This is a genomic window from Pseudomonas sp. CCI4.2, from assembly GCF_034350045.1.
GTDB lineage: Bacteria > Pseudomonadota > Gammaproteobacteria > Pseudomonadales > Pseudomonadaceae > Aquipseudomonas.
Map to the genome: position 1 here is coordinate 1,082,358 of NZ_CP133781.1, position 55,972 is coordinate 1,138,329.

Consider the following 55,972-nt stretch of genomic DNA (forward strand, 5'->3'; position numbering starts at 1 on the left):
CGCCAAACGCCGTCGAGCGATGGAAGTCGAACTGATCCGCGACCTGCCGGATGCGACCTTGTGGGTGCAAGCGGGTGAAACACGCCTTCGCCAAGTGCTGGGCAATGTTTTAGCCAATGCCCTTGATGCCCTCACCGAAAAAGGCCCGCCACGTAAACTCTGGCTCAGTGCCGAGCAGACCGCCGAAGGCGTGAACCTGTCTATTCGCGACAACGGTCCGGGGTTTTCCAAAGAAGCACTGACCCGCGCGCTAGAACCGTTCTTTACCACCAAAACCCGTACACAGGGGCTGGGTCTCGGGCTGGCCATTTGTGACACGCTGATGCGCGCGTTGGGCGGTGAATTACTGATCACCAATCATCCCAGCGGCGGTGCGGTACTGACACTGCGGCTACGCGCCGGCGCATCCGGAATAAGCCTTCAACCGCCAGAGGATCTATCTGCATGAGCACCGACCAGGCCATCGACAGCCGGATTCAAGTGGTGCTGATCGACGACGACCCCCATTTACGCGGCGCCCTCGGCCAGACGCTGGACCTGGCGGGGCTCAAAGTGCTGCCGCTGACCGACGCCGCAGGACTGGGCGGACGCATTGAGCGCGACTGGCCTGGCGTGATCGTCAGCGATATTCGCATGCCCGGCATAGACGGCCTTGAACTGCTGGCACAACTGCATGCACAAGACCCGGAATTGCCCGTGTTGCTCATCACCGGGCATGGCGACGTGCCGCTCGCCGTGCAGGCCATGCGTGCGGGGGCGTATGACTTTCTGGAAAAACCCTTTGCCAGCGACGCCCTGCTCGACAGCGTGCGCCGGGCGTTGGACGTGCGCCGCCTAGTGCTGGAAAACCGCAGCCTGCGCCTGGCCTTGAGCGACCGTCAGCAACTGAGTGCTCGGCTGGTCGGCCAATCCGCACCGATCTTGCGCTTACGTGAGCAAATCGGCGCACTGGCCGCCACCAAGGCTGACGTGCTGATCCTCGGCGAGACCGGCTCGGGCAAAGAGGTGGTGGCCCGTGCATTACACGATCTGTCCAGCCGCCGAGCGGGGCCGTTTGTTGCGATCAACGCCGGGGCTCTGGCGGAGTCGGTGGTGGAAAGCGAATTGTTCGGCCATGAACCCGGCGCGTTTACCGGCGCGCAAAAACGCCGAATCGGTAAGTTCGAGTTCGCCAGTGGTGGCACATTGTTTCTCGATGAAATCGAAAGCATGAGCCTTGAGGTTCAAGTCAAGCTGCTGCGATTGCTGCAAGAGCGGGTGGTCGAGCGCTTGGGCGGCAATCAACTGATCCCGTTGGACATCCGGGTGATTGCCGCCACCAAGGAAGACTTGCGCCTAGCCTCGGATCAAGGCCGCTTCCGCGCCGACTTGTATTACCGCCTCAACGTCGCGCCCCTTAAAATTCCACCACTGCGTGAGCGCGGCGAAGATGCCTTGATGCTGTTCCAGCACTTCGCTGAATCAGCCAGCATCCGCCATGGCTTGCCTAAACACGAACTGCAACCGGGCCAGCGCGCCCTGCTGTTGCGCCACACCTGGCCGGGCAATGTACGGGAATTACAAAACGCTGCCGAGCGCTTCGCCCTTGGGCTGGAACTGGCCTTGGAGGGCAATGAACTGCCAAGCATGCCTTCGACCGGCAGCGGACTCAGCGAGCAGGTTGAAAGTTTCGAGCGGTCGCTGATCGCTGCCGAGCTGACACGGCCTCATACTTCGGTCCGCAGCCTGGCCGAAGCGCTGGGTTTGCCGCGCAAAACCCTGCATGACAAGTTGCGCAAACACGGCTTGAGCTTTGGTGACAATAGCAGCGCTGCCGATGACCTCGATTGATCGCAAGGACCCCGCATGAACGCCCATAGCCACGCGCTAGAACAGGTACTCCATCACGACATTCCGTTGACCCGAGAGATGGGCCTGAAGGTGCTGAGCTGGCACGAACACCAATTGCGCCTGCACTTGCCGCTGGAACCCAACATCAACCACAAAAGCACGATGTTCGGCGGCAGCCTGTATTGCTGCGCCGTGCTCGCCGGCTGGGGCTGGATGCATCTGCGTCTACGCGAAGCGGGAATTGAAGACGGGCACATCGTTATTCAAGAAGGACAGATCAGTTACCCGCTGCCCGTCACCACCGATGCCACCGCCATTTGCGAAGCGCCAGAGCCAGTCGTATGGGAGAAGTTTTTGCGCACTTATGAACGCCATGGCCGAGCGCGCCTGACATTGGCGACGCACATCGTCAACCAAGGCAGCGAAGACGTGGCAGTGACCTTCAGCGGTCAGTTTGTGTTGCACCGGTAAGAGGACAATCACTTGAGTCTCGTCATCTGTAGAGCCAACTTGTTGGCGAGGCTGCTGACCGGTAACACGGCATCAAGCCTCTCGCCAACAAGTTGGCTCTACAGAAAGCTATCCCAGTTTTGGGCTTTATGTTTGGTACAAGAGCAATCAGCCGTGGATCGCTTCTTCCTTGAATTGATCTTTCACATACAAAATCTCAGTCCGGCCATGGGGTGACGGCAAGCCGTCTTCGCCGAGGTTAACGAAGACCATCTTGTCGACGGTAAGAATACTTTTACGCGTAATTTTATTGCGCACTTCACAGGTCAACGTAATCGAGGTGCGACCAAAAGAGGTCGCAGTGATGCCCAGTTCGATGATGTCGCCCTGGCGCGAGGCGCTGACGAAGTTAATTTCGGAAATGTACTTGGTGACAACGCGCTGGTTACCCAGCTGAACAATGGCGTAAATCGCCGCTTCTTCGTCGATCCAGCGCAGCAGGCTGCCGCCGAACAGCGTGCCATTGGGGTTGAGGTCTTCGGGTTTAACCCACTTGCGGGTGTGGAAATTCATAATCACTCCTAGAAAGGCAGTTTGAGCGGCAAGCTGCGAGCTGCAAGAAATAGCGCTCAGCTTGCCGCTTGTAGCTTGAGGCTTGCAACTTACCGCTCAAAAAAAGATAATCGCCACCGCTTCAAAACGGTCATCTTCGCTTGATACCGTTCCCGCCACCTGTCCGAGGGGCGCTGCAGCAGGTTCTTCCTGTCAGGCTCGGATGGGGCGTTGTTTAATCAGCTGATTCTGCGAATCATGCCGGTCAAACCTAAACGCACAACGGCGCCCATTCGCATACTTACGAATGGAGACTCTCAATGAGTGCTGTAATTTCGCCCGCTGATTTTACCGACTACAAAGTCGCTGACATGTCCCTGGCTGCCTGGGGTCGTCGCGAAACCATCATCGCCGAATCCGAAATGCCTGCCCTGATGGGTCTGCGCCGTAAATACGCCGGCGAGCAACCGCTCAAGGGCGCGAAGATTCTCGGCTGCATCCACATGACCATCCAGACCGCCGTGCTGATCGAAACCCTGGTTGCCCTGGGTGCCGAAGTGCGTTGGTCGTCATGCAACATTTTCTCTACTCAGGATCAGGCCGCTGCCGCGGTTGCCGCTGCCGGTGTTGCGGTTTATGCCTGGAAAGGCGAAACCGAAGCTGAATACGAGTGGTGCATCGAGCAAACCATCCTTAAAGATGGTCAGCCTTGGGACGCCAACATGATTCTCGACGACGGCGGCGACCTGACCGAGATCATCCACAAGAAATACCCGCAGATGCTCGCACGCATCCACGGCGTCACAGAAGAAACCACCACTGGCGTTCACCGCCTGTTGGACATGTTGGCCAAGGGCGAGCTGAAAATCCCGGCCATCAACGTCAACGACTCTGTGACCAAAAGCAAAAACGACAACAAGTACGGCTGCCGCCATAGCCTGAACGATGCAATCAAGCGTGGTACCGACCACCTGCTGTCCGGCAAGCAAGCGCTGGTCATCGGTTACGGTGACGTGGGCAAGGGTTCTGCGCAGTCGCTGCGCCAGGAAGGCATGATCGTCAAGGTTACGGAAGTTGATCCAATCTGCGCCATGCAAGCGTGCATGGACGGTTTTGAACTGGTTTCGCCGTTCATCGACGGGATCAACGACGGCACCGCCGCCAGCATCGACACCGCCTTGCTGGGCAAGATCGACCTGATCGTGACCACCACCGGTAACGTCAACGTTTGCGACTCGAACATGCTCAAGGCCCTCAAGAAACGCGCGGTCGTGTGCAACATCGGTCACTTCGACAACGAAATCGACACCGCTTTCATGCGCAAAAGCTGGGCGTGGGAAGAAGTGAAGCCGCAGGTTCACAAGATTCACCGTACCGGGCCGGGCACTTTCGATCCGCACAACGATGACTACCTGATCCTGTTGGCCGAAGGTCGTTTGGTAAACCTGGGCAACGCCACAGGTCACCCGAGCCGCATCATGGACGGTTCGTTCGCCAACCAAGTGCTGGCTCAGATCTTCCTGTTCGATCAGAAATACGCCGACCTGGCACCGGCCCAAAAAGCCGAGCGTCTGACCGTAGAAGTGCTGCCGAAGAAGCTCGACGAAGAAGTGGCGCTGGAGATGGTTCGTGGTTTCGGTGGCGTGGTCACTCAACTGACCAAGACCCAAGCCGACTACATCGGCGTGGCTGTCGAAGGCCCGTTCAAGCCGCACGCTTATCGTTATTGATTGACTGGCGCTCGCGCGCTCGCAATTGATCTCGGACTGTCCGCTCTCCTGTGGGAGCGGATTTGTCCGCGAACGAGCGTGAAGCAGTTGCATTAGCCATCATTCACATTTTTTGAAGGTCGTTCCGACCTTATCGCGGGCAAGCCCGCTACTACAATGAGATCGGCGTCCATGTCCCAAGACCGTCGCTTTAGCTTCGAATTTTTCCCGACCAAGACCGATGCCGGGCATGAAAAACTGCTCACCACCGCTCGTCAATTGGCCACGTACAACCCCGATTTCTTTTCCTGCACCTATGGCGCAGGCGGTTCAACCCGCGACCGCACGATCAACACCGTGCTACAGCTGGAAAGCGAAGTAAAAGTCCCGGCAGCCCCGCATCTGTCATGCGTCGGCGACAGCAAGTCCGACTTGCGCGCCCTGCTGACCCAATACCAACAAGCGGGCATTAAACGCATTGTCGCCCTGCGCGGTGACCTGCCTTCTGGCATGGGCATGGCCAGCGGTGAATTACGTCATGCAAATGATCTGGTGACGTTCATCCGGGAAGAGACCGGCAGCCATTTCCACATAGAAGTAGCGGCCTACCCGGAGATGCATCCGCAAGCGCGCAATTTCGAAGACGACGTGGCTAACTTCGTGCGCAAGGCTCAAGCCGGTGCCGACAGTGCCATCACTCAATACTTCTTCAACGCCGACAGCTATTTTTACTTCGTCGAGCGAGTGCGGAAAATGGGCGTGAACATCCCAGTAGTGCCGGGCATTATGCCCATCACCAACTACAGCAAACTGGCGCGCTTTTCTGACGCTTGTGGCGCAGAGATCCCACGCTGGATTCGCAAGCAACTGGAAGCCTACGGCGATGATGTCCAAAGCATCCAGGCGTTCGGCGAACAGGTCATCACTCAAATGTGTGATCGCCTGTTGGACGGCGGTGCACCGGGCCTGCATTTCTACACGTTGAATCAGGCTGAGCCGAGCTTGGCCATCTGGAATAACTTGAAACTGCCGCGCTGAAAACAAATCCAACGTGACAAGCGCGCTTGTGTACCATTCGAGCCTCTTGAATCAGCAAGCTTTCGCGTCGGCGGGACCTTGCTGGCACTTTGGATTACGGACTTATCTGTGACATCTTCCAATATTTCCCCGCAAGCGCCGCAGCTGGTCTACCTGGTTTTTGGTGCGGACACGTACCATCAGGAAGCGGTATTCAGTATCGCCAGTGCCCTTGCCGGCATGCGCGAAACGCCTGATCAGCCTTTGGACATCCAGGTTTTCAGCGACAACCCCGCGCCCTACGCTGGCTTGCCCGTGCGCGTTCGCCCGCTGGACAAAGAGACCCGCGCTGCGTGGAGCGACCCTCATGGCTACCACTTCCGAACCAAACACGTCGCGCTTCGCACCGTGTTGGCAGAATCGGAATGCGCGCTGCTAATCGACACCGACACCTTCTTCCATTGCTCGCCACTAAAGCTGTTTGATCGGGTCAAGCCCGGCACGCTGCTGTGCAATGCGTTCGGTCCGCGCTACGGGGCTTATCGCGAAGTCCCGCTGTATGCCGTGCTCGCTGAACGTTTAGGGGCACGCGGGCTGACCGACGACCAGATGCCGTTGCTCAACTCGGGGGTCATCGGCTTGATGCGTGAAGACGCAGGCGTGCTGGATCAATCGATCGCTTTGATGGATGAGTTTTATCCGGAAGTGACCACCTCCTACACCCTCGAAGAGTTCTGCTTGAGCGTGGCGGCGTACCGCACCATGGAGGTCAAGGAGTGTACGGACCTGATCCATCACTATTGGAGCCGCAAGCAGCTGTTCCGCGCCAAGATTCGCGCCTGGCTCGCCAAGCACGGGGATGCACCGCTTAGCCAGGCGGCGCTGGATGACACACGACGCGTAAACACCTTGTTGCCACGCCCGGCCACTTGGAAACGCCTGATGTACAAAGCCGTCACCGCTGGCGTGCCTGCCACCCAGAGGCAGTTTCTGCGCGAGATTCTTTACGGGTGCTCATGGCACAGCAACGAATTTGACCGCGCGTGCTCGCCGGTCTGGTGGGAAAAAGCCCGGCAGAACGCCGAAGAAAAGCTCAAGCACACCTTGGAACCGGCCCAGTTGAACAGTTGGTTGAATCATTGGGGCGTTCGGCAGATTCTCGGCAAACAACGCGATGTGATTTACCTGCACTTGCTCAAACAGAGCGCTGCGAATAAATGATCTGCCTGTGCAAACCACCTGATGCGGCACTTCTCTTTAAGCATCTCGCGTCGTAATCTCCGCCCATGCTCGCTACCACCCGATTATTTGCTGCCGTTTTTTTCAACTGCCTAAGCTTTACTGCGTTGGGTGAAACGCTGCATATCGTCACCGAACCCTGGGCGCCGTATGTCTACGTTGAAGACGGTCAGGCGCGCGGATTGGATTACGACACCACGGCGATCATTTTTGAGCGACTGGGCATCGACGTAAAATGGGAATTCCTGCCCTGGAAGCGTTGCCTTTCAATGCTCAAACAAGGCCAGGCCGATGGCGCGCTGGATATTTTCCAGCGGGGCGAGCGCGACGATTTACTGCTGTATCCCAGCGAGCCGCTGTCTGACGTCGAGTGGGTGCTGTTTTACGCCAACGCCCGACCTCACCCATTCCTCACCCTTGAGGATTTACGCGGCCTGACCATCGGGGTTTCGCCGGGGTACCTCTATGGCAAGGATTTCGAGGCCTCGACACTGTTCACCCGCGAGCCCGCGCCCAGCCATGAAGCGAACTTTGGCAAGCTGCTGTTGGGCCGAATCGACCTGGTGATCACTGACCGACGTGTCGGTCAGCACGTGCTTGATCAATTGATGGCTCGCGACCAGATTACCCAGTCCCCCACCGTCCTCAGCCGTGAAGCGCAATACCTTGCCCTGCGCAAAAATGCCGGCATGGACCTGCTGGTGCAGCGCTTTGGCGCCGAACTCAAACGCTTCAAGCGCGAGCCGGCCTATGCCGAACTCGTCGCTCGGTACACCGGCGAAGCGATACCAGCCATTGTTATTGCGCCCGCAGCACTTGCGCCCTCTGCGTCAACGCCTGATAAAACCGTTGAGCAGCAGGAAAGCGGCGTACGGTGAATGCTCTGTTATACTCCGACCTTCCCGCCAGGCTTACGCCCGGACGCTCCGCCTTGCAATAGACCTCTCGAACACGCCAGTCGCGCCTTTTCTATCCCGCGACAACGTGCCGAAATGCCTAAAAGGCCCAGCAGGACCGGACGAGATTGCGTCATCTAAACGCCCATCGCGCCAGGCAAGACCATTCTTATGGGCACCGCCCTAACTAAAACAGGATTACTCATGTCCTTTGCTTCCCTCGGTCTCTCCGAGGCTTTAGTCAGCGCCATCGAGGCTGCTGGCTATACCCAGCCTACTCCAGTGCAACAGCGGGCTATTCCCGCCGTGTTGCAAGGTCGCGACCTGATGGTTGCGGCTCAGACAGGTACTGGTAAAACCGGCGGTTTCGCTCTTCCGATCCTGGAACGGCTTTTCCCCAACGGTCATCCGGACAAGTCCCAGCGTCATGGCCCGCGCCAACCCCGCGTCCTGGTCCTGACTCCAACCCGCGAACTCGCGGCGCAAGTGCATGACAGCTTCAAGGTCTACGCCAAGAACCTGAAGTTTGTCAGTGCCGTGATCTTCGGCGGTGTGGGCACCAACCCACAGGTCCAGGCCATGGCCCGAGGCGTTGACGTGTTGGTAGCTTGCCCTGGCCGCCTGCTCGATCTGGCCGGTCAAGGCAGTGTCGATCTGTCCCACGTTGAAATTCTAGTGCTCGATGAAGCAGACCGGATGCTCGATATGGGCTTCGTCCATGACGTGAAAAAGGTCCTGGCCCGCCTGCCGTCCAAACGTCAGAACCTGCTGTTCTCGGCGACCTTTTCCAATGACATCACCGCCTTGGCCGGCAAGCTCCTGCACAATCCGGAACGCATCGAAGTCACGCCGCCGAACACCACCGTCGAGCGTATCGAACAGCGCGTTTTCCGTTTGTCATCGAGCCACAAGCGCTCGCTGCTGTCGCACTTGATTACGGCTGGCGCCTGGGAACAGGTATTGGTGTTTACCCGCACCAAGCACGGCGCAAACCGTTTGGCCGAGTACCTGGACAAGCATGGCCTCTCGGCTGTGGCGATTCACGGTAACAAGAGCCAAAACGCACGCACCAAAGCGTTGGCTGACTTTAAAGCCGGCGCAGTGCGGATCATGGTTGCCACCGATATCGCCGCTCGCGGCCTGGATATCGATCAGTTACCCCATGTCGTCAACTTCGAATTGCCGAACGTCGACGAAGATTACGTCCACCGTATTGGCCGTACTGGCCGTGCGGGCCGCAGCGGTGAAGCGATTTCACTGGTTGCGCCAGACGAAGAAAAACTGCTCAAAAGCATTGAGCGCATGACCAAGCAAAAGATTGCCGACGGCGATCTGATGGGCTTCGACATCACGGCCGTGGAAGCCGAGAAACCAGAAGTTCGCGAGCGTCCAGACGTCCGCGCTAACCCACGCGCGCCTCGCGGCCCACGCGGTGATGGCCCTGCCGGCGGTGGCGGTGGCAGCGGTCGCAAGGACAAAGGCAAAGACCGGGGTCAGGAAAAACCGGCTGCGGCTGCCGCAGCACGTCCTGAGCGTCCGGCACAAAAGCCTCGCGAAGGCACCCCGGCACGTGAACAACGTCCGGCGACTCCGCGTTCCGACCGTGCTCCGGATGAGTTTCTGGATGACGAAGTGGATAACTTCGGTAACCGCGCTGATTACGTCAGCCCATACCCGAACAAGGGCCAAGGCCGTGGTCGTCGTCCAGGCGCACCGGCTCCAGCTCCTGCTGCGGGCGGTGCAGCACCTGCTGGCCGTGCGCCGAGTCAGGCTCGTCCAAGTGCTCCGCGCACGGGCGCTGGCACAACGACCGGCACACCGCCGGCCAAACGTACTGGCGGCGGCGCGCGTAACGGCGCACCTCGTGACGGTCAGGCCCGTCGCGAGGAACAACCTCGCAATCGCCGTCCGGCTGCTCGTGATGACCAACCTGCCGCGCGCCAAGAGCCCGCCGTTCGTGGTCCTCGCGACGGTCAGCCAGCGCCGACCATCGTGCATAAAGAGTCCAAGACCGACCGTTTCCCGTCGGCCGAGCAACTGGACCAACTGCCAAGCCGCCCACGCGGCGAGAAGCCAGCACTGCTGACGCGTAACCGCGAAGGTTGAGCTAGCTGAATAAAAAAACGCCCCGGCTGGGGCGTTTTTTTTTGGGTGCTGGTTAAGCCATTTCTATAGAACCGAATCTCTGAAGGAGCTAACTTGCTGGCGAAAGTTGCATGCGGTCTGTCAGGCCGCTTCGCCAACAAGTTGGCTCCCTACAAGTGCAAACAATAACGTTACTTAGCTTGGATGCCTTCGAACGAAATGATCAGTTCCATCGATTCGGACGCTGGGCCCAGGTTCATCATTTTGCCGAAGTCAGAACGGTTGATCGTAGTGGTGCCTGCGAAGCCAGCACGGTAGCCGCCCCACGGATCTTTGCCTTCACCCAAGAAGGTCGCTTTGACCACGACCGACTTGGTAACACCGTGCAGGGTAAGGTCGCCCGTTACGTCGGCTGTGACCTTGCCATCCGCATCTTTACCGGTGGTTTTGACCGAGGTAGAGACGAATTTGGCTTCCGGGTATTTAGCGACATCCAGGAAATCAGCGCTGCTGATGTGCTTGTCACGTTCAGCCTGGTTAGTGAAAACGCTGGCGGTTTTCAGGCTGATGCTGATCTTGCTGTCTTCAGGTTTGGCTGCATCAAAGCTGAACGTACCGTCCCAGTCCTTGAACGTGCCGTAAATGAAGCTGTAGCCCAAGTGGCTGATCTTGAAGTTGATGAAGGCGTGCTGGCCTTCTTTGTCGACTTTGTAATCAGCGGCCATCGCCTGACCGGCCGACAACAAAGCGGTACCCAGTGCCAGAGCGGCGAGAGTCTTCTTGAACATGCTGTAATTCCTGTTTGGTTTGAACATTAGTCGCGACCCAACATGCGCGTTAGGGTCGCATCGCGATCGATAAAGTGGTGCTTCAATGCTGCAAGACCGTGAAGGACTGAGAAAATCACCAGAATCCAGGCCAGGTACAAGTGAACGTCGCCAGCGACATCTGCCTGGTCAGGAATGCTGTCGATCAACGACGGCACTTCGAACAGACCGAACACCGAAATTCCCACACCGTCGGCGGTGGAAATGAGGTAACCGGCGAACATCGTGGCAAACAGACCGACATACAGGAACACGTGACCGAACGTAGCGCCTAGGCGAGTCCACTTGCCGTAGGTTGAAAGTTTCGGCGGCGCAGGACTGAACAAACGCCAAACGACTCGAAACAACATCACGGCAAACAGTGTTATGCCAATGCTCTTATGCAGGTCCGGCGCAGCTTTACGCCAGGTGTCGTAGTAATCGAGCCCGACCATCCACAGCCCGAGCGCGAACAAGCCAAACACGACAACCGCAACGCCCCAGTGCAGCACCATGCTGACCAGGCCGTAACGAGAGGAGGAGTTACGTAACTGCATGCCAATTACCTTGTAAGAATGGGTTCAAGACTAACTTTTTATCTATCGAATGAAAGCGCAAAATTTAGCTGTGAGGTATCGAAAAATACGATCATTGATGACCTCACATCGGCCAACTATCAGCATCCCGATAATGCCCAACCGACAATACTGCGCTGTGACAGTCGGACTTTACGCCCCGATGAACGGCACTGCTTAATCATTGTTCGTTACAAGAGGTTGTTCCGCAGCCATGCATTGCATAGGCTTGCGCGATTGTTTTGCCCTCGCGCCAAGCGAGTGTCACCAGGAGATTACCCATGGGCTTGAATAACCAGTGGATGCAACGCGACCTCGCGGTGCTCTGGCATCCTTGCACCCAGATGAAAGACCACGAAAGCCTGCCGCTGATCCCGATCAAAAGCGGCAAGGGCGTATGGCTCGAAGACTTCGAAGGCAAACGCTACCTCGACGCGGTTAGCTCGTGGTGGGTTAACGTTTTCGGCCACTCTAATCCGCGCATCAACCAGCGGATCAAGGATCAAGTCGATCAATTGGAACACGTCATCCTCGCTGGCTTCAGTCATCAGCCGGTGATCGAACTCTCCGAGCGCCTGATCAAGATGACGCCCAAGGGCCTGACCCGCTGTTTCTATGCTGACAACGGTTCATCGTGCATTGAAGTCGCGCTGAAAATGAGTTTTCACTACTGGCTCAATCGCGGTCAGCCGAATAAAAAGCGCTTCGTCACCCTGACCAACAGCTACCACGGCGAAACCATGGCCGCGATGTCAGTGGGCGACGTGCCATTGTTTACCGAGACTTATAAAGCGCTGTTGTTAGACACGATCAAAGTGCCAAGCCCGGATTGCTACCACCGGCCCGAGGGCATGAGCTGGGAAGAACATTCGCGCAACATGTTCGTCGCCATGGAGCAGACCCTGGCCGAGCACCATGACACCGTCGCCGCAGTCATCGTCGAGCCGTTGATTCAGGGCGCAGGCGGCATGCGTATGTATGACCCGATTTACCTCAAGCTATTGCGCGACGCCTGCGACCGCTACGGCGTGCATTTGATTCACGACGAAATCGCTGTAGGTTTCGGCCGGACGGGCACCATGTTCGCCTGCGAACAAGCCGGCATTACCCCGGACTTTCTGTGTTTGTCCAAAGCGTTGACCGGTGGTTACTTGCCGCTGGCCGCCTGCATCACCACTGATGATGTGTACGACGCGTTCTACGACGACTACTCATCCTTGCGCGCCTTCCTGCATTCCCACAGCTATACCGGCAATCCCCTCGCGTGTGCGGCGGCGTTGGCGACGCTGGATATCTTCGAACAAGACAACGTGATCGAAAACAACAAAGCCCTGGCGACGCGTATGGGCACGGCGACTGCGCATTTGGTTGACCACCCGAATGTGTCTGAAGTGCGACAGACCGGCATGGCATTGGCCATCGAAATGGTCCAGGACAAAGCCACGAAAACCGCTTACCCGTGGCAAGAGCGGCGCGGTTTGAAGGTGTTTCAGCATGCGCTGGAGCGTGGCGCCCTGCTCCGTCCATTGGGCAGCGTGGTCTATTTCCTGCCGCCCTACGTAATCACCCCCGAGGAAATCGACTTCCTCGCCGAAGTCGCCACCGAAGGCATCGACATCGCCACCCGCACGAGCGTCAGCGTGGCCGTGCACGAGAACTTCCACCCGAATTTTCGTGATCCGGGCTAGCAGGTATTTCGGTGGCGCCTGGAATATTGCTTTCGTCGGCAAGCCGACTCCCACAGGTATGCGAACCTGTGGGAGCAGGCTTGCCTGCGAAGAAGTTCACGCAAGATATCAGGCACAACCCCGCACGCTTGTTTCAACAGATTCAACCCATTTCAGAGACCCACCATGAGACTGTCCCGCTTTTTTATCGAGACGCCCCTGAGCCTCGGCGAACACGAACTGCCAGAAGCCCAAGCGCATTACATCGGCCGCGTGTTGCGCATGGCCGAAGGTGACGCCCTGCAATTGTTCGACGGATCGGGCAGCGAATTTCGCGGCACGTTACTCGAAGTCGGCAAAAAACGCGTGCGGGTCAACCTCGACGAGCAGTTCGCCGGGCAAACCGAATCGGCGCTGAAAATCCACTTGGGCCAAGGCTTGTCACGCGGCGAGCGGATGGATTGGGCGATTCAGAAAGCCACCGAACTGGGCGTCCGCGAAATCACCCCGATCATCAGCGAGCGCTGTGAAGTCCGCCTCAAGGACGAACGGGCCGAGAAGCGCCAGCTGCACTGGAAACAAATCGCGATCAGCGCCTGCGAGCAATGCGGCCGTTCTGTGGTGCCGGTCATTCATCCGCCGCTGGCTTTGGCTGACTGGCTGAAGCAGACCGATGCGGATTTGAAACTGGTGCTGCACCCCGTTGCCGAGCCACTGAGCCGCCACGACAAGCCCTTCACCCTGGCCTTTTTGATTGGTCCTGAAGGCGGGTTGAACGATGCTGAAGTCGACCAAGCGACAACCGCCGGCTTCCACGCCGCCCGCCTCGGCCCCCGCGTCCTGAGAACCGAAACCGCACCGGTGGTGGCACTGAGCGTCGCCCAACAGTTATGGGGTGATTTCTAAACAGCCTTCGCAGGCAAGGTGAACCGGTCAAGCCTGATCCCACAGGGTGCTGAACACAACTGTGGGAGCAGGCTTGCCTGCGAAGAAATCAACCCGATTTAAGATCACAGCACATAAAAAAGTATCGCCACAAAGTGCAGCAAACTGCCAGCCATCACGAATAAATGCCAGATGCCATGCCAGTGCCTGAATCGCGTGTCGAAGGCGAAAAAGATAATACCGATGGTGTACAAAATTCCGCCCGCCGCCAGCCACGCGAATCCCGCTGTGCCCAGTGCCGCCATCAGCGGTTTGACCGCCACCAACACAATCCAGCCCATCACCGCGTAAATCACGATGGACATCACTCGCGCTTCGGAGCGGGGTTTTATTTCCTGCAACATGCCGATCACCGCCAAGCCCCAGACGATACCAAACAGTGTCCAGCCCCACGGCCCGCGTAGGGTGACCAGACAAAACGGCGTATAGCTGCCCGCAATCAACAGGTAGATCGACAGGTGATCGACCTTCTGCATGATGACCTTCGCCCGGCCCCGGACGCTGTGATACACCGTGGACACGCTGTACAGCAGCAGCAAGGTCACGCCGTAAATAGCCGTACTGACGATCTTCCAAACACTGCCGTCCATGCTGGCCATTACCAGCATCCAGACCACCCCTATGAAAGCCAACACGGCCCCCACCAAGTGGGTCCAGGCGTTTAAACGTTCCCCGTGATACATACTCGAACCTCAAAAGCCTACAACCCAGCGCGCAAGGCTCAGGGTTATGCGTCAAAAGCGCAATCCCCGACCTCAATCCTTGTCGCGCTGGTCGATAAAAAACTAGAGTAATTAGCGCCCTAACGTTCACACTGAGCGCGTTTGAGCCTAAGCCTTTTTGAGAATCGCCATGCAATTACCCAACCCTATTCGCCCGACGCTGTGGGAGCTGTTTTTCAACTTTGCCATGGTCGGGCTCTTTGGGTTTGGTGGCGTCATGCCGTGGGCGCGGCAAATGATGGTCGACCGCCGGCAATGGGTCGATGACGCGGAGTTCGCAGAGCTGCTGACCACCGGCCAGTTCTTTCCCGGTCCTAATATTGGCAACATCTGCATCATCTTCGGCAGGCGTCAGCAAGGGTTGGCCGGCGCCCGGGTATCGATTGTCGGCCTCTATCTCTTCCCCACTATCGTCACGATTCTCGCCGGTTTTGCTTACACCAAATGGTGGCACGTGTACGCAGTGCAGCAGGTCTTCGGCGCCGTAATGCCAATCGCCACCGGCCTGATGCTCGGCACCACCCTCAGGTTACTGCAGGGCATGCCGCGCAACATTCATACCCTTTCTGTGTTCGTCATCACCTTCGTCTTCACCGGGTTGTTGGTGTTGCCGCTGTGGACGGTGCTGTTGATCTGCATCCCGCTGTCACTGGCGCTCAGCTACCTCACCCCCGACGGTCGCGCGCATCAGGGCGAGGCTTGACCATGCAAAGTGTGCTGCTGCAACTGGCATTCAACTGCGTGCTCTGGTCATTGATGGCCATTGGCGGCAACAGCGTGGCGATTAGCGATATTCACCGCTACACCGTGATGCAGGCGCATTGGGTCACCGACGCACAATTTGTCGCGTTCTTCGCCATGGCCCAAGCATTGCCGGGGCCCAATGGTATGTTTCTGGTGTTCATCGGCCAAGAAGCGGCGGGCATTTCCGGTGCTTTGACAGTGATGGTGGCCAAGCTGGTGCCGTGTTCGATGATCACCTATTACGGCGCCGCCTGGCTGGAGCGCCAGGCTCATCGGCCGTGGGTGCAGCGGGTGAAGCGTTTGTTATTGCCGGTGACCATCGGCCTGATTCTGGCTGCGTCGTTCGTGTTGATCAAAAGCATGGAGAACGGCTGGGCTCAAATATCACTGACCGTTATCAGCGCCGCGATCATCTATTTTTCCAGGATCAATGCGATTTGGCTGATCCTGATCGGAACCGCGCTGGGTTTAACCAGCGGCTTGTTGAATGCCGATTGGTTCTGATGCTCCACAGCACACACAACTATCTGTAGGAGCCAACGTGTTGGCGAGAGGCCCTAGCGGGTGTACTTGATTAATCGCCTCGCCAACACGTTGGCTCCTACAGTTAATTCAAGCGTTATAGGTTGTTGATAGGAATGCCCGACATGTTGATCGACGAAGAACTGACCCTGAAGAAGCTGGAGATATTTCTGGCCTTCATGCGCACCGGCAACTTGGCGCGGGCAGCCGTTGAGTTGCAGACAAGCAACGTCAGCGTACACCGGGCCATACACTCGCTGGAAAGCGCCTTGCGCTGCCCGCTGTTCAAGCACGAAGGCCGCAATCTGACGCCGTTGGAGAGCGCTTATGTACTGGAAGAGCGTGCGCAAAAACTGATTCAGGACGTGGTCAAAACCGTGGAAGTGACGCGTCAGGCTGCTGGGTTTTCAGCCGCGCGATTCAAGCTCGGGGCGTTGTATTCCCTCACCGTCAAAACCGTTCCGCAACTGATCATGGGTTTGAAGATACGCCGCAGCGAGCTGAACATCGACTTGATTCTCGGCTCAAACATCGATCTGTTCTATAAGCTGAAAAACATGGAAGTGGACGCGATTCTGGTGTCGCTCAACGAAAGCGTCAGCGACCCCGACTGCGAGCAACTGCCGCTGTTCTCCGACGACATCTTCCTCGCGGCCCCCGCGGACTCACCCTTCTCGCACCAAAGCGAAGTCGACCTTAGCGACCTACGCGAAGCCACCTTCCTGACCCTGACCCAAGGCTTCGCCACCCACCAAGACGGGGTTAGGGTGTTTCAACAAGCGGGCTTTGAGCCAAAAGTGGCGATGCAGGTCAACGACATCTTCACCCTGCTGAGCATGGTCAGCTCCGGGGTCGGCTATGCGTTGCTGCCAGGACGAGTAGCGGCGGTGTATGAGAACCGAGTGCGTTTGATCCCACTCCAGAAACGCTATCGCATGCAACAACACATCGGCGTGGTGTTCCTGAAAGCCAAAGAGCGCGACCCAAACTTACTGGCCTTGGTAGCTGAATGCCGAATGTATGCCAATCGGCATTCGCAAGGTTGATGCGGATTTAAACCGCCTCGCCCACGTTGGCTCTGTAGGAGCCAACGTGGGCGAGAGGCCTTTTGCTTTTTAGCCCATGATTCCGCGCACGATGAAGTACAACACCGAAGGCCCTAGCAAGCAGCCCAAGCCGGTGTGGAAGGTCGCGGTCAGTGCGCCGTAGGGCACCAGACGGCGATCCGTGGCGGCGAGACCTGCGGTGACGCCGCTGACGGTGCCTGCAAGGCCACCGAAGACCATCGCCGAGCGTGGGTTGTCGAGACCCATCCAGCGTGCAGCCATCGGGGTAGCAACCATCACCAGAATCGCTTTGATCAAGCCGGTGGCGATGGACAACGCCATCACGGCAGAGCTTGCACCGATGGCGGCGCCAGTGACGGGGCCAACGATGTAGGTCACAGCGCCTGCACCGATGGTGGTCATGCTGATCGCATCACGGTAACCGAACATCCAGGCGATGCTCGCCCCTACGATGAAGGGCAGCGTGGTGCCCAGCAGCAAGGCGATGACGCCAACCAATCCGGCTTTGCGTGCTTCGCTGGCTTGCACTTCGAAGGCAGTGGCGACGATGGCGAAGTCACGCAACATGGCGCCGCCCATCAAACCGATGCCGGAAAACAGACTGATGTCCGCCAGGCCTTTTTCGCCGCCGGTCATTGTGCCGCCGATCCACGCAAGGATTAGCCCGATCACAATGGCAATCGCTGAACCATGAATACGGCCGAACGTCAGACGTTTCGAGATAACGACGGACATCCACATGACGATGCCGACAAACGCGAACGCCGTGACCAGGCCGTATTGGCCGAGGTCTTTTGCCAGTAGTGGCCACATATCAACGTCCCCCTACGGTGGTGACAACAGGTGCAGCCGGCAACATTTCCGGCGGTTCCTCAGCTGGCAGCGGTTCGCCTTTGTTGAATCGGCTGATAAAAGCGATGGCGCAACCACACACCAGCACCGAGGCGACGGCGGCCAAAATGGCAACCGGACCGCCGTGCAAAGCGGCTACTACGTTTTGTTGCGCGGCCATGGCAACCACGACCGGAATGTACATGGCACCCCAAAAACCCACGCCCATCTCGCAGTCTTTGGTCATGCCGCCACCGCGTTTCTGCATCCACAACCGGGCGCAGATCAACAGGATCATGGCGATGCCCACACCGCCGACATTGGATTTGACGCCCAGTAACACGCCCAGCATGTCGCCGAGAATGACCCCTGCCAGGGTGCAGATGGCCAGTAAAGCCACACCGTAAATAATCATTATTTTTATCCTCACATTGCGTTGCTGAAGTTGTTGTTTTTATCCTTCGCAGCAGCTATTTGATCTATGGATTACGGCGTCCCTCCTCTTGCAGCAACGCGCCCAACGTATCCAAGCGGGCCCCTTGAAAGGCGACCGCAGCTCCTGGTTCAAACACTTTTCGGCCCAGCCCCGTTAGCACGGTGCCGGGTGGCAATTCGATTTGCAGGCGCACTCCACGCTCGTAAGCGGTTTGTACGGTGCTGCGCCAGTCGATCACCCGACACATGTTGTAGGTCAGGTCATCGCGTAATTTATCGACGGTCATTACCAACCGCGCGGTGCTGCCACTGAGGTAGCGCACCGTCGGTGCTTGCATCGATACCTTGGCAAACGCGTCTGCCAAGGCCAACGCCGGCTGGTCGAGTAACGCGCAGTGAGACGGCACGCTGACCAGCAAACGTTTTGCGGCGGCTGCACCCTTGGCTTTTGCCAGTTCGGCGACGTGAGCCATTGCCGCATCGCTGCCTGCCACCACCATTTGCGCCTCGGCATTGATATTGGCGAGGTACAGCGGCGTCTCTGCGCAGTGAACCTCGGCGATCAAGGCCTCAACCGTGGTTTGATCGAGACCGAGGATCGCGGTCATGCCGTATCCTGTGGGGTAAGCGTTTTGCATCAGCTCACCGCGCAAGGCGACCAAGCGCAAGGCATCGCCAAACCCCAGCGACCCGGCAATCACTGCTGCGGGGTACGCGCCAATGGACAGCCCCGCCACATAGGTAGGCGCTTCGCTGCGTTCGATCAGCAACCGAGCGCAGGCCACACCCGAGATCAATAAACACAGCTGCACGGCCCGGGTATAGGTCAATGCTTGAGCAGAATCCAACCCCCCTATTTCTTCGCCCAACTCATCGCTGGCCTCAAGCAGGCACTCGCGAATCAGCGCTTCATCCGGCAACTGATGGAGCATCTGCGGGTACTGCGCACCCTGGCCGGGAAATACCATAAAGCTGCTCATGCCGCTTGCTCGATCGACAGCCAGGGGTTGTCGATCAAGCGCGCGCCGTGATCGGTTTTCAACAGCACTTGGTGCGCAGTTCCGGCCCACTCACGCAATGCCACGCCGCCGTTGGGCGTTTGCAACTGCACGTCTATCCGGCAAACAGCGTATTCAAGTTGAGCAACCAACTGCGCCGAATGGTTGCGACTAAACAGCTGCGGCGTGCGCAGAATCAAATCCAGGTCGCTGCCAGCATGCAGCGCTGAAAAACCACTGGCCAGTTCAAAACCGGCGCTGCCGCTGACGCCCCACACCAGGCCTAAATCGTCCATCACCGGCTTGATCTGCTTCAGCGCTTTCAAGGCGGGCCAATCGTGATCACCTTCAAATTCAGCAGCAATCAGTTGTTCCGGCGAAATCTGATGTTGTATATCAACCCGGTTCATCAGCGTGGCATAGCGTTGTTCACGCTGCTGACCGCGCACACCTACCGCGATTTGGTCGGCCGCCACCAATGCCCGACGCACCACCACCGGTTGACCGAGGCCCAAGGCGTCGGCCACCCACAGTGGCGCATCAGCCGGCAACGCGCGCGCAGGCAAACCCCAGAGCAAATCATGGGGCTGCACCGCGCCAAAACGCTTCATTACCACTGCGCCCGCAACAGCTCACGCACCGTGGAAGACGCCGCTCGGTTCTCTGCCCCAAGGCGACTGCTCAAGTCGGTGCCAGTTGCCCGAACATCCTCCACAGCCGCAATCAAGCACGCTCGAACCTGCTCAATGTCTTGCGCAGTGGGCTTTTCGATCTGACTCACAGAGAGGGTTTTCCACAGCAAACCCAAGGTCGCGAAGCTGTCGATGTCATACGCCATGGGTGGCACGCTGGCCGCGAGTTTTTCCAGTTCTTCAACGGTGCGAAGGGTAACTCTGGCGGCAGAGGCTTTGCCCATTGCATGCACCATCACGCCGGGGTCGCGCAGGGCGATTAGGCGATTGGCCTGATAACCGTGCGCCAAAAACGCACCGGACATGGCCTTGCCCACCAACAGCGCAATCACCGGGTGCCCGGCCAACCGCGCACGGGCGTAGCTGTCTGCGGCGCCCGCCAGCGCTTGATGAATGCCCAATGCTTCTTCGCGGCGACCATAAGCTTGACTCGGCACGTCGACGATGGCGATCAAGGTCCGCTTGTGTTCGCTGTGCTGATCCAGCTCGATGGCTTCGTCCACCGCTTTCGCCAGACCCCAGCCTTCCAACAGACCCACTTCACCGTTACGCGCCCGAGGGAACGGATTGTCGGTGTCGGCAACCACCGCTAAAAAGCGCGCCGGCTGTTGACCCAATTCGCCGTCGGCGACTTTCAGCGATGCGGGCAAACCCTGTACTTCAGCGGCGCCGTTGCTCAGGGCCAAAAACCACTGCAAACCCCGCACTGAGAAATCACTCATGACTGTTCTCCCTGGTACAGCGCGCGCACGGTTTGCGGGTCGATTTGCGAGGTGGTGTCCAACTCGGACAGGCGCTGTAAATAGTGTTCGTATTGATTGCTGCGATGTTGCGCGGGCAAGCCCTTGTGCAACAGGGCGGCCACTTGCTGCTGAATGGCTGCCACGTCGTCGATGGCAAATGCATCCACCAGTGCGCTGGCAAAGCGCTGCTCGCCACCGGTCAAGCTCCAGATGAACGGCCGGTTGCGCGAGTCGTATTCTTGAATGCCGGCTTCTTGCTCGATGACCTGCGGACCGTTCAAGCCCAAACGGGCTTCCTGAGTCACCAATAAATAGCTGCACAAGCCTGCGGCGATGGACATGCCGCCGAAGCAACCAACGCTGCCCGCCACCACGCCGATCACCGGTTGGTAGCGGCGCAGATCGACAATCGCGGCATGGATATCAGCAATCGCCGCCAGGCCCAGATTGGCTTCCTGCAAACGCACGCCACCGGTTTCCAGCAACAGCACGGCGGCGGTGGGAATTCCGTTGCGGTTGTCTTCAGCGGCCAGTTCCAAGACACCGGCCATTTTCGCGCCACCGACTTCGCCCATGCTGCCGCCCTGAAACGCGCCTTCAATCGCGGCGACCACCACCGGTAAACCACCGATGGTGCCTTTGGCAATCACTACCCCATCGTCGGCTTGTGGCACGACGCCTTGTTTGGCCAGCCACGGTGACATCATGCGATCGAACGGGCCGAGTAATTCGCGAAAGCTCCCGGCATCCAATACTGCACGGGCGCGCTGGCGAGCATTGAGTTCGACGAAGCTGTGCTGATTGAGCAAGCGTGCGCTGTCAGTCATGGCCGATCTCCTCGAAACCTTGTTCCATGCGCAAGCGCACCACGCCCGGCGTCGCGCCGAAATCATGAATATCGATGCTCATGGCTGGCGGTGTTTGTCCATCAAACATCCGCTCGAACAGGTGCTGCCAACGCGAGGAAGCACCGTTGACCGAGGTCGTCACCTGAATCGACAACTTGCCCGGTTCGCCCGGTTCAAGCATCACTTCCAGATCGCCAGAACCGACACAGCCCACCAACGCACGGCCCAAGGGCGGTTGCCCGGCAGGGAATTCAAAAGAAAGGGTTTCCATGATCAAACATTCCTCGAGTGTTCGCCGAGCCCAGGCTCAAGGCTATCGATAAACAGGCACGCTGCGAGCAGGTCCGCTGCGCCACCGGGCGATGCATTCAGGCTCAACAACTGCGCATCTAATTCGTGCAGGCAACGCCGACCCGCGAGGCTGGCACTGCCGCCCGCATCCAGCACTTTCTGTGCGCCGAGTTGCATGGCCTGAAGACCGGCTTCCCCGGCGCGGTACAGCACGCAGGTATCGCCCAAGGTGGTCATGATTGCCAGCAAGGCGTCGAGTCGGGCGTTTTGCTCGCCTTGCCCTGCGGCACGACTGCGTTGCAGCTGCGGCAAACCAAACTCCAGCACTGCCGGAAAGCCCAACTGCGCCTGTTCCCGAGCACCGTGTGCGCCGTAACGTTGAGCGACTTCAGCGCCGTGGCTGTTTTGGACCGGTGAGTGACGGTCGTCGATCAGGGCCAGGCGCGCCGCTCGCAGACCGATCGCGGCGGGCGTTTGATTCGCCGGCTCTAGCGCGACAGCGACTATCAGCAAGCCCAAGGCCCAAATCGCCCCACGGTGGGTATTCACGCCGTCCGTGGTGCGCATCATCGCCGCTTCGCCGTCGCGACCGATGCGGCCGATGGCTTCCCGCAACGGCTGTCCGACGGCGCCAAACTCCAGCGCCGCTTCGGCCATCTCTTTAAACGCGGGCCACAACGACAAGGCCGAGGCATGCATCAAGCCCAAGTGCAAATCGCTGTGTGCACCGTTGCCGCGACGGTCCACCAGCGCCGGTTTCGGCGACAGGTCGGCTTCATCAATCAATGCGTCAACCGCGAGGTCGGCCAAGCGCTCGGCCAGCGACATGGCGAGCGGTTCTAGCTTAAGTGCGCGCATCACCAGCTCCTGAATTGGGCGGGTGGGTTGTACAAGCCTCCAGACCACGCCACCAAATCGGCAACGCTTTTGGCGGCAAGCAGCTCGCGGCTGGCATCGGTACGGCGGATGCCCAAATCTTCCGGCAGCGCAATCAACCCCTCACGCCGCATCCGCGCCGTGTCTTTGGGGTTATGCCGCATGCCGATGACGGTGACACCGGCAACCGCAGCGATCATGGCCTGACGTTCTTCCAACGAGCGCGCCTTGTACAGGTAAGCGATGCCTTCTTCGGTGAGCAAGTGGGTGACGTCATCGCCGTAAATCATGATCGGCGCCAGGGCCATGCCGCTTTTCTTTGCGACTTCAACCGCGTCCAGGGTTTCAACAAAGGTCGGTTTGCCGCCCTCCTGGAAAGTCTCGACCATTTGCACCACGAGCTTTTTGCCGCGTTCAAGGTACGCCGCCGGACCGTCACCGGTTTGCTGGCGCATGTCCAACCACGCGGGGGTGGCGTGACGACGGCCGTGAGGATCATGGCCCATGTTCGGCGCGCCCCCGAAACCGGCAAGGCGGCCACGGGTGACAGTTGAGGAGTGACCATCGCCATCGACTTGCAACGTCGCGCCGATAAACAAATCCACCGCGTACTGACCGGCCAGCTGGCAAATCATCCGGTTGGAGCGCAGCGAGCCGTCACGACCGGTGAAGAACACGTCCGGGCGTGCAGCGATGTAGTTTTCCATGCCCAGTTCGGTGCCGAAACAATGGATGCTTTCAACCCAGCCGCTTTCGATCGCGGGGATCAAGGTCGGGTGCGGGTTCAGCGTCCAGTTGCGGCAGATCTTGCCTTTCAACCCCAAGGATTCGCCGTAGGTGGGCAGAATCAACTCGATGGCGGCAGTGTTGAAACCGATGCCGTGGTTGAGCGACTGAACGTTATGTTTTTCGTAAATGCCTCGGATCGCCATCATCGCCATCAACACGTGCACGGGCTTGATGTGACGCGGGTCGCGGGTGAACAGCGGTTCGATGTAAAACGGCTGGTCGGCCAACACCACGAAGTCTACCCATGACGCAGGGATGTCGACGCGAGGGAGATCGCTGACATCGTCGACGATCTGATTAACCTGGAAAATCACGATACCGTCGCTAAACGCGGCAGGTTCGACCAATGCGGGGGTGTCTTCGGTGCTGGGCCCGGTGTAGATATTGCCGGCGCGGTCGGCCATGAAACCGGCTGACAGCACGACATTCGGGATGAGATCGACCACTAACCGCGCGTACAGCTCGATGTAGGTGTGAATGGCGCCGATTTCCAGCAGGCCGTCTTCCAGCAACTGGCTGATGCGCAGGCTTTGGGTGCCGGCAAAGGAGAAGTCGAGCTTGCGGGCGATGCCGAGTTCGAAGAGGTCCAAGTGTTCCGAGCGGCCAACGCTGGGCATGATCATGTGCAGATCGTGCAGCTTGGCGGGATCGACTTTGGCCAGCGAGCGAGAGAGAAAATCTGCCTGCTTCTGGTTGTTGCCTTCCAGCACCACGCGGTCGCCGGGTGCAATCAGCGCCTCAAGCGCCGCGACGATGTGTTCAGTCGGCAGTACCACGCCATCTGCGAGAGACCGCACCTGCTCGAGCCGCCGCTGCTTTTCGCTGCGCCGACGCGACCAGCGCGGATCGAGTGTTGTTGTTATTGTCATGCTGGCTCCACGAATTCGCTGTCGTGGGTCACCTTAGAATCGAATGGCCTTGAGCATCAATCAAGCAAAACGCCCAATCGTTACGGTTAGGGTAATGATTGCTTCGACTGTATGGTGAATGCCACGTCCTATACGCCGCGCTGTCGCGCAGCAAACTGGGTTGCACTTGGTGTGGCTTGAGATTGCAGCGTGTCAGGACTGAAGTATTCCCGAATAAATCGGTCCCGCGGATTCTGTAGGAACTGCCGAAGGCTGCGATAAAAATTTTCGGTCGTACCCTTTCGGGTCTAACGAAGTCTCTGTGGGCTTGCTAACGAAAGTGCCAATGCAGGCGACCCACATTTCAGGTCGACATCAGCGGCGCGATTCCGGCCTCTTCGCAGGCAAGCCTGCTCCCACGGTCTACGGCTGCTTGCTATCACCCCTGTCAATTAAATCTTAGAGTCGTAGCGGCTTCGCAGCCTTCGGCATTAGTTGATAAACGCTCTACTGTTTCCAACTGAGCACTAATACATCCCCGCCTTCAACTCAAAAACCGCCGCGTTATCGCAGGCGGTTTTTTTATAACTTACGTTTAGGAAATATCCTAATACGGTCGCGGATGCGTCCTACATACGGCGTGGGTGGACCTGAGCCAGCATGTGAGCCAATGAATTTTGGCCTTACAAAAAGAGGATCGAACATGCCGATCTTTATCATTCAGAACATATTCACCCAGACTGTCACCGACCTGAAAAGGTCGCGCAACCTACAGGTGTTCGCGTTCTCCAGAAAGGAATCCCTTAACCCCCTTTACTCAGACGTTTGGCGCAAAGCTGCAAGAGGGCACCGGTCCAGATACACCCGACATCGGGTAGTCGTGGAGATGGCGCCCTATACAGAGTTGGGGGGTATCGACGGCCACTTTCTACCCTGCGACCAAGTCGCCGTTTCGGCAGTGGCGGCAACGCCCGGTCAAAGCAGTTACCCCTTCAATTACCCATCCAAAATGGAAGTCCCTTCTGTATGTCCAGCACCTTGAATTCAGGTTGGCCTCGCCGTACGCCGGTGCTTTTGGCTGCGGGCGTGCTCGCCTGTCTGGCCCTGCAAGCGTGCAGCCAATCATTACCCGACCGCCTCGGCGCGCCCATTGAGGGTTACAGCCACACCTCGGCGGCCATCAATTACTTCATGGTCAACGGCAATGGCGGTCCGAACATCGGGCCTTACGGCGGGGGTGGCAAGCAGAACTGCTGCGTGACCCTGCCGCGCCAATGGCATCCCGGCCTGACCGTGGTGGTGGAGTGGGAGAAAGATCCAACACCACACGCTTACGGTGATTGGCCCGAGCCACCATTCACTGATGCCTGGCGTGCCCGAATGAAAAAAGAAAAGACCAACAACACCCGCCACCGCGCCGTCGTGGAGGTGGCGCCGTATGAAGTGCTAGGCGTCGTCGACGTCCATTTTTTGCCCTGCGATCAAGTCGCCGTCTCGGCGGTCGCGGCCACGCCTGGCCATGCCAAGTATCCCTTTAGCTACCCATCGAAAATGGAAGAACCTGCCGTATGTCCAGCACCTTGAACCCAGCTTCGCAACGCCCCGCGTCGGCGTCTTTAACACCAACGCCGCCCTTCAAAAAAGAAGGCCTGTTACCTCGCACTCACTTGGACGTCGGGCTCAATTACCGCACGCAAATCCGGCCCAGGATTCTGGCAGGCTATGCCGCTGAAAAAGCCGCCAAAGCAGCAGGTTTCACCTACCCTGGGCCGCCGTGCATTGATGTGCTGGAAATTACCCTGTGTTTCGACGGCACCAATAACCATGAGCCATCGGACAAACTTGCCCTGCCACCCACCACCACCAATGTGGCGCGGCTTTACCATGCCAGCCTCGGCGCTGATCAGGGCGGCGGTCAGAGCCGAGCCAATGAAAATGGGTTTTACGCTTATTACATGCAAGGCGTGGGCACCGAGTTCAAGGAAATCGGCGAATTCACGCCCGACGACAATGGACTAATGATGGCTGCCGGGGGCGAAAACCGGATCAACTGGGGTATTACTCGGCTCTTGGATGCCGTTGGCAGAGCTTGTGGGGATGAACGTTTGCAATCTCCAGACGCTTACGCCTTGGTTAAACAAATGGGCACCTCGGTCACCGAAGACATGCTTGGCGCCTCACTGCTTAAAGATGGATTCATCCGACGCCAGCAAGCCCTGCAAGCACCGTTGATGGCCCTGCAAAAAAAGGTCGACTACGTGCATGCCCGCAAGACCGTCCCGCGCATCATCGGCATGCGCCTGTGGATCTACGGTTTCTCTCGGGGGGCTGCCGAAGCCCGGGCGTTCGCCAACTGGCTGGAGGCGCTGACCAAGGTCGAGGTGGACGGTGAGACCTGTTATTTGTTTGCCGGAATCCCCATCAGCATTGGCTTCATGGGGCTATTCGATACCGTGGCCTCGGTGGGCGTGGCCTACGTGGCCCCGTTTGCCGCCGGGCACATGGGTTGGGCCGATGACTCCATGCGTTTGCCGGATTCGGAGAAGTTTCTGGAGCGCTGCGTGCATTTGGTCGCGGCTCATGAACAGCGCGGCTGCTTTCCACTGGATTCAATTCGACGCAAGGACAATCCTGACGATCCGAACGGCGCGTCAACCTACCGTAAGGGAACGTTCGAATACCTGTACCCCGGCGTCCACTCGGATGTGGGCGGTGGTTATGCACCGGGGGAACAGGGGAAGGCGGTAGCGGGAGGCAAGGATGTGCTGTCGCAGATTCCGCTACACCACATGTATGCCGAAGCGTACGCAGTGGGCGCACCTTTGCAGGCACCGACGGTCGCTCTCAGTACGGAGCAAAGGGAGAAATGGCCTTGGCTGGAAATGGACAGAAAAACCTTCGAAGCCTTCGACGTCTCCGAAACCCTCACCCACCGCTTCAACACCTGGCTCTCTTTCCACAAAACCGGCCCCCTCAAAGAAGCCATGGAAAGCGAACTGGAAATGCTCACTGCGTGGCGGATCAATCGCTATGCCAGTTACAGGTTCAAGCACACCGCCGCTTACCAGCATTTCCAGGGCAAGGATATGACCACGCCGGAGCGCGATGCATTCAAAGCCCTGCACCAACGACAATTCGCCGAAGAAAAAGCCATCTACGAGGGCCAGCCATTACGCGAGTTGTCAGGCACGACGTTGGCGACCCATGAGGAACAGCTGGCGATCAAACTGGCCTATGAGCAACGTATCGGTGCTGAAAAGCCGATGACGTTCAACATGCGCAAAGGCTTCGAACCCAGCCTTGACCAAGCGCAAATAGACAACGCCATGGCCGAGTTTCGCCGTGACTACGTGCCCTCTTTTTGGGGGTTGTCGTGGGACGCCGATACCGTTAGCTTTGCCACCCTCGCCCACGTAACCTTCGGCGGCTGGGTGTACCTGACCAACGAAGAGGACGAAGCCGAGGAGTACATTCGAATGCGCCGAAAGGCCAATATCGTCTTCGACAAGCTCTACGCCGCCGGCAGTTTTGCAATCCTCAGCGATAAAGCGCAGACCCTTACCGATTTTTTCGACGAGCAAGTCCATGACTCCCGCGCCTGGTTCATGAACGCCATCTTGGGCGAGCGCGAGTTATTCACCGATTACTTCCGCTACCGCTGCATTTTCTTCGACAACGAGTCGAGCAAAGCTCTGTCACCTCTGGTGTCCACTGAGAAAGTGATTGGCGTCGCTGTCGCTGTCGCCAGCATCGGCCTGAGCATCAAGCGTCATGACCCCCGTTATCTGGTGGGGTTGTTGGCGCCGTCGTTTGGGATTCCGTTGTTCCGAGGCAAAGTCGGCCTGCCGGGCATCAGCGCCTTCGATACCCTGACCGGCATGGCCCTGCCCATGCTGAGCAACCTCGACAACCTCCGTGCCTTCAGCAAAGACACCGGCGACGTACTGAAGTTGGTTAACGCCTTGCCGATTCCGCCCACCCTCAGCGACGAAACCGCCACCACGCCTGAGCTTAAAACCCTGCTCAAAGCCCACAAAACGGCGAAGGTCGCAAAAATGGCCAAAGACCTGTTCGACAGCCTGCCCGCCGAAGAGAAAACCAGTTGGCTGGACCAAATCAAAGGCGCCGTGGGCGGGTAACCCCCCCCATCTGGAGCCAACTTGTTGGCGAAGGCCTTAACGCGGTGTTTCAGTAACACCGCCTCGCGAACACGTTCGCTCCTACAGACGGCCGTCGATCTCATACCGCGTGCTGCGCCCGCCGCCCGGCAGTTTCTGCAGGCAGCCTTTTTCCACTAGGTCACTGAGGTGCCGGGTGGCGGTGGCCTTGCTGACCTTGGCCACGGCTTGGTATTGGGCGGCGCTGATGCCTGCCTCAAAACCGTTTTTATCTGACAGCACGTCGCCGTCCAGTAGCCGGTTAAGCACTTTGACCTGCTCGACCGATAATCCATGCGCGCGGTGTTGCTGCCAATAACGCGCTTTGGCTAGTACGCGATCTATGCGTTTTATCGCCTGCTCTAGGGTATCCAGCAGCGTTTGCAGGAACCACTCCAGCCACGGGGTGATGTCCATCTCAGCTTTCTGGCTGTCTTCAAGAATTCGGTAATACCCTTGACGCGCAGCAAGGATGCTTGCGGACAGGGCGTAGAAACGGATGGCCTGGTTTTCGCTCTGGGCCAACGCCAAGTCGGTGATCGTGCGGGCCAGGCGGCCATTACCGTCGTCGAACGGGTGCAAGGTCACGAACCAGAAGTGCGCGATGCCTGCTCGCAGGAAAGGATCAAGACTCGTGTCGGACCGGCTGCGGTCGAACCAATTGAGAAAATCGGCGAGCTGAGTGTCCAGCCCCTCTCGCGGTGGGGCCTGGAAATGCACGGTTGGTCGGTCAAGCCTGCCGGAAACCACCTGCATGGGCTCGTCGCCGCGCAAGGCACCGATGCGAATGCCGTGGGCCAAATAGGCGTCTTCAACAGTAAACAGCAGCCGATGCCAATGCAGCAGCCGCTCAAGGGTCAATGGCGAATGATGCTGTTGAGTGGCATCAAGCATCAGTTCGGCCAGACCTTCGCTGCGCTGGCTGACACGTTGATCGCCCGCCAGTCCAAGACGCCGAGCCAAGGATGAACGCACAGACCCTGCGTTCAGTTGCTCCCCTTCGATGGCCGATGAGGTGATGATGTTTTGTAACAGCGCATCCAATTCGGTCTGTGCGCTGGCATCCGCTCCTGCAGCGCCGATCATGCCCAATAATTGGCCCTGGGCCTTGGAACAGGCGCGTAGCAAGGCAGGCAAGCGATCCACTTGCCAAGTGAAATGTGGCCATGCCGGTTGTTGCCAGATCCAATCAGTGAGTGTGCTCATTCGGCGGCCCTGAAGTGCATGAGCCGAATAATAGCCGTATTCGGCTCATTTTGTGAGCCGAATACGGCATTTAATCGGCTCATCCCTATAAGCCAGCACAGACATAGGAGCGCGATACGGTCCCATCGGACTGACTCGTTTTAACTGAAATACCTGAGTCGCTGATTTACAACTGCTGCGCAGCCGATCGCGGGCAAGCGCGCTCTACGACTTAGAAAGGTTATGCATTGTTGGGGGCTCTAAACCAACCCAGCCTCAACCAGCCACTCTTCCAACCCCGCCAAATCCGGAATTTTGGCGATGGTGTCGCCGACTTGCACCGCAGCCAGTTCCAGCGCGGCCAGTTGCACATCGACGTAACTGAGTTGGCTGTCAACTTTACAAGAGCGAGGGATGCCTTGAGTCAGCAGGGCGATGAATTTCAGATCCGCGCGGCCGCCCAAGGCGTTGAGGACGACGATGCGTGCGCGGCCACCGACTCGGGTACGACTGCCGCAGGCGGCTTCGAAACTGAGCAGCGGCAAGGTACGGTTGCGCCATTTGATCGGCCCCAGGTACCAGCTAGGCGCATCGGTCTCGGCTTTGCTGTCCTGATAATCGATCAGCTCTGCCACGGCAACGTTAGGCAACAATAAGCTGCGGTCGCTCAATGGCAGCAGCAGCCCGGTCAAACTGCCGGCATGGCTGCTCAGGTTCCGAGTGGTGAGGGTGGTGCTAGACATGAACTTGGCTCCATTGGGCGATGCTCTCCAGCAGCACTGATTCCTGATACGGCTTGCTCAGGTAATCGTTCACGCCAATGGTCATGGCGTGGTCGCGATGCTTTTGCCCGGAGCGTGAGGTGATCATGATGATCGGCAGCTCTTTGAGGCGTTGATCGGCGCGGATTCGACTGGCAACTTCAAAGCCGTCCATGCGCGGCATTTCGATGTCCAGCAACAGAACGTCAGGCGTGTGTTCTTGCAACAGCGCCATGGCATCGACGCCGTCTTTGGCGGTGAGCACGTTCATGCCATTGCGTTCGAGCAAGCGACTGGTAACTTTGCGCACTGTCACCGAATCATCGACCACCATGACCAGCACCGGACGCGCCTGCTCCATTTCGATGTATTTCGGAGTGCTCAGGCCGGCTGCTTGCTGGGCCAAGAGCCGCAAGTTCAAAGAACGGATGTGTGTGAGCAAATCCAAAATAAACACCACTCGACCGTCGCCCAGGATCGTCGCACCGGAAATGCCCTGCAATCCCGAAAACTGCGCGCCCAGGCTTTTGACCACGATCTCCCGCGAACCGGCCAGTGCATCGACTTGCACCGCGACCCAGTGGTCGTGCACATGCACCAACAGCACTGGCAGCGGCTGAGTCTGACCGAGCAGCTTTGGTGGCAGGCCGTTATTCAACAATTCACCGAGGTAGCGCAACTCATAGCTGCGCTCGGAAAATTGATAGCGCGGCGGGTCTGACTGGTAACAGGCTTCCAGCTCATGAGGCATGACCCGCACGATGCCGCCAACGGTGTTCAACGGCACGGCGTATTGTTCGTCGCCGCACTGAACCATCAGCGCCCGGTTGACCGACACCGTAACCGGAAGCCGAATCTGGAAGCGCGTGCCTTGCCCCGGTTTCGAGTCAATGATCATCGAGCCGCCGAGCTGTTTGACCTCCGCATGAACCACGTCCATGCCCACTCCGCGACCAGAAATCTGGGTGACTTTTTCCGCCGTGGAGAAGCCTGCCTGAAGGATGAATTGCAGCAATTCGTAATCACTCAGCTCGGCGCTTGCATCAATCAGCCCGCGCTTGATGGCCTTGCGCCGCACCGCGTCAAGGTCAACACCGGCACCGTCATCACGCATTTCAATGACGATATCCCCGCCTTCGTGAATCAGGCTCAAACTGATAGTGCCTTCTTCCGGCTTGCCCGCAGCCAGGCGTTCTTCGGCACTTTCCAGGCCGTGATCGACGGCGTTACGGAGCATATGCTCCAGCGGCGCGACCATGCGCTCCAAGACGCTACGGTCCATCTCGCCTTCAGCACTGCCGACATCGAAATTGACCTGCTTATCCAACTCCCCCGCGACCTGGCGCACGATCCGGCGCAAACGCGGTAATAGGCGTTCGAACGGCACCATCCGCGTGCGCATCAAGCCTTCCTGCAACTCGGTATTGACCCGAGCCTGCTGCGACAACAACCGTTGCGCATCCTGGTTGCGGGTGTGGAGGGTTTCTTTGAGGTCCAGCAGGTCGGAGGCCGACTCGAACAAGGCCCGCGACAGCTGCTGCAGCTGGGAATGACGGTCCATTTCCAGCGGGTCGAATTCTTCGTAGCCCAACCGCTCAGCCTGGACCTGTTCGCGACTGAGGATTCGGCCCTGGGTTTCGATGTCCAGACGTCGAAGCTGATCACGCATGCGTTCGATGGTGGTTTCCATCTCGGCCAAGGTGACTTCCACGTCGGTGACTTGCTGCTCGATGCGTCCGCGGAAAATCGAGGTTTCACCCGCCAAATTGACCAGGCTTTCTAACTGCTCGGCGGCGACTTTGACCATTTCTGGCGGCGTCCGCTCGGTTTCGGGCTCCGGCGACGGGGCCACCTGCAACGCCGGTTCGAGGACCGCGCCTGGCTCAACGCGGGCCGAGGCTTCGCTCAATTCGCTGTGGGTGCTGAATCGATGAATACTGTCGATCAATAGCGTCGCACTGGGCAATGGCTCATTCACGCGGACCGCATCTAGCATGTCGGCGAGGAAGTCGTGGCCACTTTGCAACAAACTGATCAGCAGCGGCTGACTGTGCAGCACCCCGGCCGCCAAGCCTTCGTAAAGAAACTCCAGCTCGTGGGCAAGGTCGCCAATTGGGGTGATTTCGACCATCCGCGCACCGCCCTTGAGCGTGTGCAAGTCACGCAGCAGGTTTTCCACTTCCAGGGTATTGGTCGGATCGTCTTGCCAGCGGGCTAACGCGCTGCCAGAGCTTTCAATGATGTCGAAGCCTTCTTCGAGAAAGATCTCCAGCAATTCAGGATCGCTTTCGTGAAGGGTTTCCACCGCTGATTTAGCGGGTTTCGTCTCGGGTTCCAGGCTCTGTACGACGATGTTGTCCTGCCGAAACGCACGAATGGACTCGATCAGCCGGGCCGGGCACGTCAGAGGTTGATGGGCCTGCAATTGTTCCAGCAACACGGCAAGCAGGTCGTGGCTTCTCTGGAGCAGGCTGGCCATCTCTGGCGAGTAGCTGAAACGGCGGTCGATCAACCCTTCATACAACGTCTCCAGCTCATGGCCTAAATCGCCTACCGGTTGGATTTCGGCCATGCGCGCGCCACCCTTCAGGGTGTGCAAATCGCGCTGCAGCGACGACAACGGCATCGGGTTTTCAGGGTCATCCAACCAGCGCCGCAGGGCATGCCCGGCACTGTCGAGGATATCCACGGCTTCTTCGAGAAAGATTTCCACAATCTCATCGTCGATGCCGCTTTGGGTTGCGACTGGCTCATCTGCCAAGCTTTCAGCCGACACTTGAGTCGCGAGGCGCTCGGTGGCGGCATTCAATTCGGTAATGCTTAACGCTCGGCTACTGCCATCACTTTTGATTACGCCCATGGCGCTCGGGTCAAGGGCTTGGTCGAGCAGCTCACGCAGGGCCTGAATGTGTTCAGGCCGGGCATGGACCTCTTGGCCCGCTGCTACTTGATCGAGCATATCGATCAGAGCTTCGTGGCCACTCGCTGCGGCTTCAAAGAACCGCTCACTGACTGCCAGGCTGCTCTCTTCCACGGCGCCATAGAGGTCGAGCAATGCTTCGCACAACTCATCCACCTGGGGTAAGTCGGCCAAGTGCGCGCCGTGGCCGAGGGTGGTCAACTCATCGAGCAACGCGCTGAGTTCCTGGCGCTCGCCAGGGTGTTCGCGCCAGCGCTGCAACAAGCTTTCGGCGTCGAGCAGGATGTCCATGCCCTGCGCCAGAAACGAGGCGATCAACTGCGGATTCCGCTTCAATCGCAGGCCGCTGTTGGGCGCGCTGAGTGCTGTTTTCAGTCGCTGTTGCAACAGTTCAAGGACATCCGCGATGTAGTGTTCGGCGCCTGGAATAGTGGCCAGCGGTTCGCTGCCGAGCTGCATCAACCCTTGGTTGAACAGCGGTTCGGCTGCGCGCAGCAGTTGAATTTCCGCAGCGCCGAGGGGAATCAAGTTCGCCTTGAACTCGCGCACTAACTGGTCCAGCGGGCTCGCCAGTTCGGCGATGGGCACCACGCCGGCCATGTAAGCACTGCCCTTTAACGTATGCAGCGCGCGTTGCAGGGCATCGCTGATGACGGGCGTTTCGGTGGCGGTGGCGCGCCGGAGGAATGAATCGAGGGTGTCGAGATGGCTGCGTGCTTCTTGACGGAAAATCTCCAGCAATTGGGGGTCCAGCGTTTCTGAAACACCGTCCTCTGTGCCGGGCGTCTCAACGGGGAGTTCCATTACCCGCTCCCGCTTGGCCATCGCGTGGGCACGCGCGGCCAACAGGTCCACATCGTCGCGTTGGCGCTGAACGTTGTCGGCGAACTCCCGAATTATCGCGGGCAATAACACCAATACATCACTGAGCAGGCCCTGAACGTCCTGATCCGGCTGGACACTGTGTTCCACCACCCGGTTGAGCAGGTTTTCCACCGACCAGGCCAGCTCACCGAGGATCAGTGCGCGGACCATGCGCCCGCTGCCCTTGAGGGTGTGAAACGCTCGCCGCACTTCGGTGAGCGCGGCGGTGTCAGCAGTGTCCTTGAACCACTGCGGCAAATGCGCGTGCAGCGCCGCGAGCATTTCGTCGGTCTCTTCGAGAAACACCTCGAGCAGCTCGTCATCTACCCGCTCTTCATCGGCGGGGGGCGGCAGCAGGCTGGTGGGCACATGCTGCGCGGGCGGGTTGACCGCCAAGACCGGACTGGCAAGCACTTCAGCCAAGGTGAGGGTGGAGCTGACCAGCGCTTGTCGAGCATTCATTTCCAGCAACTCATCCTGAGTGATGACTTCTTCAAGCAGCGGTACGTCCATCGCTGCGTTAGGGATCGGCGAATAACCCAGTTGGGTCAGGCTTAGTTGCGCCATATCCAATACCTGTTCGCCGGGCGCTTCGTGATCCTCACCCAAGCGCTCCAGATAATATTCGATGCTGGTGAGGGCGTCGGCCAAGCCATCAAGCTGTGGCCAGGTCGGCGGCGAGGTGTCCATCAGCAAGTGCGACTGGATGTAATCGTTGCAGGCAGCAAGCAAGCTGGCGGCCCTCGCCAGCGGAATCATCGCCAACGCCCCACGCACTTGCACCAACAGCCCGGGCAATGCTTGCAAGCGATCGCGATCCCACGACCCGTCGATGTAATCGATGATCATGTCCTTAGCTTGCTGCAAACCAACCCGTGCTTCTTTGATCACCAGTTGATGGATTTGGGTCAAGTCAGTCGTGGGCAGATGGCTTTCCTCGTGGCTCGCCTGTTCCACGGGACCGACCATGCCGGCCAAGGTCGCTTCGACATATAGCAACGCACCGGCTACATCCATCAGCGCCGAATCGTCGGCTTCGCTTTGACCCTGGGCCAAGCGTTGGACCACCGCTAACTGATCGATGATGACCTTGCGCGGCTGGCCGAAACCGAGCACCGCCAAGGTATCGGCAATCTGACGCAACGGCGGCAACAGGCTGCTGAGTTCGCCGACGTGTTTGCGGTCGCTACGCACGAAGCCATCAAGGCGTTCTTTGACCCGCACCAGCTCTTCGCATAAGGCGACCACCACCGAACGCATGGCATCACGATCCGGGCCGGCAAGCCGCGCCCGCTCCTCATCGACCATGGCCGCGTCGGGCAGCGCTTCGTCCAGTCCGTATTGCTCTTTGAGCACCAACATCTGCGGCGCCTGGCTGTCCGATTTAGCGATGTAAAACAGCAAGCTCTTGAGCAATTCATCGGGCGCGGGCTGATTGATGCCGCTGATGCCCTGCTCCAGCAACCGCTTGAGTTCTTTGTCGGACTCCTTAAGCAATCCGCGCAATGCCGGGCTGTTCGTGAAGTGGCCGTCGGCCATGGTCTCGACCAGCGCCGAGGCGATTTGCCATAACGGCCCGAGCGGTGCGTTTTCACACAGCGCTTCCAGGCGCGCAAAGACTTTGGCCATGTAACCAAGGTTGGTCTGCACTTCCTGCTCACGCAGCAAACCGACCAACGCGGTTTGCAGCATTTGCCGCAATTTGCGCAGTAAAGCCATCAAGTCGGGGCTGTCTAGCGCCGCCAGGGCCGTGGCATCCAGCTCGGGAACGGCCAGTAGTTGCGGCGTGAACAGGCTGGTTTCCGACAACAGGCTTTCGCCTCGGGCGCTGCGCAGGTCGTTCAGCAGCGGCAACACCAGCAACGGCAAATCGCGCCGCGCAGAGTGGATGCGGTCCAGGTAAAGCGGTAACTGGGTTATCGCTTGCAACAGCAATTGCACGGCTTCGGTTTGCTGCGCAGCGCGACCTTGCTGCAGCGCCATCGCCAATTGTTCGATTTCTTCGGCGAGCAGAGCGGCACCGTAGAACTCGATCATTTGGAGGCTGCCGTGCACCTGATGCACATAGCTCAGGCAGTCGAGCATGGCAGTTGGCGCGTGGGGATTAGCTACAAACGCTTCCAAGGCCTGACGGGCCAGTTTCAGCGTTTCGGCAATTTCGCCTTTGACCCACTCCAGGGCCACATAGTCGTGCCGATCAGCCATGACAACTCCAGTCTTTGCTCGAACGCTTCATCTTGGGTTCACCGCAATCCCTGTGGGAGCGAATTCATTCGCGAAAGCGTGGGTACGTTCAATATCGTGATCGCCTGCTGCACCGTATTCGCGAAAAAATTCGCTCCACAGGGGTTACGGCTTCAATCTCAACCGACCTCGCTTGACGGCGGCAAGGTAAACCCTGATACCGAGCGGCGCATCTCGCTGGCCATTTTCGCCAGGTTACCGATGCTCTCGGCCGTGGCGGCGGTGCCGGACGTGGTTTGGGTGGTGGTCTGTTGAATCACCGCCATGGTCTGGGAAATCTGCCCCGCCGACGACGCTTGGTGCTTTGCCGCGTTGGTGATGCTTTCGATCAACGCCGCGAGGGTTTTCGATACGCCTTCAATTTCTTCGAGGGCCACCCCGGCATCCTGCGCCAGTCGAGCACCGCGCACCACTTCACTGGTGGTTTGCTCCATGGAAATAACCGCTTCATTGGTGTCGTTCTGAATCGCCCTGACCAGGGTTTCAATCTGCTTGGTGGCCGACGATGAGCGCTCGGCCAACCGTTGCACCTCGTCCGCCACCACGGCAAACCCACGCCCGGCATCACCGGCCATGGACGCCTGAATGGCCGCATTTAACGCCAAAATATTGGTTTGGTCGGCAATGTCATCAATCAGGCTGACAATATCGCCAATCTCCTGCGAAGACTCGCCCAAACGCTTGATTCGCTTCGACGTGTCCTGAATCTGTTCGCGAATATTGTCCATCCCGGTAATGGTGTTGTGCACCACCTCGTTACCTTTGTTGGCGATGGTCACCGAACGCTCAGCCACCGCCGAAGATTCCGACGCATTGGCCGACACTTCGTCGATGGACAGTGCAATGTTGTTGATCGCGGTGGAGGCGGCAGCAATTTGCAGCGCCTGATGCTCGGACGCAGCAGCCAACTGCATGGCAGTGGTTTGCGTATCCTCAACCGCGGAAGCCACTTGCTCAGCGGTTAAATTGATCGTCCCCACCAAGTCCCGCAACTGGTCGATGGAATAGTTGATGGAGTCGGCGATGGCACCGGTGAAGTCTTCGGTCACCGAGGCCGCGACGCGCAGGTCTCCGTCGGCAAGGTTTTCGATTTCATCCAGCAGACGCATGATTGCCGTCTGATTGCGCTCATTCTTCTCGGCAGTTTCCCGCAGCTGACGGTTGGTTTCACGCACCATCACGATGCCAATCAAGATGATCGACATCAGCGCCAGCAAGCCCAGCACATAACCGACAATGCTGTGCATCGCACGGCCGCTGGCCAGGTGCTCAAAGCCGTTGGCCAATACCGACGCCTCTTCCAGCAGGGTTTGTGAGGTGGTGAAAATATTGCCGGCCGACTCTCGAACCTGAAACAGTTCGGGTGACGTTTCAAGGATTTCATCCACGGAACCGGAGACAAACTGGAACAGCTCGGCAATTTCACTCAAGCGGGCGCGAGCGTCATGGTCCTGAACCTGGGCGATTTTCATCGTCGCATTGCCTTCCAGCATACCGTTCAGCACGCGGCCAAACAGGCTGGCATCGCGACCAAACGCATCGGCGGCCTGCACCGCCGCGTCGTCGCCAGACAGCACGGTATTGACCGAGCCTAGAATCCGCTCAGCCAACAACGATTGACGCTGGGCGACCACCACTTGAGTGGCGGGCGCATGATTTTGCAGAAGGCTGTCGACGACTTTTTCGTACTCGACCTGCAACTGCGGAATGGTTTCGGCCAGGGTGGCCGCGACCTGGTGCAGCGACAGCACCGTCTGTTCGCTGGCAATGATCACGTCGGTACTTTTGCGCAGGGATTCCCAGTCCCGTTGCACGGACTGCATTTCGTCTTTGACATCGCGGGGTGCAGGGGGCAGACCGGTGGCCTTGTCACCTTTTTTCAACACCATCCAACGTTGATCAAAGTCATTACGCGCATCGGCCAGTAGCTTGAACGCTGGGGCCTTGCCGGCTGCCGCTTCGCTCGCGTTTTTGGCGATCCGCTGGGACAGCACGCGTAATTCACCCGCGTGGCCGATGTACTGCTTATCGTAATTCGACTGAGTGTTGAGGTAGGCGAAGTTAGCGAACAGCAACATGATGAAAATGATCAGGGCGACAAACAGCACAACGATCTGCGACCGACTGCGCATTCCTTCCAATGACCTACCTGTCTTGCTCATTTTTCAGGCCCCGCCTGGACCAACTGCATGTGTACGTCCCTGGAATTAAGAGCCTGGCGAGGCCCTCCCGAATTTACAGCGCTATATCCATAAAACCTGGCGATTGGGCCAGCGCACGCGGACTGAAAACCAGCCAGGCTTGTTCGCGCAAAAACTGCCCTCGAATAAACGGAGCAACATCGGCATCGAACGCCACCAGCGCCTCAGGCATCAGGCTGCGCTGATTGAAGTGCTGCATTCCCAGCACCTCATCCACCAATAAACCAACAAACACTTCCTGGTGCTCGATCACCAACACTCGCCGCTCTTTACGCAACGGCGAGAGGTCCTGACCGAAAAAAGCACATAAATCCATAATCGGTAGCAAGCGCCCACGCAAATTGGCGACGCCCTTGACCCAGGGCTTCACCCCAGGCAATACGGCATAACGCGGCTCGTGCAGGATTTCGCCGATTTCACCCATGGGCGCTACATAACAGTGCTCGCCCATCCGAAAGCCGATCCCGGTCCAATCTTGCTGGCGGGTGTCCTGCAAGGGCAGGCCCGCAGCCAGCGAGCGACAACGCTGATCGATTTCTAGCAGCAACTGAAAGGCCGTTTTCGTCGCAGGCATGACGAGACCGTCAGCCTGCCAACACTGAGTTGAGGGTTTTAATCAGGGTTTCTTCGTCTACCGGTTTGGTCAAATAATCACGAGCGCCTTGACGGGTGCCCCAGACCTTATCGGTTTCTTGATCTTTGGTGGTGATGATGATCACCGGAATCGAGGCCGTATCGGGGTCTTTGGTCAACTGGCGTGTAGCCTGAAACCCGTTGAGGCCGGGCATCACGATGTCCATCAAGACCGCATCGGGCTTTTCCTGGCGCGCCAGAGCAACGCCATCAGCGCCATTTTCGGCTTTCAGGACCTGGTGACCGTGCTTTTCCAGCATGCCGGTGAGCTTGTACATTTCAGTCGGCGAATCGTCGACGATCAGAACTCGAGCCATGGTGTTCCCCAAATGCAATGGATGCCCGCGACCGGTCAAGGTCACAGCGCATCAAGATACTTGTTGTTCTACTGCAACGAATTCAGGCACATGGGCCTTGATCGCATTCAGCAGTTCTTCCTTGCTAAAAGGCTTGGTCAGAAACTGGTCGGAACCGACGATCCGGCCCTTGGCCTTGTCGAACAGGCCATCCTTGGAGGACAGCATAATCACCGGCGTCGACTTGAACGCACGGTTATTCTTGATCAACGCGCAGGTCTGATAGCCATCCAGACGCGGCATCATGATGTCGACGAAAATAATTCTGGGGTGGTTATCCGCGATCTTCGCTAGTGCATCAAACCCGTCGATTGCAGTGATGACTTCGCAACCGACGTTTTTCAACAGCGTCTCAGCGGTTCGGCGAATCGTCTTCGAATCGTCGATAACCATCACTTTCAAAGCTGTGGAATGTTGTTCCATGTGCGCTCTACCATCGCCGCGGCGAATCATTTACTGCAATGTGCCCGGCGTCATCGGGTCATTATCTGCCGCCAAACCCCGCGTCAGCGGGGTCCAAGCTCAAGTGCCGAGCCTTTTTAGCACACTCTCCAGACGCAATCCATAACGCCCGCTGTCACGCGCGTTCCCCTTGACCCGGCGCATGCACGGCGCCACCCTGACGCCTATTTTAAGGCCGTCGCGGCCCCATACCCATCAGAGGATTTTGCCCATGAGCGTTCGCCTAGGAATTGTCATGGACCCCATCGAGCGCATTTCCTATAAAAAGGACAGCTCGCTGGCCATGCTCCTTGCCGCCCAGGCTCGCGGTTGGACGCTGTTCTATATGGAACAGCAAGACCTGTACCAAAACGCCGGGCAAGCCCGCGCGCGCATGAAACCGCTTAAAGTCTTCGCTGACCCGGCACATTGGTTCGAGCTGGAAGCCGAAATCGACGCCGGCCTGGATGACCTGGACGTGATCCTGATGCGCAAGGATCCACCGTTCGACATGGAATTTGTTTACGCCACGTACCTGCTGGAGCAAGCCGAGCGTTCGGGCGTGTTGGTGGTCAACCGTCCGCAAAGCCTGCGCGACTGCAACGAGAAGCTGTTCGCCACGCTGTTTCCACAGTGCACGCCGCCGACATTAGTCAGCCGTCGTGCGGATATTCTGCGTGGATTTGCTGATTTGCACGGCGACGTGATTCTGAAACCGCTGGACGGGATGGGCGGCACCTCGATCTTCCGCCACCGCGTTGGCGACCCGAACCTGTCGGTGATTCTCGAAACCCTCACAGCCAACGGCACCCAGCAAATCATGGCCCAGGGTTATCTGCCTGCGATCAAGGACGGCGACAAACGCATCCTGATGATTGACGGCGAACCCGTGCCGTACTGCCTGGCGCGCATCCCGGCCGCTGGCGAAACCCGAGGCAACCTCGCCGCCGGTGGCCGAGGCGAAGCCCGCCCATTGACCGAACACGACCGCTGGATCGCCGCCGAAGTAGGCCCCACCCTGCGCGAAAAAGGCCTGTTGTTCGTAGGCCTCGACGTCATCGGCGAACACCTCACCGAAATCAACGTCACCAGCCCAACCTGCATCCGCGAAATCGACAATGCCTATGGCACCAATATCGGCTCAATGCTGATGGATGCGATTGAAGGGAAGTTAAAGGCGAAATAACACCTCCAACTATGGGACCGAATTCATTCGGGAAAGCCGCTACACGATGTATCAGACCGACCGCTTCGTCTGCTTCCCGAATGAATTGGGTCCCACAAAAATGCAGCTTGTAGGCTCACCCACCAGCCAGTGCGCTATCATGCGCGCCCTGTGAAACGCGGAATGTGATGCTGACTTGCCGATGAACGCTTTGGCTGACGATATGCCCCCCGAATTCTCCCGCAGCGGCGTGCGCCCGGCTGATCGGCTGGGGTTCACCTTGATGATTGCGGCGCTGATTCATGTGGCGCTGATCCTCGGTGTGGGCTTTACCTTCGTCAAACCGCAGGACATCAGCCGAACGCTGGAAATCACCCTCGCCACGTTCGTCAGCCAGGCCCCACCGAAGCAGGCAGATTACCTCGCTCAGGACAATCAGCAGGGCAGCGGCACGCTGGATAACAAGGCGATTCCGAAAACCACCGAAATCGCACCGTTTCAGGACACCAAGATCAATAAGGTGACGCCGCCGCCCGCTGCCGTTAAGCCGGTCGAGAAGCAAGAAGCGCCAAAAACTGCCGTGGCCACCAAGGCGCAGAAAGCCCAGAAGACCGTGATCAAGCACGAAGAGGTCAAGGAAGAGCCGGTGGCCAAGGCGGCGCCGACCTTTGACAGCGCCGAGCTGTCCACCGAGATCTCCAGCCTGGAAGCGGAGCTGTCCAACGAACAGCAGCTGTACGCCAAGCGACCCAAGATCCAGCGCCTCAACGCCGCGTCGACCATGCACGACAAAGGTGCCTGGTATAAAGAAGACTGGCGCAAGAAAATCGAACGCATCGGCAACCTCAACTACCCTGAAGAAGCACGCCGCCAACAGATACGCGGCAATTTGCGGATGATGGTGTCGATTAATCGCGACGGATCGATCTACGAAATGTTGGTACTGGAGTCTTCCGGCCAACCGCTGCTTGATCAGGCGGCGCAGCGCATTGTGCGGTTGGCAGCGCCATTTTCGCCGTTCACCGGCGATCTTGCTGACATCGACCGTCTGGAGATTATTCGGACATGGAAGTTCACCAACGACAAGCTGTCCAGTAACTGACCACCTAGCCGATTAGCCAGTTGTCAGGTCTGCCGACCAGCGCCACACTAGGGCTCATGAAAAACGTCTCCGCTAGCTACCTCAAGCATCACTTCCTGATCGCCATGCCACACATGGCCGATCCGAACTTCGTTCAGACACTGACCTACGTTGTCGAACACAACGCCGAAGGCGCCATGGGCATTGTTATCAACCGCCCACAGAACCTGAATCTGGCGGATGTGCTTGAGCAGTTGCGTCCGGAAATCGATCCGCCCGCGCGCTGCCAATACATTCCTATCCTGACTGGCGGGCCGGTGCAGACTGACCGTGGTTTTGTGTTGCACCCCCCAGGGCAAGTGTTCCAAGCCACGCTGGACTTGGGTGACCTGGCACTGTCGACGTCTCAAGATGTGTTGTTTTCCATCGCTGACGGTCACGGTCCGGAAAAAAGCGTCATTGCCCTTGGCTACGCGGGTTGGGATGCCGGGCAATTGGACGCTGAGCTCTCGGCCAACGCCTGGCTGACCTGTCCGTTTGATCCCGCCATCCTGTTCGACATGCCGATGGAGCTGCGTCTCAACGCTGCTGCTGCGCGTCTGGGCGTCAACCTGAGCTTATTGACCAGTCAGGCGGGCCACGCCTGATGGCTGGACTTCGCCTATTGCTGGGTTTCGATTACGGCACTAAACAGATCGGCGTGGCAGTGGGTCAAACCATCACCGGCCAAGCCCGCGAGCTGTGCATCTTGAAGGCGCAAAACGGCATCCCGGATTGGGACAAAGTCGAGGCGCTGGTGCGTGAATGGAAGCCCGATGCAATCGTCGTCGGCTTGCCCCTGAACATGGACGGCACGCCGAGCGAGATGAGCGCCCGTGCTGAAAAGTTCTCGCGCCGGCTCAACGGCCGCTACAACCTCCCGGTGTTTACCCACGATGAGCGCCTGACCACCTTCGAGGCCAAAGGCGAACGCCAGGCCCGAGGCGGTCAACAAGGCACGTATCGTGATAACCCGGTGGACGCCATTGCCGCAGCACTGCTGTTACAAGGCTGGCTGGACGCCAACGGCGCGCTGTTCGACGCTTGATTGCCACCCCGCTTGATTGAACCACCCGAATCCAGTTTCAGCCTGAGCGACACGCGTCGACGACGCTCAGGCCCTTGAAGGAGCAACCATGAGCCTGCCCAATCCCGCCGCACTGATCAGCCAGATGGCCGTTGATCTCACGGCTCATTTAAACAAACGCGGCATCAATGAACCGCGCTTTATTGGCATTCGCACGGGCGGCATCTGGGTGGCTCAAGCGTTACTCAACGAACTGGGCAACCAGTCACCGCTCGGCACACTGGATGTTTCGTTCTATCGGGACGACTTCAGCCAGAACGGCTTGCACCCACAAGTGCGCCCGTCGGCGCTGCCGTTCGAGATCGAAGGCCAGCACTTGGTGTTGATCGATGACGTGTTGATGAGTGGCCGCACCATTCGCGCAGCGCTCAACGAGCTGTTCGATTATGGCCGCCCTGCCAGCGTGACCCTGGTTTGCCTGCTCGACCTCAACGCCGGGGAGCTGCCGATTGCCCCCAACGTGGTCGGCGCGACCTTGTCGCTGGGGCCGGACGAACGAGTAAAGCTGTTGGGCCCAACGCCCCTCGCGCTTGAATATCAAAACCTTTGCGCCGCCCTCTAGCCCTTCATAAAGAGTCTTTGCGATGACGCCTCTCGACGCCAAGCGACCGCTGCAGCTCAATCATCAGGGCCAGTTGCGCCACTTCCTTTCGCTCGATGGTTTACCCCGCGAGCTGCTGACTGAAATTCTCGACACCGCCGACTCGTTTCTCGAAGTCGGTGCCCGCGCGGTTAAAAAGGTTCCACTGCTGCGCGGTAAGACCGTGTGCAACGTGTTCTTCGAAAACTCGACCCGCACCCGCACCACGTTCGAATTGGCGGCTCAGCGGCTGTCTGCGGACGTAATCACGCTAAACGTCTCCACCTCATCGACAAGTAAGGGTGAAACCCTGTTCGACACCCTGCGCAACCTTGAGGCCATGGCCGCCGACATGTTCGTCGTGCGCCACGGCGACTCGGGCGCCGCGCACTTCATTGCGGAGCACGTGTGCCCTGATGTCGCGATCATCAATGGCGGCGACGGCCGTCACTCGCACCCGACCCAAGGCATGCTCGACATGCTGACGATTCGTCGGCACAAGGGCGGGTTTGAAAACCTGTCCGTGGCCATCGTCGGCGACATCCTGCATTCACGGGTCGCGCGCTCGAACATGATTGCGCTTAAAGCGCTTGGCTGCCCGGACATCCGGGTGATCGCGCCGAAAACCTTGCTGCCGGTGGGCATTGAACAATATGGGGTCAAAGTCTTCACCGACTTGGCCACCGGTTTGAAAGACGTGGACGTGGTGATCATGCTGCGCCTGCAACGTGAACGCATGCAGGGCGGCCTGTTACCGAGCGAAGGTGAGTTTTATCGCCTGTTCGGCCTGACCACCGGCCGCCTCGCCGGTGCCAAGCCGGATGCCATCGTCATGCACCCCGGCCCGATCAATCGCGGGGTAGAGATTGAGTCAGCGGTGGCCGACGGCGCGCAGTCGGTGATCCTGAATCAAGTCACCTACGGCATCGCCATTCGCATGGCCGTGTTGTCCATGGCCATGAGTGGGCAAACCGCGCAACGTCAATTCGAGCAGGAGATTGCCCAGTGAAGCTCAGCATCCTCGGCGCTCGCGTCATTGATCCCACCAGCGGTTTGGACCAAGTGATCGACCTGCACCTGCACGGCGGCAAGATCATCGCCATCGGCGAGGCCCCGCCAGGGTTCGCCGCCGTCCAGGTCATTGATGCCAAGGGTTTGGTCGCCGCACCCGGCCTGGTTGACCTCAGCGTCGCCCTGCGTGAGCCGGGTTATAGTCGCAAAGGCACGATTGCCAGCGAAACCCAGGCCGCTGCTGCCGGTGGTGTAACCAGCCTGTGCTGCCCGCCCCGGACCAAACCCGTACTGGACACCTCTGCCGTCGCGGAGCTGATCCTCGACCGCGCTCGAGAAGCGGGCAACTGCAAAGTGTTTCCCATTGGCGCCTTTAGCAAGGGGCTGGAAGGTGAGCAACTGGCGGAACTGGTGGCATTGCGCGATGCCGGTTGCGTTGCATTTGGCAACGGCCTGGACAGCTTCCAGAACACCCGGACCTTATGCCGGGCGATGGAGTACGCCGCGACGTTCGACCTGACCGTTATTTTTCACTCTCAAGATCATGATTTGGCAGCGGGCGGGCTGGCACACGAAGGCGCGACCGCGAGCTTCCTCGGCTTGCCGGGCATCCCGGAAACCGCCGAAACCGTGGCCTTGGCGCGCAACCTATTGTTGGTGGAGCAAAGCGGCGTCCGTGCGCACTTCAGCCAGTTGACCAGCGCCCGTGGCGTCGAATTGATTGCCCAGGCGCAAGCCCGAGGCCTGCCGGTCACCGCCGACGTGGCGATGTATCAGCTGATTCTCACCGACGAGGCACTGATCGACTTCTCCAGCCTGTATCACGTCCAACCGCCGCTGCGCACCCGCGCCGACCGCGAAGGCTTGCGTGAAGCGGTAAGGTCCGGCGTGGTCCAAGCCATCTCCAGCCACCACCAACCCCATGAACGCGACGCCAAGCTTGCACCCTTTGGTGCCACCGAACCGGGCATCAGCAGCGTTGAGTTGCTGTTGCCGTTGGCACTAACGTTGGTGCAAGACGGCCTGCTTGACCTGCCCACCTTGCTGGCACGCCTCAGCGCGGGCCCGGCCGCGGCATTGCGCTTGCCAGCGGGTCAGTTGAGCGTGGGAAGCGCGGCGGACATTGTGCTGTTCGACCCGACATCCTCGACAGTGGCGGGTGAAACCTGGTTGTCCAAAGGTGAAAACTGCCCTTTCATTGGGCATTGCCTGCCCGGTGCGGTGCGTTACACCGTGGTGGATGGCCGGGTCAGCTACGGCGCTTGATGGGGCGCTTCGCCAACACGTGGGTTACATAAGATGCGATATGCCTGCAGGACCGAATTTATTCGCGAAGCAGGCGACGCGGATTGTCTGATAGACCGCGCCGCTGGGTAAAAAGATAAACCTGTAGGAGAGTCCGCCACGTCTTCGGCGCCTCGCTGTCGCGCAGCAAACTGGGTGGCACTTGGTGTGGCTTGAGGTTGCAGGGTGTCAGGACTGAAGCCTTCCCGAATAAATTCGGCCCCACAGTTTTGGCGCCGCACAGATTTCTGTAGGCGCTGCCGAAGGCTGCGATCAGGTCCGAAGGACCTTCGCCAACACGTTGGCTCCTACAGACCCTCTAGCCCTCTCGTGCGTTCTTCATGGAGATCTGTTCATTCAGGGTCCAGAAGTCATAGAGCACGCCCAACAGAAACAACCCGCCAGTAAAGAAATAGACAATCCCACTGATCCATTTGCCTTGGTACAGCCGGTGCACACCGAACACGCCGAGAAAAGTCAGCAGCACCCAAGCGACGTTGTAATCAGTTGAGCCCGCGTTAAACCGCAGGTCGGCGTCGCGGTCCATCGACGGGATCAAAAACAGGTCGATAAGCCAACCGATCCCCAGCAAACCAAACGTAAAAAACCAAATGGTGCCGGTGACTGGCTTGCCGTAGTAGAAACGATGCGATCCTGTGAAGCCGACGATCCACAACAAATATCCGAGGAGTTTGCTGTGGGTGTCTTGGGGTTGAAGGTCTTGCCGATAGGTGTTCATTCACTGCCTCTTTCAAGCCGATAGAAAAAAATATCCGTAATTTGTGTGACTTTAATTTGCCGACCTGACGTATGGCGTGCGGCTTCGACCTCCGCTGTAAGTCTTTGTTTCAGCGGCTTTGCTCAAATTGATGTGACACATTACCGCAACAATCCTATGGGTCTTGGTGTAAAAGTTTCGACAAACGGGGTCAGAATCATCGAAAAAGCTGTTATAAAGTTGCGCGCTGACCAATAAGAGCCCTGCCGAATGCGTCCATTTTTCAAGACATGGCTAACCATCTGCCTATTTATGCCACTGGCCGCCCACGCCACCAACCGTGAGCAACAACTACCGCCGAGTTTTAACGGCCACGCTCCGAAATCTCATTCTTCGATCGTTACCACGGCTTCAAAAACACCTGAAGCGAGCGAAAAAGTTAAGCCTGGGAAGGTTGCTTCCGGGAAAACCGCTCAGAAGAAAACCACCAAACAAACCAAATCTTCCAAATCTTCCAAGCAAGCCTCCACTTCCAAGCACAGCAAGACCTCCAACCAGGCTTCTCGCCATTCCGCTCATGGCAAATCATCCGTTGCCTCGATAGCGCCGCCTCAAATGGGCGCCAAGCAGAGCAGCGTCGTGTTGAGCCGGGCGGTGAATGTCCTTGGAACTCCTTATCATTGGGGCGGTAGTAGCCCAAGCAAAGGGTTTGATTGCAGTGGTTTGGTTAAATATGCTTTTCGTGACGTGAATTCAGCTGATTTGCCACGCACCTCCAACGCAATGGCTGAAGGTCATGGGCAGAAGGTTGAACGCAAGGATTTGAAGCCAGGCGATTTGCTGTTTTTCAACATCAAGGGCCATCAGGTGAATCACGTTGCTATTTACCTGGGCAACGATCGCTTTATCCATGCGCCACGCCGGGGTAAGGCCGTCACCATTGACTCGCTGCGCAAACCGTATTGGGAAGACCACTACGTGCTTGCCAAGCGCGTTCTGCCGAAACAAGGTTCACAATCGACGCTGCGCATCAGCCAACGTTGATTCGCTAGCGGCTCCAAGCCGCAGCGGTGATGCGCCGAAGACTCCTTCGGCGCATCGTTCCCTCTCTAAATCCCTAAGCACGCACATGGCGCCCTAGAAATTGTCCGGGGTCTTGGCTTTTTCGCGCGCGCTTTCGCGGGTCACCAAGCCTTTGTTGACCAGATCCTTCAGGCACATGTCCAACGTCTGCATACCCAATGAACCACCGGTCTGGATCGACGAGTACATCTGCGCCACTTTATCTTCGCGAATCAGGTTACGAATGGCCGCCGTGCCAATCATGATTTCGTGAGCCGCAATCCGCCCGCCGCCGACTTTCTTCAGCAGTGTCTGGGAGATCACCGCCTGCAACGATTCGGACAACATCGAGCGCACCATGGACTTCTCTTGCGCCGGGAACACGTCAACCACACGGTCGATGGTTTTCGCCGCAGAGGTGGTGTGCAGCGTGCCGAAGACCAAGTGACCGGTTTCAGCGGCAGTCAATGCCAGCCGAATGGTTTCGAGGTCGCGCATTTCACCGACGAGGATGACGTCCGGGTCTTCCCGCAGCGCCGAACGCAACGCCTCGGCGAAACCCAAGGTGTCGCGATGCACTTCACGCTGGTTGACCAGGCACTTCTTCGATTCGTGAACGAACTCGATAGGGTCTTCGATGGTGAGGATGTGGTGGTGCTTGGTGCTGTTCAGGTAATCGATCATCGCCGCGAGAGTAGTGGATTTCCCTGACCCGGTCGGTCCGGTGACCAATACCAGCCCGCGCGGGACATCGGTAATCTTGCGAAACACTTCTCCCATGCCCAGATCGTCCATGCTCAGGACCTTGGAGGGGATGGTCCGAAACACCGCACCGGCGCCGCGATTCTGGTTGAAAGCGTTGACCCGAAAGCGCGCAACGCCAGGCACATCGAAGGAAAAGTCTGTTTCCAGAAACTCCTCGAAATCCTTACGCTGCTTGTCGTTCATGATGTCGTAAATCAAATTTTGGACCGTTTTCTGGTCCAAAGCCGGCAGATTGATACGCCGTACATCACCGTCGACACGAATCATCGGTGGCAGGCCAGCGGATAAATGCAAATCTGACGCGCCCTGCTTGGCACTGAAGGCCAGCAGCTCGGTAATATCCATAAAGCTCCCCAATCACATAGAATGCCGCAGACTTTAGCCCTGCTGGCGCAAATCAATGTCCACGATAGCAGACAACGTTTCCCAAGTTGATGAGCGAATTCGCGCTGCGGCCCTTGTGGCGCAACGGGATCCAAGCACAATTAACCTGTTGGCCGTAAGCAAGACCAAACCCGCGGCTGCGTTGCGCGAAGCATTCGCCGCCGGTCTAAGCGATTTTGGCGAGAATTACCTGCAAGAAGCCCTGAGCAAACAACTCGAATTGGCGGACCTGCCCTTGTGTTGGCATTTCATCGGCCCCATTCAATCGAACAAGACTCGTGCTATTGCCGAGCACTTCGCTTGGGTGCACTCCGTGGATCGCTTGAAAATTGCACAACGGCTGTCTGAACAACGTCCTGCTGAACTGCCTGCGCTCAACATCTGTATTCAAATCAATGTCAGCGGCGAAGCGAGCAAGTCTGGCTGTACGCCTGAAGACCTACCTGCGCTGGCGGCGGCGATCAGTGCGCTGCCGCGCTTGAAACTGCGTGGGCTGATGGCGATCCCTGAACCCACGGACGACGTTTCGGCTCAACACGGCGCGTTTGCTGCCGTGAGCAGCCTGCAGCAGAGTCTGAACCTGCCGCTGGACACACTGTCGATGGGCATGAGCCACGACTTGGAGGCCGCCATCGCACAAGGCGCCACTTGGGTTCGGATCGGCACCGCCCTGTTTGGCGCCCGCGACTACGGCCAGCCATAACCCCTTTGCTAACAGGAAGCCAGTGATGAGCACGACTCGTATTGCCTTTATCGGTGCCGGCAACATGGCCACCAGCCTGATCGGCGGGCTGCGCGCCCAAGGCGTGGACGCCGCGTTGATTCGAGCCAGTGACCCGAGCGCCGAGACCCGCGCCAAGGTCGCCGCCGAACACGGCATTGAACTCTTCGCCAATAACGCCCAAGCCATTGAAGGCGCGGACGTAGTTCTGATTGCCGTCAAACCGCAAATGATGAAAGCGATGTGCATCGCTCTGCGCCCAACTCTGAAGCCCCATCAGTTGGTGGTGTCGGTCGCCGCGGGGATCACAAGCGCGAGCATGAATAACTGGTTGGGTGATCACCCGATCGTGCGTTGTATGCCGAACACTCCAGCGCTGTTGCGTCAGGGCGTGAGCGGTTTGTTCGCCACTGACAAAGTGTCTAGCGAACAACGGGCGCAAGCCGAACAATTGCTGTCGGCGGTCGGGATCGCGTTGTGGCTCGACGAGGAAAAACAACTGGATGCGGTCACGGCCGTGTCTGGAAGCGGTCCGGCGTATTTCTTCCTGCTGATTGAAGCAATGACGGCAACGGCCGAGAAACTCGGCTTGCCACGAGAGATAGCCGTTCAACTGACCAAGCAGACGGCCCTGGGTGCCGCGCTGATGGTCACGGGCAGCGATGTTGATGCTGCTGAGCTGCGACGCCGCGTGACCTCGCCTGCGGGCACCACAGAAGCAGCTATCAAATCATTCCAGGCTGGTGGCTTTGAAGCCCTGGTCGACACAGCACTCACTGCTGCCGCGCATCGTTCGGCAGAAATGGCCGAACAGCTGGGCAAATAAGGAACTACCGATGAATGCACTTACTGGCGCCCTGATTTTTGTTGTCCAGACCCTGGTCAGCCTGTACCTGGCCATTGTCTTGCTGCGCTTCGTTCTACAATTGGTCAAAGCCAATTTCTACAACCCGCTCTGCCAGTTCGCGGTGCGTGCCACACAACCGCTGCTCAAGCCCATCCGCCGGATAATCCCCAGCGTGTTCGGGCTGGACACCTCCTCACTGCTGCTTGCGATCATCATCCAGGCGTTATTGATGGCGCTGGTCTTGACGTTGACCTTCGGCACTATCGGCGATGTTCCACACTTGTTGATCTGGTCGATCATTGGCGTCACCTCGCTGTTCCTGAAAATCTTTTGGGTCGCGATGATCGTCATGGTGATCGTCTCCTGGGTCGCACCTGGCAGCCATAACCCGGCGGCAGAACTGGCCTATCAGATCAGCGAGCCGGTGCTGGCGCCGTTCCGTCGCTTGATACCGAACCTGGGCGGCATGGACATTTCGCCGATTTTCGCCTTTATCGCGATTCAAGTGATCCAGTCCTACGTAATGCCTCCCTTGGCCACCTATGCACAGATGCCAGACGTGTTGTGGCGCCTGATTTGATAGTGCAGCAAAGGCCTGAGTTTGCAGCGTGTCAGGACTGATGCCTTCCCGAATAAATTCGGTCCCACGGATTCCGGAGATGCGCAGATTTTTGTAGGAGCGGCCGAAGGCTGAGATGAGGTCCGAAGGGCCTTCGCCAACCAGTTGGCTCCTACAGAAATAGCGGTGTCAGGTCCAGAATCTGCGTTTGCTTGCCGCTAGGGGCAGCGGTCTTTAGACTTACGCCTCATTTATGCGAGAGCAGGATCGATGCCCACGGTCTTCCCCCCCGATTCTGTTGGACTGGTAACGCCGCAAATGGCGCATTTCAGCGAACCACTGGCCTTGGCCTGCGGTCGCTCGCTGCCCGCTTACGACTTGATTTACGAAACCTACGGCGAGCTCAACGCTGCGGGCAGCAACGCCGTGCTGGTGTGCCACGCGCTGTCTGGTCACCACCATGCGGCGGGATTTCATAGCGTCGATGAGCGTAAGCCCGGCTGGTGGGACAGCTGCATCGGGCCCGGCAAACCCATCGACACCAGCAAATTCTTCGTCGTCAGCCTGAATAACCTGGGCGGCTGTAACGGCTCCACCGGCCCCAGCAGCATCAATCCCGAGGCCGGCAAGCCGTTCGGTGCCGACTTTCCGGTGCTGACGGTGGAAGATTGGGTCCACAGCCAGGCGCGTCTTGCTGACCGGCTGGGAATTGCGCAATGGGCGGCAGTTGTAGGCGGCAGTCTGGGCGGCATGCAAGCGCTGCAATGGACCATCAGTTTTCCCGAGCGGATTCGCCATTGCCTGGCGATTGCGTCGGCGCCAAAACTGTCCGCGCAAAACATCGCGTTCAATGAAGTGGCGCGGCAAGCGATTCTCTCCGACCCCGAATTCCATGGCGGATATTTCCAAGAACACGGGGTTATTCCCAAGCGCGGCCTGATGTTGGCGCGGATGGTGGGGCACATCACGTACCTGTCCGATGACTCCATGGGCGAGAAATTCGGCCGGGGCTTGAAAAGCGAAAAGCTCAACTACGACTTCCACAGCGTCGAGTTTCAGGTTGAAAGCTACCTGCGCTACCAAGGTGAAGAGTTCTCTGGCCGCTTCGACGCCAACACCTACCTGTTGATGACCAAAGCGTTGGACTATTTTGACCCGGCGGCCAATCACGGCGACAACCTGGCGCTGACTCTCGCCGGGGCCAAGGCCGATTTCTGCGTGATTTCTTTCACCACCGACTGGCGATTCTCGCCGGCCCGCTCGCGGGAACTCGTGGATGCGCTAATGGCTGCGAAAAAGAATGTCTGTTATCTGGAGATCGACGCCCCCCAAGGCCATGACGCCTTCCTGATTCCGATCCCGCGCTACTTGCAGGCCTTCACCAGCTATATGAACCGAATTGCACTCTGAGGAAACCATGAGAGCCGACCTGGAAATCATCCAAGACTGGATCCCTGCCGGTAGCCGAGTGCTCGACCTCGGTTGCGGTGATGGCGAGCTGCTGGCCTGGCTGCGCGACAACAAACAAGTCACCGGTTACGGCCTTGAAAACGACGCCGACAACATCGCGCTGTGCGTGAGCAAAGGCGTCAACGTCATTGAGCAAGACCTGGACAAAGGTCTCGGCAACTTCGCCAGCAACAGCTTTGACATCGTGGTCATGACTCAGGCGCTGCAGGCGGTGAGCTACCCGGACCGAATCCTGGACGAGATGCTGCGGGTGGGCCGCCAATGCATCATCACCTTCCCCAACTTCGGCCATTGGCGCTGCCGTTGGTACTTGGCAAGCAAGGGCCGGATGCCGGTTTCGGACTTTCTGCCGTACACCTGGTACAACACGCCGAACATCCACTTCTGCACCTTCGAAGACTTCGAAGCGTTGTGCCGTGGCCGCGACGCTCGGGTTATTGACCGGTTGGCCGTCGATCAGCAGCATCGTCACGGATGGGCCAGCAAGCTATGGCCTAATCTCTTGGGTGAGATCGGGATCTACCGCGTCAGCAGCCCTGGCCTGCAAGATCACCAAATCGCGATATAGCTCCTACAGGGGTTATTACATTAATAAGGAGAATATTCATGCGCCGCTTAGCCCTGTTTCTCTGCGCTTTATGCCTCGCTTTACCGGCCATCGCCGCAGACTACGCCAAACCCGAACGTAAAGAAGTCTTCGGTGAAACGACCGTGTATTACAGCGCGATCACCTCCAGTTATTTGCAGCCCGATGTAGCCGCCGCAGCCGGGCTGATCCGAAGCAAGAATCAAGGCGTGTTGAACATTGCGGCCATCAAGGCGGGAAAACCCCTGATCGCGAACGTAACCGGCACCGTGAAAGACCTGACTGGGCGTAACCTCGCACTGACGTTCAAGCAGATCGCCGAAAACGATGCGGTGTATTACATCGCGCAATTCCCGATTGAGCAGCAAGAAACCCTGACCTTCTCCATCAACGTCAAAGCTGGCGAAGAAACCCACAGTATCAGCTTCGATCAAGAACTTTTCCCAGGCGAATGATGAATTTCACGCAACTCGTTTTGGCCAGCCATAACGCCGGCAAACTCAAAGAACTCCAAGCCATGCTTGGCGGCTCTGTGCAATTGCGCTCCATCGGCGAATTCAGCGACGTCGAGCCGGAAGAGACCGGCTTGTCATTTGTCGAGAACGCGATTCTCAAAGCGCGCAACGCGGCGAGAATCTCCGGGTTGCCGTCCTTGGCCGATGACTCAGGGCTGGCGGTGGATTTTCTCGGCGGCGCCCCGGGCATCTATTCGGCGCGCTACGCCGATGGCCAAGGCGATGCCGCCAACAACGCCAAATTGCTGGAAGCACTCAAAGACGTGCCGCTTGAGCAGCGCGGGGCACAGTTCGTTTGCGTGCTGGCGCTGGTTCGACATGCTGATGACCCATTGCCGATCCTGTGTGAAGGCCTGTGGCAGGGGCGCATTTTGACCGCCGCCATTGGCGAACACGGCTTCGGCTATGACCCGCTGTTTTGGGTGCCGGAGCGCGATTGCTCCAGCTCCGAACTCAGTCCGGCGCAGAAAAACCAACTCAGCCACCGTGCACGCGCCATGGTGTTGCTACGTCAGCGTCTGGGTTTGAAATGACACAAGATTCGTCCGTACAGCCGCTGTTTTTGGGCGAGGCGGGATTTTCGTCGCAAGCGCCTCGGATCGCACTGCCGCATCTGCCGCCGCTGGCTTTGTACATTCATATCCCGTGGTGCGTGCGTAAATGCCCGTATTGCGACTTCAACTCGCACACCGCCAGCCCGGTATTACCGGAGCAGGACTACGTTGATGCGTTGCTGGCGGACCTTGATCAAGACCTGCCACACGTTCATGGTCGCGAGCTGAGTTCGATCTTTTTTGGTGGCGGCACGCCGAGTTTGTTCAGTGCTGATGCCTTAGGTCGTCTGCTCAAGGGCGTTGAGCAACGTATTGGTTTTGCCAGCGACATCGAAATCACGCTAGAAGCCAATCCCGGTACGTTTGAGCAGGCCAAATTCAGCGCCTATCGCGGCTTGGGCATCAATCGACTGTCCATCGGCATTCAGAGCTTTCAAGAAGAGAAACTAAAGGCGCTGGGCCGCATTCATAACGGCGACGAAGCGATTCGCGCCGCTGACATGGCACGCCAGGCGGGTTTCGATAACTTCAATTTGGACCTGATGCATGGCTTGCCCGATCAGTCACAGGACGACGCGCTCGGCGACTTACGCCAAGCCATTGCGCTGGCACCGACTCATCTGTCCTGGTACCAACTGACCCTTGAGCCGAACACGGTGTTCTGGAATCAGCCGCCGACCTTGCCGGAAGACGACATTCTTTGGGACATCCAAGAAGCTGGGCAAGCGCTGCTGGCCGAACACGGTTACGCCCAATACGAAGTGTCGGCCTACGCCCAACCCGGAAAAGCCGCGCGGCATAACCTGAACTACTGGAGCTTCGGCGATTTCATCGGGATCGGCGCAGGTGCCCACGGCAAACTCAGCCATCCAGACGGCCGTATCGTGCGCACCTGGAAGACCCGACTGCCCAAGGACTACCTGAACCCGGACAAAGCCTTCAAGGCGGGAGAGAAGCTGGTCAGCCTCGAAGAAATGCCCTTCGACTTCCTGATGAACGCGCTACGCCTGACAAATGGCGTCGCCGCCGAGCTATTTCCCCAACGTACCGGTCTAAGCCTCGACACGCTGGCCGACGCCCGTAAACAAGCTGAACAGCGTGGCCTTTTGAGCACTGACCCGACGCGACTGGTTGCCAGCCCGCAGGGTCAGTTGTTTTTGAATGACTTGCTGCACTATTTTTTGCTCTAAGGACTTTTTGTATGGATCTTGTACTCGACCTGCTGGCTACCGTTTCGCGTTGGAGCCGCAGTAACCTTTCCGAAATCTCGCTGGCATTGGTCGGTTGCCTGCTGGTGTTGTTCGGTTCGGATATCAAGGGCTGGATCGACGGGCGCATCAGCGGATTCGCCGGCGCGTTGCGGATACCGGTGATGGCGTTGCTGTGCACCATCGGCAGCGGACTAGCGCTGATCTATGCCACCCCGTGGGTGATTCGGGGCCTGAGCCAATTCAACAACTACAGCCTGGCGCCGGTGCTGTTGGTGGTGCTGGTACTGATCGGGGTTATCGCGGATCGCCGCTAAGTGCTACACAAATAATCCGGTGGGAGGGGCGACCACGTCTTCGACGCGGCGCTGTCGCGCAGCAAACACCGAACGACGGT

The 55,972-nt window shown here is 58.3% G+C and carries 55 protein-coding genes and 1 riboswitch (1 of these 56 running past the window's edge); of the genes, 33 read left to right on the plus strand and 22 right to left on the minus strand.

The window, feature by feature from the left end; all coding sequences use genetic code 11:
• The 3 genes in view from RHM65_RS04705 to RHM65_RS04715 are tightly spaced (at most 15 nt apart) and all read left to right on the plus strand, a layout consistent with a single transcriptional unit that may run on beyond the window.
• Window positions 1-448 carry the 3' end of a sensor histidine kinase gene (locus RHM65_RS04705; protein ID WP_322167099.1) on the plus strand. The gene continues 1,367 nt to the left of window position 1, outside the view, so 448 of the gene's 1,815 nt are visible here — the last part of the coding sequence; the start codon falls outside the window, past its left edge; it ends in the stop codon at window positions 446-448.
• Window positions 445-1,830 carry a sigma-54 dependent transcriptional regulator gene (locus RHM65_RS04710; RefSeq protein ID WP_322167098.1) on the plus strand — a complete coding sequence of 462 codons (1,386 nt, stop codon included), beginning with the start codon at window positions 445-447 and terminating at the stop codon, window positions 1,828-1,830. The genes RHM65_RS04705 and RHM65_RS04710 overlap by 4 nt, the downstream gene beginning before the upstream one ends.
• 15 nt (window positions 1,831-1,845) lie before the next feature.
• The gene (locus RHM65_RS04715) at window positions 1,846-2,301 is read left to right on the plus strand and encodes a thioesterase domain-containing protein (RefSeq protein ID WP_322167097.1); all 456 of its coding nucleotides are present in this window, start codon (window positions 1,846-1,848) and stop codon (window positions 2,299-2,301) included.
• 147 nt (window positions 2,302-2,448) lie between these two features.
• Here the strand turns inward: RHM65_RS04715 and RHM65_RS04720 are convergent, their stop codons facing one another.
• Window positions 2,449-2,853 (minus strand): acyl-CoA thioesterase, encoded by a 405-nt coding sequence (locus tag RHM65_RS04720; protein ID WP_322167096.1) that lies wholly within the window; start codon window positions 2,851-2,853, stop codon window positions 2,449-2,451.
• Between the two features lie 159 nt (window positions 2,854-3,012).
• Window positions 3,013-3,130: riboswitch (S-adenosyl-L-homocysteine riboswitch) on the plus strand.
• 22 nt (window positions 3,131-3,152) lie between these two features.
• Here RHM65_RS04720 and ahcY point away from each other — a divergent pair.
• The 5 genes from ahcY (at window position 3,153) to RHM65_RS04745 (ending at window position 9,799) form a co-directional block, all read left to right on the plus strand.
• The gene (gene ahcY, locus RHM65_RS04725) at window positions 3,153-4,562 is read left to right on the plus strand and encodes an adenosylhomocysteinase (protein ID WP_322167095.1); all 1,410 of its coding nucleotides are present in this window, start codon (window positions 3,153-3,155) and stop codon (window positions 4,560-4,562) included.
• A 171-nt stretch (window positions 4,563-4,733) separates the two neighbouring features.
• Window positions 4,734-5,579, plus strand: a complete 846-nt coding sequence (gene metF / locus RHM65_RS04730; protein WP_322184399.1) for a methylenetetrahydrofolate reductase [NAD(P)H] — start codon at window positions 4,734-4,736, stop codon at window positions 5,577-5,579.
• 108 nt (window positions 5,580-5,687) lie between these two features.
• On the plus strand, window positions 5,688-6,779 hold the full coding sequence (locus RHM65_RS04735) for a hypothetical protein (RefSeq protein ID WP_322184401.1): 1,092 nt from the start codon (window positions 5,688-5,690) through the stop codon (window positions 6,777-6,779).
• Between the two features lie 65 nt (window positions 6,780-6,844).
• Window positions 6,845-7,675, plus strand: coding sequence for a substrate-binding periplasmic protein (locus tag RHM65_RS04740; RefSeq protein WP_322167092.1), 831 nt, complete (start codon window positions 6,845-6,847; stop codon window positions 7,673-7,675).
• Window positions 7,676-7,897: 222 nt separating this feature from the next.
• A complete protein-coding gene (locus RHM65_RS04745; protein ID WP_322167091.1) occupies window positions 7,898-9,799 on the plus strand; it encodes a DEAD/DEAH box helicase in 1,902 nt (633 codons plus the stop codon).
• Window positions 9,800-9,969: 170 nt separating this feature from the next.
• On the opposite strand, the gene RHM65_RS04750 is transcribed toward RHM65_RS04745, so the two are convergent.
• Both RHM65_RS04750 and RHM65_RS04755 read right to left on the minus strand, forming a co-directional pair.
• Entirely contained in the window at window positions 9,970-10,566 is a 597-nt protein-coding gene (locus RHM65_RS04750; protein ID WP_322167090.1) for a YceI family protein, read from the minus strand.
• A 26-nt stretch (window positions 10,567-10,592) separates the two neighbouring features.
• Complete coding sequence (locus RHM65_RS04755) at window positions 10,593-11,141, minus strand: cytochrome b (protein WP_322184403.1); 549 nt, start codon at window positions 11,139-11,141, stop codon at window positions 10,593-10,595.
• A 299-nt stretch (window positions 11,142-11,440) separates the two neighbouring features.
• Here RHM65_RS04755 and RHM65_RS04760 point away from each other — a divergent pair, with 299 nt between their 5' ends.
• Window positions 11,441-12,847 carry an adenosylmethionine--8-amino-7-oxononanoate transaminase gene (locus RHM65_RS04760; protein WP_322167088.1) on the plus strand — a complete coding sequence of 469 codons (1,407 nt, stop codon included), beginning with the start codon at window positions 11,441-11,443 and terminating at the stop codon, window positions 12,845-12,847.
• Between the two features lie 165 nt (window positions 12,848-13,012).
• A complete protein-coding gene (locus tag RHM65_RS04765; protein ID WP_322184405.1) occupies window positions 13,013-13,732 on the plus strand; it encodes a 16S rRNA (uracil(1498)-N(3))-methyltransferase in 720 nt (239 codons plus the stop codon).
• 104 nt (window positions 13,733-13,836) lie between these two features.
• On the opposite strand, the gene trhA is transcribed toward RHM65_RS04765, so the two are convergent.
• Window positions 13,837-14,454, minus strand: a complete 618-nt coding sequence (trhA, locus tag RHM65_RS04770) for a PAQR family membrane homeostasis protein TrhA (protein ID WP_322184407.1) — start codon at window positions 14,452-14,454, stop codon at window positions 13,837-13,839.
• Window positions 14,455-14,623: 169 nt separating this feature from the next.
• Between trhA and RHM65_RS04775 the strand changes: the two genes are divergently transcribed.
• From RHM65_RS04775 to RHM65_RS04785, 3 genes are all read left to right on the plus strand, one after another.
• The gene (locus tag RHM65_RS04775) at window positions 14,624-15,196 is read left to right on the plus strand and encodes a chromate transporter (RefSeq protein ID WP_322184409.1); all 573 of its coding nucleotides are present in this window, start codon (window positions 14,624-14,626) and stop codon (window positions 15,194-15,196) included.
• A 2-nt stretch (window positions 15,197-15,198) separates the two neighbouring features.
• Entirely contained in the window at window positions 15,199-15,741 is a 543-nt protein-coding gene (locus RHM65_RS04780) for a chromate transporter (RefSeq protein ID WP_322184411.1), read from the plus strand.
• 143 nt (window positions 15,742-15,884) lie between these two features.
• Window positions 15,885-16,805, plus strand: a complete 921-nt coding sequence (locus RHM65_RS04785) for a LysR substrate-binding domain-containing protein (RefSeq protein WP_322167082.1) — start codon at window positions 15,885-15,887, stop codon at window positions 16,803-16,805.
• A gap of 69 nt (window positions 16,806-16,874) precedes the next feature.
• Here the strand turns inward: RHM65_RS04785 and madM are convergent, their stop codons facing one another.
• The 9 genes from madM to mdcA form a co-directional block, all read right to left on the minus strand.
• The gene (gene madM, locus RHM65_RS04790; protein WP_322167080.1) at window positions 16,875-17,639 is read right to left on the minus strand and encodes a malonate transporter subunit MadM; all 765 of its coding nucleotides are present in this window, start codon (window positions 17,637-17,639) and stop codon (window positions 16,875-16,877) included.
• Window position 17,640: 1 nt separating this feature from the next.
• Entirely contained in the window at window positions 17,641-18,072 is a 432-nt protein-coding gene (madL, locus tag RHM65_RS04795) for a malonate transporter subunit MadL (RefSeq protein ID WP_322167079.1), read from the minus strand.
• A 64-nt stretch (window positions 18,073-18,136) separates the two neighbouring features.
• Window positions 18,137-19,072, minus strand: a complete 936-nt coding sequence (gene mdcH, locus RHM65_RS04800) for a malonate decarboxylase subunit epsilon (protein ID WP_322167078.1) — start codon at window positions 19,070-19,072, stop codon at window positions 18,137-18,139.
• Window positions 19,069-19,707, minus strand: coding sequence for a malonate decarboxylase holo-ACP synthase (locus RHM65_RS04805; RefSeq protein ID WP_416194749.1), 639 nt, complete (start codon window positions 19,705-19,707; stop codon window positions 19,069-19,071). The genes mdcH and RHM65_RS04805 overlap by 4 nt, the downstream gene beginning before the upstream one ends.
• A complete protein-coding gene (gene mdcE / locus RHM65_RS04810; RefSeq protein WP_322167076.1) occupies window positions 19,701-20,504 on the minus strand; it encodes a biotin-independent malonate decarboxylase subunit gamma in 804 nt (267 codons plus the stop codon). The genes RHM65_RS04805 and mdcE overlap by 7 nt, the downstream gene beginning before the upstream one ends.
• On the minus strand, window positions 20,501-21,352 hold the full coding sequence (locus RHM65_RS04815) for a biotin-independent malonate decarboxylase subunit beta (RefSeq protein ID WP_322167075.1): 852 nt from the start codon (window positions 21,350-21,352) through the stop codon (window positions 20,501-20,503). The genes mdcE and RHM65_RS04815 overlap by 4 nt, the downstream gene beginning before the upstream one ends.
• Window positions 21,345-21,644, minus strand: a complete 300-nt coding sequence (locus RHM65_RS04820) for a malonate decarboxylase subunit delta (protein ID WP_322167074.1) — start codon at window positions 21,642-21,644, stop codon at window positions 21,345-21,347. The genes RHM65_RS04815 and RHM65_RS04820 overlap by 8 nt, the downstream gene beginning before the upstream one ends.
• Before the next feature lie 2 nt (window positions 21,645-21,646).
• Complete coding sequence (locus RHM65_RS04825) at window positions 21,647-22,522, minus strand: triphosphoribosyl-dephospho-CoA synthase (RefSeq protein ID WP_322167073.1); 876 nt, start codon at window positions 22,520-22,522, stop codon at window positions 21,647-21,649.
• Window positions 22,522-24,198, minus strand: a complete 1,677-nt coding sequence (gene mdcA / locus RHM65_RS04830; protein WP_322184414.1) for a malonate decarboxylase subunit alpha — start codon at window positions 24,196-24,198, stop codon at window positions 22,522-22,524. Before mdcA ends, RHM65_RS04825 begins: the two co-directional genes overlap by 1 nt.
• A gap of 682 nt (window positions 24,199-24,880) precedes the next feature.
• Between mdcA and RHM65_RS04835 the strand changes: the two genes are divergently transcribed.
• From RHM65_RS04835 to RHM65_RS04845, 3 genes are read left to right on the plus strand one after another with little or no spacing between them, the layout of a single operon-like run.
• Window positions 24,881-25,219, plus strand: a complete 339-nt coding sequence (locus RHM65_RS04835; protein ID WP_322184416.1) for a DUF3304 domain-containing protein — start codon at window positions 24,881-24,883, stop codon at window positions 25,217-25,219.
• Window positions 25,204-25,761, plus strand: a complete 558-nt coding sequence (locus RHM65_RS04840; RefSeq protein WP_322167070.1) for a DUF3304 domain-containing protein — start codon at window positions 25,204-25,206, stop codon at window positions 25,759-25,761. Before RHM65_RS04835 ends, RHM65_RS04840 begins: the two co-directional genes overlap by 16 nt.
• Window positions 25,746-28,316 (plus strand): DUF2235 domain-containing protein, encoded by a 2,571-nt coding sequence (locus RHM65_RS04845; RefSeq protein WP_322167069.1) that lies wholly within the window; start codon window positions 25,746-25,748, stop codon window positions 28,314-28,316. The genes RHM65_RS04840 and RHM65_RS04845 overlap by 16 nt, the downstream gene beginning before the upstream one ends.
• A gap of 81 nt (window positions 28,317-28,397) precedes the next feature.
• On the opposite strand, the gene RHM65_RS04850 is transcribed toward RHM65_RS04845, so the two are convergent.
• From RHM65_RS04850 to pilG, 7 genes are all read right to left on the minus strand, one after another.
• Window positions 28,398-29,540 (minus strand): Fic family protein, encoded by a 1,143-nt coding sequence (locus RHM65_RS04850; RefSeq protein ID WP_322167068.1) that lies wholly within the window; start codon window positions 29,538-29,540, stop codon window positions 28,398-28,400.
• A gap of 239 nt (window positions 29,541-29,779) precedes the next feature.
• A complete protein-coding gene (locus tag RHM65_RS04855; RefSeq protein WP_322167067.1) occupies window positions 29,780-30,262 on the minus strand; it encodes a chemotaxis protein CheW in 483 nt (160 codons plus the stop codon).
• Entirely contained in the window at window positions 30,255-36,269 is a 6,015-nt protein-coding gene (locus tag RHM65_RS04860) for an Hpt domain-containing protein (protein WP_322167066.1), read from the minus strand. The genes RHM65_RS04855 and RHM65_RS04860 overlap by 8 nt, the downstream gene beginning before the upstream one ends.
• A 158-nt stretch (window positions 36,270-36,427) precedes the next feature.
• Complete coding sequence (locus RHM65_RS04865) at window positions 36,428-38,470, minus strand: methyl-accepting chemotaxis protein (RefSeq protein WP_322167065.1); 2,043 nt, start codon at window positions 38,468-38,470, stop codon at window positions 36,428-36,430.
• 73 nt (window positions 38,471-38,543) lie between these two features.
• Window positions 38,544-39,083, minus strand: a complete 540-nt coding sequence (locus RHM65_RS04870; protein ID WP_322167064.1) for a chemotaxis protein CheW — start codon at window positions 39,081-39,083, stop codon at window positions 38,544-38,546.
• Between the two features lie 10 nt (window positions 39,084-39,093).
• Window positions 39,094-39,459, minus strand: a complete 366-nt coding sequence (pilH, locus tag RHM65_RS04875) for a twitching motility response regulator PilH (protein WP_299829060.1) — start codon at window positions 39,457-39,459, stop codon at window positions 39,094-39,096.
• Between the two features lie 51 nt (window positions 39,460-39,510).
• Window positions 39,511-39,921, minus strand: coding sequence for a twitching motility response regulator PilG (gene pilG / locus RHM65_RS04880; protein ID WP_322167063.1), 411 nt, complete (start codon window positions 39,919-39,921; stop codon window positions 39,511-39,513).
• 250 nt (window positions 39,922-40,171) lie between these two features.
• Between pilG and gshB the strand changes: the two genes are divergently transcribed.
• From gshB to RHM65_RS04915, 7 genes are all read left to right on the plus strand, one after another.
• Entirely contained in the window at window positions 40,172-41,125 is a 954-nt protein-coding gene (gshB, locus tag RHM65_RS04885) for a glutathione synthase (RefSeq protein ID WP_322167062.1), read from the plus strand.
• Between the two features lie 181 nt (window positions 41,126-41,306).
• Window positions 41,307-42,206: an energy transducer TonB gene (locus tag RHM65_RS04890; RefSeq protein ID WP_322167061.1), complete on the plus strand. Its 900-nt coding sequence runs from the start codon at window positions 41,307-41,309 to the stop codon at window positions 42,204-42,206.
• Window positions 42,207-42,262: 56 nt separating this feature from the next.
• On the plus strand, window positions 42,263-42,832 hold the full coding sequence (locus RHM65_RS04895) for a YqgE/AlgH family protein (RefSeq protein ID WP_322167060.1): 570 nt from the start codon (window positions 42,263-42,265) through the stop codon (window positions 42,830-42,832).
• A complete protein-coding gene (ruvX, locus tag RHM65_RS04900) occupies window positions 42,832-43,272 on the plus strand; it encodes a Holliday junction resolvase RuvX (protein ID WP_322167059.1) in 441 nt (146 codons plus the stop codon). Before RHM65_RS04895 ends, ruvX begins: the two co-directional genes overlap by 1 nt.
• Window positions 43,273-43,360: 88 nt before the next feature.
• Complete coding sequence (gene pyrR, locus RHM65_RS04905) at window positions 43,361-43,873, plus strand: bifunctional pyr operon transcriptional regulator/uracil phosphoribosyltransferase PyrR (RefSeq protein WP_322167058.1); 513 nt, start codon at window positions 43,361-43,363, stop codon at window positions 43,871-43,873.
• 22 nt (window positions 43,874-43,895) lie between these two features.
• Complete coding sequence (locus RHM65_RS04910; RefSeq protein WP_322167057.1) at window positions 43,896-44,900, plus strand: aspartate carbamoyltransferase catalytic subunit; 1,005 nt, start codon at window positions 43,896-43,898, stop codon at window positions 44,898-44,900.
• The gene (locus RHM65_RS04915; protein ID WP_322167056.1) at window positions 44,897-46,168 is read left to right on the plus strand and encodes a dihydroorotase; all 1,272 of its coding nucleotides are present in this window, start codon (window positions 44,897-44,899) and stop codon (window positions 46,166-46,168) included. The genes RHM65_RS04910 and RHM65_RS04915 overlap by 4 nt, the downstream gene beginning before the upstream one ends.
• A gap of 337 nt (window positions 46,169-46,505) precedes the next feature.
• Here the strand turns inward: RHM65_RS04915 and RHM65_RS04920 are convergent, their stop codons facing one another.
• Window positions 46,506-46,925 (minus strand): TM2 domain-containing protein, encoded by a 420-nt coding sequence (locus RHM65_RS04920; protein WP_322167055.1) that lies wholly within the window; start codon window positions 46,923-46,925, stop codon window positions 46,506-46,508.
• A 249-nt stretch (window positions 46,926-47,174) separates the two neighbouring features.
• Between RHM65_RS04920 and RHM65_RS04925 the strand changes: the two genes are divergently transcribed.
• Window positions 47,175-47,948 carry a C40 family peptidase gene (locus RHM65_RS04925; RefSeq protein WP_322167054.1) on the plus strand — a complete coding sequence of 258 codons (774 nt, stop codon included), beginning with the start codon at window positions 47,175-47,177 and terminating at the stop codon, window positions 47,946-47,948.
• Window positions 47,949-48,041: 93 nt separating this feature from the next.
• On the opposite strand, the gene RHM65_RS04930 is transcribed toward RHM65_RS04925, so the two are convergent.
• Window positions 48,042-49,076, minus strand: a complete 1,035-nt coding sequence (locus tag RHM65_RS04930; protein WP_322167053.1) for a type IV pilus twitching motility protein PilT — start codon at window positions 49,074-49,076, stop codon at window positions 48,042-48,044.
• Window positions 49,077-49,131: 55 nt separating this feature from the next.
• Between RHM65_RS04930 and RHM65_RS04935 the strand changes: the two genes are divergently transcribed.
• The 9 genes from RHM65_RS04935 to RHM65_RS04975 all read left to right on the plus strand — a co-directional run bounded on the left by RHM65_RS04935 (window position 49,132) and on the right by RHM65_RS04975 (window position 55,892).
• Complete coding sequence (locus RHM65_RS04935; RefSeq protein ID WP_322167052.1) at window positions 49,132-49,818, plus strand: YggS family pyridoxal phosphate-dependent enzyme; 687 nt, start codon at window positions 49,132-49,134, stop codon at window positions 49,816-49,818.
• Window positions 49,819-49,843: 25 nt separating this feature from the next.
• Window positions 49,844-50,662 (plus strand): pyrroline-5-carboxylate reductase, encoded by an 819-nt coding sequence (proC, locus tag RHM65_RS04940; RefSeq protein ID WP_322167050.1) that lies wholly within the window; start codon window positions 49,844-49,846, stop codon window positions 50,660-50,662.
• A gap of 10 nt (window positions 50,663-50,672) precedes the next feature.
• Window positions 50,673-51,263 (plus strand): YggT family protein, encoded by a 591-nt coding sequence (locus RHM65_RS04945; RefSeq protein WP_322167049.1) that lies wholly within the window; start codon window positions 50,673-50,675, stop codon window positions 51,261-51,263.
• A 249-nt stretch (window positions 51,264-51,512) separates the two neighbouring features.
• Complete coding sequence (gene metX, locus RHM65_RS04950; protein WP_322167048.1) at window positions 51,513-52,652, plus strand: homoserine O-succinyltransferase MetX; 1,140 nt, start codon at window positions 51,513-51,515, stop codon at window positions 52,650-52,652.
• A gap of 7 nt (window positions 52,653-52,659) precedes the next feature.
• Window positions 52,660-53,280, plus strand: coding sequence for a methionine biosynthesis protein MetW (metW, locus tag RHM65_RS04955; RefSeq protein ID WP_322167047.1), 621 nt, complete (start codon window positions 52,660-52,662; stop codon window positions 53,278-53,280).
• A gap of 38 nt (window positions 53,281-53,318) precedes the next feature.
• Entirely contained in the window at window positions 53,319-53,753 is a 435-nt protein-coding gene (locus tag RHM65_RS04960) for a DUF4426 domain-containing protein (protein WP_322184418.1), read from the plus strand.
• A complete protein-coding gene (gene rdgB / locus RHM65_RS04965) occupies window positions 53,750-54,346 on the plus strand; it encodes an RdgB/HAM1 family non-canonical purine NTP pyrophosphatase (protein WP_322167044.1) in 597 nt (198 codons plus the stop codon). Before RHM65_RS04960 ends, rdgB begins: the two co-directional genes overlap by 4 nt.
• Window positions 54,343-55,557, plus strand: coding sequence for a radical SAM family heme chaperone HemW (gene hemW, locus RHM65_RS04970; protein ID WP_322167043.1), 1,215 nt, complete (start codon window positions 54,343-54,345; stop codon window positions 55,555-55,557). The genes rdgB and hemW overlap by 4 nt, the downstream gene beginning before the upstream one ends.
• Before the next feature lie 11 nt (window positions 55,558-55,568).
• On the plus strand, window positions 55,569-55,892 hold the full coding sequence (locus RHM65_RS04975) for a DUF3392 domain-containing protein (RefSeq protein WP_322167042.1): 324 nt from the start codon (window positions 55,569-55,571) through the stop codon (window positions 55,890-55,892).
• Window positions 55,893-55,972 lie beyond the last annotated feature (80 nt).

What these genes read in the sequence shown, in the direction of transcription:
- metF (WP_322184399.1), top strand. Translation starts at nt 4,734, where the DNA reads ATGTCCCAAGACCGTCGCTTTAGCTTCGAATTTTTCCCGACCAAGACC.
- RHM65_RS04745 (WP_322167091.1), top strand. Translation starts at nt 7,898, where the DNA reads ATGTCCTTTGCTTCCCTCGGTCTCTCCGAGGCTTTAGTCAGCGCCATC.
- metX (WP_322167048.1), top strand. Translation starts at nt 51,513, where the DNA reads ATGCCCACGGTCTTCCCCCCCGATTCTGTTGGACTGGTAACGCCGCAA.
- RHM65_RS04825 (WP_322167073.1), bottom strand. Translation starts at nt 22,522, where the DNA reads ATGCGCGCACTTAAGCTAGAACCGCTCGCCATGTCGCTGGCCGAGCGC.
- pilH (WP_299829060.1), bottom strand. Translation starts at nt 39,459, where the DNA reads ATGGCTCGAGTTCTGATCGTCGACGATTCGCCGACTGAAATGTACAAG.
- pilG (WP_322167063.1), bottom strand. Translation starts at nt 39,921, where the DNA reads ATGGAACAACATTCCACAGCTTTGAAAGTGATGGTTATCGACGATTCG.
- RHM65_RS04975 (WP_322167042.1), top strand. Translation starts at nt 55,569, where the DNA reads ATGGATCTTGTACTCGACCTGCTGGCTACCGTTTCGCGTTGGAGCCGC.
- madL (WP_322167079.1), bottom strand. Translation starts at nt 18,072, where the DNA reads ATGATTATTTACGGTGTGGCTTTACTGGCCATCTGCACCCTGGCAGGG.
- RHM65_RS04765 (WP_322184405.1), top strand. Translation starts at nt 13,013, where the DNA reads ATGAGACTGTCCCGCTTTTTTATCGAGACGCCCCTGAGCCTCGGCGAA.
- RHM65_RS04890 (WP_322167061.1), top strand. Translation starts at nt 41,307, where the DNA reads ATGAACGCTTTGGCTGACGATATGCCCCCCGAATTCTCCCGCAGCGGC.
- hemW (WP_322167043.1), top strand. Translation starts at nt 54,343, where the DNA reads ATGACACAAGATTCGTCCGTACAGCCGCTGTTTTTGGGCGAGGCGGGA.
- RHM65_RS04855 (WP_322167067.1), bottom strand. Translation starts at nt 30,262, where the DNA reads ATGTCTAGCACCACCCTCACCACTCGGAACCTGAGCAGCCATGCCGGC.
- gshB (WP_322167062.1), top strand. Translation starts at nt 40,172, where the DNA reads ATGAGCGTTCGCCTAGGAATTGTCATGGACCCCATCGAGCGCATTTCC.
- RHM65_RS04815 (WP_322167075.1), bottom strand. Translation starts at nt 21,352, where the DNA reads ATGACTGACAGCGCACGCTTGCTCAATCAGCACAGCTTCGTCGAACTC.
- proC (WP_322167050.1), top strand. Translation starts at nt 49,844, where the DNA reads ATGAGCACGACTCGTATTGCCTTTATCGGTGCCGGCAACATGGCCACC.
- RHM65_RS04860 (WP_322167066.1), bottom strand. Translation starts at nt 36,269, where the DNA reads ATGGCTGATCGGCACGACTATGTGGCCCTGGAGTGGGTCAAAGGCGAA.
- mdcA (WP_322184414.1), bottom strand. Translation starts at nt 24,198, where the DNA reads ATGACAATAACAACAACACTCGATCCGCGCTGGTCGCGTCGGCGCAGC.
- ahcY (WP_322167095.1), top strand. Translation starts at nt 3,153, where the DNA reads ATGAGTGCTGTAATTTCGCCCGCTGATTTTACCGACTACAAAGTCGCT.
- RHM65_RS04910 (WP_322167057.1), top strand. Translation starts at nt 43,896, where the DNA reads ATGACGCCTCTCGACGCCAAGCGACCGCTGCAGCTCAATCATCAGGGC.
- RHM65_RS04865 (WP_322167065.1), bottom strand. Translation starts at nt 38,470, where the DNA reads ATGAGCAAGACAGGTAGGTCATTGGAAGGAATGCGCAGTCGGTCGCAG.
- pyrR (WP_322167058.1), top strand. Translation starts at nt 43,361, where the DNA reads ATGAGCCTGCCCAATCCCGCCGCACTGATCAGCCAGATGGCCGTTGAT.
- RHM65_RS04780 (WP_322184411.1), top strand. Translation starts at nt 15,199, where the DNA reads ATGCAAAGTGTGCTGCTGCAACTGGCATTCAACTGCGTGCTCTGGTCA.
- RHM65_RS04945 (WP_322167049.1), top strand. Translation starts at nt 50,673, where the DNA reads ATGAATGCACTTACTGGCGCCCTGATTTTTGTTGTCCAGACCCTGGTC.
- rdgB (WP_322167044.1), top strand. Translation starts at nt 53,750, where the DNA reads ATGATGAATTTCACGCAACTCGTTTTGGCCAGCCATAACGCCGGCAAA.
- RHM65_RS04785 (WP_322167082.1), top strand. Translation starts at nt 15,885, where the DNA reads ATGTTGATCGACGAAGAACTGACCCTGAAGAAGCTGGAGATATTTCTG.
- RHM65_RS04720 (WP_322167096.1), bottom strand. Translation starts at nt 2,853, where the DNA reads ATGAATTTCCACACCCGCAAGTGGGTTAAACCCGAAGACCTCAACCCC.
- RHM65_RS04715 (WP_322167097.1), top strand. Translation starts at nt 1,846, where the DNA reads ATGAACGCCCATAGCCACGCGCTAGAACAGGTACTCCATCACGACATT.
- mdcE (WP_322167076.1), bottom strand. Translation starts at nt 20,504, where the DNA reads ATGAGTGATTTCTCAGTGCGGGGTTTGCAGTGGTTTTTGGCCCTGAGC.
- RHM65_RS04925 (WP_322167054.1), top strand. Translation starts at nt 47,175, where the DNA reads ATGCGTCCATTTTTCAAGACATGGCTAACCATCTGCCTATTTATGCCA.
- RHM65_RS04750 (WP_322167090.1), bottom strand. Translation starts at nt 10,566, where the DNA reads ATGTTCAAGAAGACTCTCGCCGCTCTGGCACTGGGTACCGCTTTGTTG.
- RHM65_RS04840 (WP_322167070.1), top strand. Translation starts at nt 25,204, where the DNA reads ATGTCCAGCACCTTGAATTCAGGTTGGCCTCGCCGTACGCCGGTGCTT.
- RHM65_RS04710 (WP_322167098.1), top strand. Translation starts at nt 445, where the DNA reads ATGAGCACCGACCAGGCCATCGACAGCCGGATTCAAGTGGTGCTGATC.
- RHM65_RS04755 (WP_322184403.1), bottom strand. Translation starts at nt 11,141, where the DNA reads ATGCAGTTACGTAACTCCTCCTCTCGTTACGGCCTGGTCAGCATGGTG.
- RHM65_RS04920 (WP_322167055.1), bottom strand. Translation starts at nt 46,925, where the DNA reads ATGAACACCTATCGGCAAGACCTTCAACCCCAAGACACCCACAGCAAA.
- RHM65_RS04760 (WP_322167088.1), top strand. Translation starts at nt 11,441, where the DNA reads ATGGGCTTGAATAACCAGTGGATGCAACGCGACCTCGCGGTGCTCTGG.
- RHM65_RS04960 (WP_322184418.1), top strand. Translation starts at nt 53,319, where the DNA reads ATGCGCCGCTTAGCCCTGTTTCTCTGCGCTTTATGCCTCGCTTTACCG.
- trhA (WP_322184407.1), bottom strand. Translation starts at nt 14,454, where the DNA reads ATGTATCACGGGGAACGTTTAAACGCCTGGACCCACTTGGTGGGGGCC.
- RHM65_RS04820 (WP_322167074.1), bottom strand. Translation starts at nt 21,644, where the DNA reads ATGGAAACCCTTTCTTTTGAATTCCCTGCCGGGCAACCGCCCTTGGGC.
- RHM65_RS04870 (WP_322167064.1), bottom strand. Translation starts at nt 39,083, where the DNA reads ATGCCTGCGACGAAAACGGCCTTTCAGTTGCTGCTAGAAATCGATCAG.
- RHM65_RS04895 (WP_322167060.1), top strand. Translation starts at nt 42,263, where the DNA reads ATGAAAAACGTCTCCGCTAGCTACCTCAAGCATCACTTCCTGATCGCC.
- madM (WP_322167080.1), bottom strand. Translation starts at nt 17,639, where the DNA reads ATGTGGCCACTACTGGCAAAAGACCTCGGCCAATACGGCCTGGTCACG.
- RHM65_RS04835 (WP_322184416.1), top strand. Translation starts at nt 24,881, where the DNA reads ATGCCGATCTTTATCATTCAGAACATATTCACCCAGACTGTCACCGAC.
- RHM65_RS04845 (WP_322167069.1), top strand. Translation starts at nt 25,746, where the DNA reads ATGTCCAGCACCTTGAACCCAGCTTCGCAACGCCCCGCGTCGGCGTCT.
- RHM65_RS04775 (WP_322184409.1), top strand. Translation starts at nt 14,624, where the DNA reads ATGCAATTACCCAACCCTATTCGCCCGACGCTGTGGGAGCTGTTTTTC.
- mdcH (WP_322167078.1), bottom strand. Translation starts at nt 19,072, where the DNA reads ATGAGCAGCTTTATGGTATTTCCCGGCCAGGGTGCGCAGTACCCGCAG.
- metW (WP_322167047.1), top strand. Translation starts at nt 52,660, where the DNA reads ATGAGAGCCGACCTGGAAATCATCCAAGACTGGATCCCTGCCGGTAGC.
- RHM65_RS04930 (WP_322167053.1), bottom strand. Translation starts at nt 49,076, where the DNA reads ATGGATATTACCGAGCTGCTGGCCTTCAGTGCCAAGCAGGGCGCGTCA.
- ruvX (WP_322167059.1), top strand. Translation starts at nt 42,832, where the DNA reads ATGGCTGGACTTCGCCTATTGCTGGGTTTCGATTACGGCACTAAACAG.
- RHM65_RS04850 (WP_322167068.1), bottom strand. Translation starts at nt 29,540, where the DNA reads ATGAGCACACTCACTGATTGGATCTGGCAACAACCGGCATGGCCACAT.
- RHM65_RS04740 (WP_322167092.1), top strand. Translation starts at nt 6,845, where the DNA reads ATGCTCGCTACCACCCGATTATTTGCTGCCGTTTTTTTCAACTGCCTA.
- RHM65_RS04935 (WP_322167052.1), top strand. Translation starts at nt 49,132, where the DNA reads ATGTCCACGATAGCAGACAACGTTTCCCAAGTTGATGAGCGAATTCGC.